This is a genomic window from Oceanicella actignis (assembly GCF_008124525.1).
Classification (GTDB): Bacteria; Pseudomonadota; Alphaproteobacteria; order Rhodobacterales; family Rhodobacteraceae; genus Oceanicella; species Oceanicella actignis.
Genome location: NZ_VNHJ01000009.1, coordinates 1 through 57,671 on the forward strand (window position 1 = coordinate 1; position 57,671 = coordinate 57,671).

Annotated in this window: 40 protein-coding genes, 2 pseudogenes and 1 other annotated feature (1 of these 43 running past the window's edge); of the genes and pseudogenes, 23 read left to right on the forward strand and 19 right to left on the reverse strand. The window is 72.3% G+C overall.

Annotated features, from left to right (window positions below):
* Positions 1-563: pseudogene (locus LY05_RS15195) on the reverse strand (transposase); the annotation flags it as partial.
* Positions 91-244: a sequence feature (AL1L pseudoknot), on the reverse strand. (Overlaps the previous pseudogene by 154 nt.)
* Positions 564-763: 200 nt before the next feature.
* Here LY05_RS15195 and LY05_RS12310 point away from each other — a divergent pair.
* The 6 genes from LY05_RS12310 (at position 764) to LY05_RS12335 (ending at position 7,680) form a co-directional block, all read left to right on the forward strand.
* Entirely contained in the window at positions 764-1,681 is a 918-nt protein-coding gene (locus tag LY05_RS12310; protein ID WP_249041948.1) for a LysR family transcriptional regulator, read from the forward strand.
* Positions 1,682-1,801: 120 nt separating this feature from the next.
* Complete coding sequence (locus LY05_RS12315) at positions 1,802-2,800, forward strand: tripartite tricarboxylate transporter substrate binding protein (protein WP_148923357.1); 999 nt, start codon at positions 1,802-1,804, stop codon at positions 2,798-2,800.
* Between the two features lie 56 nt (positions 2,801-2,856).
* Positions 2,857-3,432 carry a tripartite tricarboxylate transporter TctB family protein gene (locus LY05_RS12320; RefSeq protein ID WP_148923358.1) on the forward strand — a complete coding sequence of 192 codons (576 nt, stop codon included), beginning with the start codon at positions 2,857-2,859 and terminating at the stop codon, positions 3,430-3,432.
* Entirely contained in the window at positions 3,432-4,946 is a 1,515-nt protein-coding gene (locus tag LY05_RS12325; RefSeq protein WP_148923430.1) for a tripartite tricarboxylate transporter permease, read from the forward strand. The genes LY05_RS12320 and LY05_RS12325 overlap by 1 nt, the downstream gene beginning before the upstream one ends.
* On the forward strand, positions 4,943-5,794 hold the full coding sequence (locus tag LY05_RS12330; RefSeq protein WP_148923359.1) for a shikimate dehydrogenase family protein: 852 nt from the start codon (positions 4,943-4,945) through the stop codon (positions 5,792-5,794). Before LY05_RS12325 ends, LY05_RS12330 begins: the two co-directional genes overlap by 4 nt.
* On the forward strand, positions 5,791-7,680 hold the full coding sequence (locus LY05_RS12335; protein WP_072748057.1) for a bifunctional sugar phosphate isomerase/epimerase/4-hydroxyphenylpyruvate dioxygenase family protein: 1,890 nt from the start codon (positions 5,791-5,793) through the stop codon (positions 7,678-7,680). The genes LY05_RS12330 and LY05_RS12335 overlap by 4 nt, the downstream gene beginning before the upstream one ends.
* A 90-nt stretch (positions 7,681-7,770) precedes the next feature.
* Here LY05_RS12335 and LY05_RS12340 read toward each other — a convergent pair whose 3' ends face one another.
* The 7 genes from LY05_RS12340 to LY05_RS12370 form a co-directional block, all read right to left on the reverse strand.
* Positions 7,771-8,121, reverse strand: coding sequence for a RidA family protein (locus tag LY05_RS12340; protein ID WP_148923360.1), 351 nt, complete (start codon positions 8,119-8,121; stop codon positions 7,771-7,773).
* A gap of 14 nt (positions 8,122-8,135) precedes the next feature.
* A complete protein-coding gene (locus tag LY05_RS12345) occupies positions 8,136-9,236 on the reverse strand; it encodes an NAD(P)/FAD-dependent oxidoreductase (RefSeq protein WP_148923361.1) in 1,101 nt (366 codons plus the stop codon).
* Complete coding sequence (locus LY05_RS12350; RefSeq protein WP_148923362.1) at positions 9,233-10,258, reverse strand: histone deacetylase family protein; 1,026 nt, start codon at positions 10,256-10,258, stop codon at positions 9,233-9,235. Before LY05_RS12350 ends, LY05_RS12345 begins: the two co-directional genes overlap by 4 nt.
* 333 nt (positions 10,259-10,591) lie before the next feature.
* Positions 10,592-11,668, reverse strand: a complete 1,077-nt coding sequence (locus LY05_RS12355; protein WP_148923363.1) for an ABC transporter ATP-binding protein — start codon at positions 11,666-11,668, stop codon at positions 10,592-10,594.
* Between the two features lie 56 nt (positions 11,669-11,724).
* Positions 11,725-12,873, reverse strand: coding sequence for an extracellular solute-binding protein (locus LY05_RS12360; protein WP_249041946.1), 1,149 nt, complete (start codon positions 12,871-12,873; stop codon positions 11,725-11,727).
* Positions 12,874-12,913: 40 nt separating this feature from the next.
* Positions 12,914-13,699 carry an ABC transporter permease subunit gene (locus LY05_RS12365; RefSeq protein WP_072748079.1) on the reverse strand — a complete coding sequence of 262 codons (786 nt, stop codon included), beginning with the start codon at positions 13,697-13,699 and terminating at the stop codon, positions 12,914-12,916.
* Positions 13,699-14,565 carry an ABC transporter permease gene (locus tag LY05_RS12370; RefSeq protein ID WP_072748052.1) on the reverse strand — a complete coding sequence of 289 codons (867 nt, stop codon included), beginning with the start codon at positions 14,563-14,565 and terminating at the stop codon, positions 13,699-13,701. The genes LY05_RS12365 and LY05_RS12370 overlap by 1 nt, the downstream gene beginning before the upstream one ends.
* 94 nt (positions 14,566-14,659) lie before the next feature.
* On the opposite strand from LY05_RS12370, the gene LY05_RS12375 reads away from it, so the two are divergent.
* Positions 14,660-15,625, forward strand: coding sequence for a LysR family transcriptional regulator (locus tag LY05_RS12375; protein ID WP_148923364.1), 966 nt, complete (start codon positions 14,660-14,662; stop codon positions 15,623-15,625).
* 151 nt (positions 15,626-15,776) lie between these two features.
* Here the strand turns inward: LY05_RS12375 and LY05_RS12380 are convergent, their stop codons facing one another.
* The gene (locus LY05_RS12380) at positions 15,777-18,083 is read right to left on the reverse strand and encodes an adenosylcobalamin-dependent ribonucleoside-diphosphate reductase (RefSeq protein WP_148923365.1); all 2,307 of its coding nucleotides are present in this window, start codon (positions 18,081-18,083) and stop codon (positions 15,777-15,779) included.
* 133 nt (positions 18,084-18,216) lie between these two features.
* On the opposite strand from LY05_RS12380, the pseudogene LY05_RS12385 reads away from it, so the two are divergent.
* From LY05_RS12385 to LY05_RS12395, 3 genes and pseudogenes are all read left to right on the forward strand, one after another.
* Positions 18,217-18,823 (forward strand): annotated as a pseudogene (locus LY05_RS12385) (thymidine kinase).
* A gap of 220 nt (positions 18,824-19,043) precedes the next feature.
* On the forward strand, positions 19,044-19,514 hold the full coding sequence (gene greA, locus LY05_RS12390) for a transcription elongation factor GreA (protein ID WP_072748048.1): 471 nt from the start codon (positions 19,044-19,046) through the stop codon (positions 19,512-19,514).
* Between the two features lie 36 nt (positions 19,515-19,550).
* Positions 19,551-20,723, forward strand: coding sequence for a hypothetical protein (locus tag LY05_RS12395; RefSeq protein WP_148923366.1), 1,173 nt, complete (start codon positions 19,551-19,553; stop codon positions 20,721-20,723).
* A gap of 84 nt (positions 20,724-20,807) precedes the next feature.
* On the opposite strand, the gene LY05_RS12400 is transcribed toward LY05_RS12395, so the two are convergent.
* From LY05_RS12400 to carB, 3 genes are all read right to left on the reverse strand, one after another.
* Entirely contained in the window at positions 20,808-21,722 is a 915-nt protein-coding gene (locus tag LY05_RS12400; protein WP_148923367.1) for a hypothetical protein, read from the reverse strand.
* Positions 21,723-21,726: 4 nt separating this feature from the next.
* Positions 21,727-22,224, reverse strand: coding sequence for a DUF1489 family protein (locus LY05_RS12405; RefSeq protein WP_148923368.1), 498 nt, complete (start codon positions 22,222-22,224; stop codon positions 21,727-21,729).
* An 83-nt stretch (positions 22,225-22,307) separates the two neighbouring features.
* The gene (gene carB / locus LY05_RS12410; protein ID WP_148923369.1) at positions 22,308-25,568 is read right to left on the reverse strand and encodes a carbamoyl-phosphate synthase large subunit; all 3,261 of its coding nucleotides are present in this window, start codon (positions 25,566-25,568) and stop codon (positions 22,308-22,310) included.
* Positions 25,569-26,038: 470 nt separating this feature from the next.
* Here carB and LY05_RS12415 point away from each other — a divergent pair, with 470 nt between their 5' ends.
* Positions 26,039-27,784, forward strand: a complete 1,746-nt coding sequence (locus LY05_RS12415) for a monovalent cation:proton antiporter-2 (CPA2) family protein (RefSeq protein ID WP_170258998.1) — start codon at positions 26,039-26,041, stop codon at positions 27,782-27,784.
* A gap of 34 nt (positions 27,785-27,818) precedes the next feature.
* Here the strand turns inward: LY05_RS12415 and LY05_RS12420 are convergent, their stop codons facing one another.
* Positions 27,819-28,655, reverse strand: a complete 837-nt coding sequence (locus LY05_RS12420; protein ID WP_072748043.1) for a universal stress protein — start codon at positions 28,653-28,655, stop codon at positions 27,819-27,821.
* Between the two features lie 269 nt (positions 28,656-28,924).
* On the opposite strand from LY05_RS12420, the gene rpsD reads away from it, so the two are divergent.
* The 4 genes from rpsD (at position 28,925) to LY05_RS12440 (ending at position 45,219) form a co-directional block, all read left to right on the forward strand.
* Positions 28,925-29,545 (forward strand): 30S ribosomal protein S4, encoded by a 621-nt coding sequence (gene rpsD, locus LY05_RS12425; protein WP_072748042.1) that lies wholly within the window; start codon positions 28,925-28,927, stop codon positions 29,543-29,545.
* 282 nt (positions 29,546-29,827) lie between these two features.
* Positions 29,828-38,551 (forward strand): OmpA family protein, encoded by an 8,724-nt coding sequence (locus tag LY05_RS12430; RefSeq protein WP_148923371.1) that lies wholly within the window; start codon positions 29,828-29,830, stop codon positions 38,549-38,551.
* 1 nt (position 38,552) lies between these two features.
* Positions 38,553-41,882, forward strand: coding sequence for a hypothetical protein (locus LY05_RS12435; protein ID WP_148923372.1), 3,330 nt, complete (start codon positions 38,553-38,555; stop codon positions 41,880-41,882).
* Positions 41,883-41,892: 10 nt separating this feature from the next.
* The gene (locus LY05_RS12440) at positions 41,893-45,219 is read left to right on the forward strand and encodes a phospholipase D-like domain-containing protein (protein WP_148923373.1); all 3,327 of its coding nucleotides are present in this window, start codon (positions 41,893-41,895) and stop codon (positions 45,217-45,219) included.
* A gap of 40 nt (positions 45,220-45,259) precedes the next feature.
* On the opposite strand, the gene LY05_RS12445 is transcribed toward LY05_RS12440, so the two are convergent.
* Positions 45,260-46,156: a hypothetical protein gene (locus tag LY05_RS12445; protein ID WP_170258999.1), complete on the reverse strand. Its 897-nt coding sequence runs from the start codon at positions 46,154-46,156 to the stop codon at positions 45,260-45,262.
* Positions 46,157-46,378: 222 nt separating this feature from the next.
* Here LY05_RS12445 and LY05_RS12455 point away from each other — a divergent pair, with 222 nt between their 5' ends.
* Both LY05_RS12455 and LY05_RS12460 read left to right on the forward strand, forming a co-directional pair.
* A complete protein-coding gene (locus LY05_RS12455) occupies positions 46,379-47,980 on the forward strand; it encodes a bifunctional metallophosphatase/5'-nucleotidase (protein WP_148923376.1) in 1,602 nt (533 codons plus the stop codon).
* 7 nt (positions 47,981-47,987) lie between these two features.
* Positions 47,988-48,728 (forward strand): SOS response-associated peptidase, encoded by a 741-nt coding sequence (locus tag LY05_RS12460; protein ID WP_148923377.1) that lies wholly within the window; start codon positions 47,988-47,990, stop codon positions 48,726-48,728.
* Positions 48,729-49,143: 415 nt separating this feature from the next.
* Here the strand turns inward: LY05_RS12460 and moaE are convergent, their stop codons facing one another.
* From moaE to LY05_RS12480, 4 genes are read right to left on the reverse strand one after another with little or no spacing between them, the layout of a single operon-like run.
* The gene (gene moaE / locus LY05_RS12465; protein ID WP_083581502.1) at positions 49,144-49,635 is read right to left on the reverse strand and encodes a molybdopterin synthase catalytic subunit MoaE; all 492 of its coding nucleotides are present in this window, start codon (positions 49,633-49,635) and stop codon (positions 49,144-49,146) included.
* A gap of 2 nt (positions 49,636-49,637) precedes the next feature.
* Positions 49,638-49,883, reverse strand: coding sequence for a molybdopterin converting factor subunit 1 (moaD, locus tag LY05_RS12470; protein WP_072748036.1), 246 nt, complete (start codon positions 49,881-49,883; stop codon positions 49,638-49,640).
* The gene (pgsA, locus tag LY05_RS12475; RefSeq protein WP_342707612.1) at positions 49,880-50,632 is read right to left on the reverse strand and encodes a CDP-diacylglycerol--glycerol-3-phosphate 3-phosphatidyltransferase; all 753 of its coding nucleotides are present in this window, start codon (positions 50,630-50,632) and stop codon (positions 49,880-49,882) included. Before pgsA ends, moaD begins: the two co-directional genes overlap by 4 nt.
* A complete protein-coding gene (locus LY05_RS12480) occupies positions 50,629-51,216 on the reverse strand; it encodes a 2-hydroxychromene-2-carboxylate isomerase (protein ID WP_072748035.1) in 588 nt (195 codons plus the stop codon). The genes pgsA and LY05_RS12480 overlap by 4 nt, the downstream gene beginning before the upstream one ends.
* 151 nt (positions 51,217-51,367) lie before the next feature.
* On the opposite strand from LY05_RS12480, the gene LY05_RS12485 reads away from it, so the two are divergent.
* Positions 51,368-51,703 (forward strand): carboxymuconolactone decarboxylase family protein, encoded by a 336-nt coding sequence (locus tag LY05_RS12485; protein WP_148923378.1) that lies wholly within the window; start codon positions 51,368-51,370, stop codon positions 51,701-51,703.
* 113 nt (positions 51,704-51,816) lie between these two features.
* Positions 51,817-52,779 carry an alpha/beta fold hydrolase gene (locus LY05_RS12490; protein ID WP_148923379.1) on the forward strand — a complete coding sequence of 321 codons (963 nt, stop codon included), beginning with the start codon at positions 51,817-51,819 and terminating at the stop codon, positions 52,777-52,779.
* Positions 52,780-52,960: 181 nt separating this feature from the next.
* On the opposite strand, the gene LY05_RS12495 is transcribed toward LY05_RS12490, so the two are convergent.
* Positions 52,961-54,184, reverse strand: coding sequence for an argininosuccinate synthase (locus LY05_RS12495; protein WP_148923380.1), 1,224 nt, complete (start codon positions 54,182-54,184; stop codon positions 52,961-52,963).
* Positions 54,185-54,384: 200 nt separating this feature from the next.
* On the opposite strand from LY05_RS12495, the gene LY05_RS12500 reads away from it, so the two are divergent.
* The 4 genes from LY05_RS12500 to LY05_RS12515 form a co-directional block, all read left to right on the forward strand.
* Positions 54,385-54,930, forward strand: a complete 546-nt coding sequence (locus LY05_RS12500; protein ID WP_148923381.1) for an acyl-CoA thioesterase — start codon at positions 54,385-54,387, stop codon at positions 54,928-54,930.
* A 107-nt stretch (positions 54,931-55,037) separates the two neighbouring features.
* Positions 55,038-56,216: an acetyl-CoA C-acyltransferase family protein gene (locus tag LY05_RS12505; RefSeq protein WP_148923382.1), complete on the forward strand. Its 1,179-nt coding sequence runs from the start codon at positions 55,038-55,040 to the stop codon at positions 56,214-56,216.
* 100 nt (positions 56,217-56,316) lie between these two features.
* Complete coding sequence (gene msrA, locus LY05_RS12510) at positions 56,317-56,964, forward strand: peptide-methionine (S)-S-oxide reductase MsrA (protein ID WP_148923383.1); 648 nt, start codon at positions 56,317-56,319, stop codon at positions 56,962-56,964.
* A 66-nt stretch (positions 56,965-57,030) separates the two neighbouring features.
* Positions 57,031-57,671, forward strand: partial view of a 50S ribosomal protein L11 methyltransferase gene (locus LY05_RS12515; RefSeq protein WP_072748029.1) — the 5' portion only. It continues 229 nt past the right edge of the window; the window shows 641 of its 870 coding nt (coding positions 1-641); its start codon is at positions 57,031-57,033; its stop codon lies beyond the right edge, outside the window.

The window sequence follows — 57,671 nt, forward strand, 5'->3', positions numbered from 1 at the left end:
GATCTCGGGCCGCAGTTCTTCGTCCCGGCGGGCACGATCCGACCGCCTTGCCGGATCGGCCCGCTTCGCCAGATGATCGTAGTAGGTGGACGGGGCGATCGGCAGCATCGAGCCATGGTCCGCCACTGGTCCGAGGACCATGGCGGGGGCAGATCGGCTCGACCCCGTGTTCGCCTCGATGGTCGTCGATGAACCCGACCATCACTTCGACCGGCGGTCGAGCTCCGCCATCGCAAAATACGCGTTCGCCAGTGGGCTTGAACCACTGGCGCCTTCACTGGCTCACCCTTGCGCAGGATCTCGTTCGCCTGGCGCAGCTCGCGGTTCTCGCGTTCCAGCGCCTTCATGCGGTCGGCCATCTCGGTCGGGATGCCCGTGCGCGGACTGCTGTTGACCTCGGCCTTCTTGACCCAGTCGTTCAGCGTCTGCGGCGTGCAGCCGATCTTCGCCGCGATCGACATCACCGCCTGCCAGCGCGACGGATGTTGGGCCTCGGTGTCGAGAACGAGGCGAACGGCCCGCTCGCGCACCTCAGGGGAAAATCTGTTCGTCGTCTTGCTCATGATGCTCCATCCTGCTCAAGAGTTGGAGCCTCCGGCAAACCCGGCGCGGTTCAGAGCGACGGTCGGCGCCTTGTCTCGTCCCCAAGGGCGCGACGAGGCGCTTCGTTTGGCCGCCGGGACTCTTGTGCGGATGGGTATTAACGTCAGGCGCCTGTTTTTGCGCAAGCGTAACGTGAAGTTAAGGGGGGGGCATGCCTGAGATGACCTTGCGGCAGATCGAGGTGATCCGCGCCGTGATGATGACGGGCACGATCAGCGGCGCGGCGAAGATGCTCAACGTCTCGGCGCCGGGGATCAGTCGGCTTGTCAAGCACACCGAGGAATCCCTCGGCATTCGCCTGTTCGAACGCAAGGCCGGGCTGTTCACGCCCTCGGTCGAGGCGGGGCGCGTGTTCGATCAGCTGCGCGAGGTCTGCAAGGGCGTCGAGAACCTGCAGCTTGCCGTAAGCTCCCTGCAACGGGGCGAAGATGTTCGCCTTGCATTCGCGACGGCGCCCTCGATCGCCCAGTTCATCGCCGCGCGGGTGATGCGCCAGGTTCGCAGCCGCTATGACGATCTGTTCGTCGACATGAACGTGATCAAGATCGAAGAAACGGTGGACTATCTGTTGCTCGAGCGCGGCGAGTTCGTGATCATGAGTTCGGCCGTGGAGAACGCCGCAATCGAGAACGAGGAAATCGCTCAAGGCCGCCTCGTCGCCATCCTGCCGGAAGGGCACCGTCTTGCGCGCAAGGATGCCGTCTCGGCTGCGGATCTGGCGGCGGAGCCCCTGATCGGCGTCGATCCTTCCGATCCTTACGGGCGGATGCTGGCGCGGCCTTTCGAGGTCGCGGGGGTGAAGCCGCGCTACGCGATGCGCGGCCGTTTTGCGCAGACGCTGGTCAGCATGGTGCGCCACGGCCTGGGCGTGGCCGTCATCGACGAGTTTTCCGTGGCCGAGGTCTACATGCCGGGCCTCGAGCGCAGGCCGTTGGTCGAGGATGTTCAGGTCAGGAGCTTCGTGTCGCGAAAAAGGGGGCGAACGCTTTCGAGGTTCGCCGAGCACACCATCGCGCAGTTCCGGCGCGAGTTGGGCAAGGCGGTCGAGGACGGCCCATGGTATCGGTCGAAGAAATAACATCAGGTTATGATGAGAGACGAAAAAGAATTTTACGTTAAGCGCGGATTGGGCCCATAACGCTATGGCGGCTCGCCGGCTTCGGTCGGCGGCGAACCCGCGACAGCAGGGAGGAAAACCATGAAGCGGATGCTTGCAGGCGCGCTTGCGCTGGCGCTGACGGCCACGGCGGCCGTCGCCGAATACCCCGAGAAGGAAATCCAGGGCATCATCCAGTGGGGAGCCGGCGGCTCGACCGATACGGTGATGCGCTCGGTCACCCCGCACGCCGAGAAGGTTCTGGGCGGCGTCATCGTGTTGCAGAACATGACGGGGGCTGTGGGCGCGATCGCGCTCAATTATGTGGCCGGTCAACCCGCCGACGGCTACACGCTGCTGATGGGCGCCGAGAACCCGATGCTCTACAAGGTGATGGGGCTGGGCGACAAGGACTATGGCGAGTTCATTCCGATCTCGATCCTGGCGCGCGGGACTGCGGTTCTGGTCGCGCGACCGGACACGCCCTTCGACGACTACGCCGAGATGATCTCGTATGTGAAGGCGCATCCGGGCGAGGTGAAGTTCGGCTCGACCGGCCCGGGCGGCGTGCCTTCGGTGATCAACGCCATGATCGGCGCCGTCGAGGGCGAGCTCGAGGTCACGCGCGTTCCCTATGACGGCGACGGCCCGGCGCTGACCGCCCTTCAGGGCGGCGCCATCGACGTCATGCCGGCCGTTCTGGGCGCCGCGATCGAGCCGATCCGGGCGGGCAAGATGAAGGTGCTGGCGATCATGGACTCGCAGCCCAACGCCAAGCTGCCCGACGCGCCCTATGTCACGCAGTTCAACGCTGGCTATGAGACTTACCTTCCGTGGGGTCCATTCTTTGGCGTCTTCGTGCGCAAGGGCACGCCGGACGAGGCGGTGCGCAAGCTGACCGAAGCCTACGCCAAGGGCGCCCAGCATCCCGATTTCGTCAAGCTGATGAACGACCGCGGCTTCACGCTGATGGGCATTTCCGGCAAGGAGGCCGAGGATTTCCTCGCGAAGTGGCAGCAGGGCACGGCCTGGCTTCTGCATGACGCCGGTCTGACCAAGGCGTCGCCGGAAGAATTCGGCATCGCCCGTCCCGGCAACTGAGCGAACCGAGCGGGGCCGGCCCGAAACCGGCCCCGCGATGCTCCAGGGAGGACGATATGGAGCGCATCGATCCCGAACATCATGACGGAACGTCGGATGCCACGCCGGGGGGCGAGCCTGACCGGCGCCGACCCGGAGAGCTGGGCTTCGCGGCCTTCCTGCTTCTGACGAGCCTGTTCCTGCTGGTCAGCGCCTGGGGCATCGAGAACCCCTTCGGCCCGAACGGGCTGTCCTCGCCGCGCGCGCTGCCGGTGGCGACCACCGCGACGATGGCGGTCGCGGCGACGATCATCCTGGCGCGAACCGCGCGGCTGCCGCGCGATGCGAGCGAGACTTTCGCGCGCGACATCCTGCCCGCCCGCGCGCTGCTCTTCGTCGGCCTGCTGGCGGGATACGCCCTGCTTCTGAGGCCCGTGGGATTTCTGCCCACCTCCGCGATCTTTCTGGCCGTTGCGATCCGCTATCTCGAGCGCCGCAGCTGGGGATGGACGCTGGCCGTCTCTCTGGGCGCCCTGCTGGCGATCTGGCTTGTCTTCCGCATCGTCTTCACCGTGCTGATGCCCGCGGGCATCGTGCCCGAAGCTGAGATCATCCAGTTTTTCCGGGCGCTGGCGAAGGGGGCGGTCGGGTGATGGAGGCGCTGTCGGGTCTGATCGTCCTGTTCGCCCAGCCGCAGCTGTTGCTGCTGGTGGGGCTTGGCACCTTCGCCGGGATCTATATCGGCGCGATTCCCGGTCTTTCGGTCACCATGGCGGTGTCGATCCTGATTTCCTTCACCTTCTCGTGGGATGTCCTTCCGGCCATCGCGCTGATGATCGGGATCTACATGGGCGGGGTCTATGGCGGTTCGCGCACGGCGATCCTGCTGAACATTCCCGGCGCGCCCTCGGCCATCGCCACCGCGCTTGACGGCTACCCGATGGCCAAGCGCGGCGAGGCTGGAGTCGCCATCGGCGTGACCACCGTCATGAGCTTCATCGGCGGCTTCGTGGGCATCGCGGTGCTGGCGCTGGCCGCGCCCCTGGTCAGCGACTTCGCCCTCAGCTTCCAGCCGCGCGACTACATGCTGCTGGCCATCCTGGGCATCCTGCTGGTCGGCTCGCTCAGCCAGGGATCGCTGACCAAGGGCATCTTCGCCGGGGCGCTGGGAATCGCGATCGGATCGGTGGGGCGCGACCCGCTGACCTTCGCCGAGCGCTTCACCTTCGATTTCCAGATCCTCGAGGGCGGCATCTCGTTCATCGCGGTGATGATCGGCATGTTCGGCGTCTCCGAGGCGTTGATCCAGATGCATCATGTCGACAAGCGCGCGATGCGGCAGAAGATCGACCGCGTCGTTCCCTCGCTGGCCACGGTGCGCAAGCATCTGCCGCTCAGCCTGCAGACCTCGACCATCGGCGTGATCGTCGGGGCGTTGCCCGGAACCGGCGGGGACATCGCCGCGCTCATGGCCTACGACCACGCCAAGCGCGTGACCAGGAATCCCGAGCCCCCGTTCGGCGAGGGCGCGATGGAGGGACTGGTGGCCCCCGAGACCGCCAACAACGCCGCCGTGGGCGGGGCCTTCATCCCCATGATGACGCTGGGGATACCCGGCGATGCGGTGACGGCCATCATGATCGGCGCGCTCTTCATCCATGGGCTCAATCCCGGCCCGATGCTGATGATCGACAAGCCCGACATGTTTTGGTTCATCGTCGGTTGCCTCGTGGCGGCGAACGTCTTCATGCTGATCTTCGGGCTGACGGGCATCCGGCTTTTCGCCAGGATCGTCGAGATGCCGCGGGGCGTGCTGATCCCGCTCATCCTGCTTCTGTCGATCGTCGGCGCCTATGCGGTGAACAACTCGATCGCCGACGTCTACTGGATGCTGGGCTTCGGCGTGCTGGGCTACTTCATGCGCCACTATGGCTATCCGCTCGGGCCGGTGATCCTGGGAGTGATCCTGTCGCGGCTGCTCGACGACAACTGGCGCCGGGCGATCATCTCGGAACGCGGGGATCTTGGCCTGTTCTTCGCGGGGATCCTTTCCAGCCCGCTTTCGCTGGCGCTGTTCGCGTCGGTGATCCTGATCTTCGTCTCCCAGACCCCGCTCTGGACGCGGGCCAAGGCGCGCCTTTTCCCCAACGCACAGAGGAACCCATGAGCTGCGAACCCGACCTCAAGCTGGGTTTGATCGGCGACAACATCGCCCGGTCCCGCTCGCCGCTGCTGCATCGCCTGGCTGGAGAGCAACACGGCCTGCGCGTGCAATACGACCGCCTGATCCCCCGCGACCTTGGCGAGGACTTCGATGCCGTTTTCGCGCGGTGCGCGCGCGGGGGCTATCGCGGCGTCAACGTCACCTATCCCTACAAGGAACGGGCCGCGGCGAAGGTGATCGTCGAGGATCCGCTGGTCCGCGCCATCGGGGCGGTCAACACGGTGCTGTTCGAGCCCGACGGGCCGCGCGGATGCAACACCGACTACACGGGCTTCATCGCCGCCTATCGCGCGGCGCGCGGCGAGGCGTCGCCCGGCGTCTGCTGCCTGATCGGCGCCGGAGGCGTCGGCCGCGCCCTGGCGTTCGGCCTTGTCGCCCTGGGCGCCGACGAGATCCGCCTGGTCGACAGCCGCGCGGAAAAGGCCGAGGCGCTGGCGCGCGATCTGCGCGCCGTGTCGGCGGCCTCGAAGGTCGCGGTCTTCGCCGAGGCGGCGGACGCCGCCCGGGGCGCGAGCGGCATCCTGAACGGAACCCCCGTCGGGATGGTCGGCCATGACGGCACGCCCCTTGATGCGCAGGGCATGAGAGGCGCGGCCTGGGCTTTCGACGCTGTCTACACGCCGGTCGACACCCGCTTCCTGCGCGACGCGGATGCGCAGGGCCTCGAGACGATTTCGGGCTACGAGCTGTTCTTCTGGCAGGGCGTGCATGCCTGGGCGCATTTCGCAGGGCTGCCGCTGGACGAGGCCCGGCTTCGCGTCGCCTTGCTGGAACGCGGAGAGGCGGCATGAAGACCTCGATCGCGACGGTCTCGATCTCGGGCAGTCTGAGGGAAAAGCTTGCGGCCATCTCGAAGATCGGCTTCGACGGGATCGAGATCTTCGAGCAGGACTTCATAGCCGACGAAGGCAGCCCGCGCGAAATCGGCCGGATGATCCGCGACCACGGGCTGGAGATCACGCTGTTCCAGCCCTTTCGCGACTTCGAGGGGCTGACCGGCGAGGCGCGCAGACGCGCCTTCGACCGGGCAAGATGCAAGTTCGACACGATGGTCGAACTGGGCGCGGAGCTGCTTCTTGTCTGTTCCTCCGTTCATCCCGAGTCCCTGGGCGGGATCGACCGCGCGGCGCAGGACCTGGCCGAGCTGGGCGACATCGCCGCCGAACGGGGCCTGCGCGTCGGCTACGAGGCGCTGGCCTGGGGGCGGCATGTCAACGACCATCGCGACGCGTGGGAGATCGTGCGCCGGGCCGATCACCCCAATGTCGGGCTCATCCTCGACAGTTTCCACACGCTGGCCCGCAAGATCGACCCGAACACGATCCGCCGCATCCCCGGCGACAGGATCTTCTTCGTGCAGCTGGCCGATGCGCCGCAGATCGAGATGGACCTGCTCTACTGGTCGCGTCATTTCCGCTGCATGCCGGGCGAGGGAGATCTGCCCGTGCAGGCGTTCATGCAGGCGGTGGCGGCGACGGGCTATGACGGGCCGGTCAGCCTCGAGATCTTCAACGACCAGTTCCGCGGCGGCCGCCCGGAAGGGTTGGCGCGCGACGGCTATCGTTCCCTGGCGGCGCTGATGGACGACGTTCGCCGCGCCGAGCCGGACATTCGCATCAAGGTTCCCGACATGCCCGCGCGCGTCGCCGCGCAGGGCGTGGCCTTCATCGAGTTCGCAACCCGCGGCGAAGAGGCCGAGGCGCTGGCGAAGCTGCTGCATTGCATGGGGTTTCGTCACGTCGGCGACCATGTCTCGAAGCGTGTGGCGCTGTGGCGGCAGGGCGAAGCGCGGGTCGTGGTGAACGCCGAGACCGAGGGATTCGCCAATTCCGCCTATCTCGTGCACGGCACGACCGTTTGCGACGTCGGCCTGTCGGTCTCCAGCGCCGCCGACACCGTGGCGCGGGCGCTCGCGCTGGCCGCCGAACCCTTCGAGCAGCCGGTGGGGCCGGGCGAAATGAAGATCCCGGCCATTCGCAGCGTCGGCGGCAGCGTGATGCACTTCATCGACCAGGTCAGCGGCCTGTCCGACGTCTGGTCGGTCGAGTTCCGCGGCTCGGGCGAAGCGAAGCCGGGCGGCGCCGGCCTGACCCGGATCGACCACGTCGCCGAGACGATGAACTACGACGAGATGCTCAGCTGGTCGTTGTTCTACACCTCGATCTTCGACATGGAGCGCACGCCCATGGTCGACGTGGTCGATCCCGATGGCCTTGTGCGCAGTCAGGCGATCAAGTCGCGCGACGGTCGGACGCGCATCACCCTGAACGGCGCCGAGACGCACCGCACCCTGGCCGGCAGCTTCCTGGCCGAGAGCTTCGGCGGCGCGGTCCAGCATGTGGCCTTCGCCACGGACGACATCTTCGCCACCGCGCGCGCCATGGCCGATCTGGGCTTCGAGCCCTTGCCGATGACGGTGAACTACTATCACGACCTGCGCGCGCGCTTCGGGTTGGAGCCGTCGCGCGTGGAAGAGCTGATGGCCTTCAACATTCTTTACGATGAAGACGCCGACGGAGCCTTCTTCCAGTTCTACAGCCGGCCCTTCGCCGAGGGCCTGTTCTTCGAGGTCGTCCAGCGCGTCGGGGGCTATGACGGCTACGGCGCCGCGAACGCGCCCTTCCGCATCGCCGCGCAGAAAAGGCTGATGCGGCCGAAGGGCGTGCCGCGCAAATAGCGTCGCGCCATCGCTCGCCCGCGCCTTGGCCGCGCCGCAGCCCGCGCAGCGCGCGGCCGGGGCGGCGGGGCGGGCGAAGCGCCGGCGGGGTCAGCCGCGGGCGGCGACCAGGATGAATTCGACCCGATGCCCGGGCGTCGCAAGCTTCGCCTCGCCGCAGGCGCGCGCAGGCGCATGGCCGGCCGGCGTCCACGCGTCCCAGACGGCGTTCATTTGCGCGAAATCGGCCATGTCGGCCAGCCAGATGGTGCATTGCAGGATGCGCGTCTTGTCCGAGCCCGCCTCGGCCAGCAGCGCCTCGATCTTGCTCAGGCACTCCCTCGTCTGCTCGGCGACGTCGGCGCCGGGGCTGCCCACCTGGCCTGCAAGATGGATCGTGTCGCCATGGATGACGATCTGGCTCATGCGCGCGTCGGTGCGCATTCTGACGATGTCGGACATGGGTTCTCCTTCGGTCAGGGATGAAATCGCGCCGGCGACAGCGCCGCCGTCACGGCTGGCGGCAGGTCGGGCGCCGTCCCTGCGACAAGGCGCGCCGTCGCCGCGGCCAGGGCCGGGGCCGTCTGCACCCCGTAGCCGCCCTGTCCGGCCAGCCAGAAAAAGCCCTCGGCGCCGGGGTCGAAGCCGACGATCGGCGTGCGGTCGGGGGCGAAGGTGCGCAGCCCCGCCCAGGCGTGCTCGACGCGGGCGACGCGAATGGCGACCGCCTGCTCGAAGCGGTGAAGCCCCTCGGCAAGGGCCATGTCGTCGACGAAGGCGTCATGCGGGGCGACGGGGTCCTCGTCGGCGGGGCTGACCAGAAGCTTGCCGGCTTCGGGCTTGGCATACCAACGCTCGGTCGCCGACGCGAAAAGGGGCCAGGCGCGAATGTCGCGCCCCTCGGGCGCGGGCAGGATCGCGGCCGATCTGCGGAAGGGCTGGAGGGGCGCCGCGCCAAGCCCGGCCAGCGCGGCGATCTGGCCCGCCCATGCGCCCGCCGCGTTCACGACGACGGGGGCGGCGTGCGCGGCGCCGCCCGCCTCGACCCGCCACAGCCCGCCCCGGCGGCCAAGCGCCGTGACGGGGGCGCCGGTCTCGATCCGTCCGCCGCGCGCCTTAAGAAGCCTCAGATACCCGGTCAGCATCCGATCGACGTCGATGTCCTGCGCGTTGCGCTCGAGGACTGCGCCGCGCACCGCCTCGGGGCGCAGAATGGGCACAAGCTCCATCGCCTCGGCGGGCGTCAGCGTCTCGAGGCCCTCGGCGCCGTCGGCGTAGGCGGCCAGCGCGTCGAGCTCGTCCTCGGCCGCGACGATCATCTCGCCGCGCGGCGACAGAAGGCTGCGGTCCGAGACCCCCTCGGGCTCTTCGAGCGCCCTGGCCGAAGCGGCGTTCAGCGCGCGCAGCGTCTCGTTGCCGTAATTGCGGATGAAGATCGCGGCCGAGCGGCCGGTGGAATGATAGCCGGTCTGCCGCTCGGCCTCGAGGACCAGCACGGCGCAGTCGGCGGCCAGCAGGGCCGCCGCGCTGATCCCGGCGATGCCGCCGCCGATCACGATGACGTCGGGGCGGCTCACAGCGCGTCCCGCAGGCCGACGAGGACCCTGGTCAGGTTGATCCCGAGCGCGTCCGAAACATAGCCGCCTTCCTGCACCAGCGCCATCGGAAGCCCCGCGCCGGCCAGCGCGGCGCCGATCCGCGCGAAGCCGTCCTGCGTAACCGCGAAGCCCTGGAACGGATCGTCGATCGACGCGTCGAGGCCCAGCGCGACCACGAGCGCGTCGGCCCCGAAGCTGCGGATGCGCGTCAGGGCGATGTCGAGGGCGGCCAGGTGCTCGGCGTCGCCCGTTCCGCGAGGAAGCGGCAGGTTGAGGTTGCAGCCAAGCCCCGCGCCGGCGCCCCGCTCGTGCGCGTATCCCCAGAAGAAGGGATAGAAGCGCGCGGGATCGGCGTGAATCGACACGGTCAGCACGTCGGCGCGCTCGTAAAAGATGCCCTGCGTCCCGTTGCCGTGATGCACGTCGATGTCCAGAATGGCGGGCCGGAAGCCGGCCGCGCGCAGCCGCTCGGCGGCGATGGCCGCATTGTTCAGAAAGCAGAAGCCGCCGGCCAGATCCGCGAAGGCGTGATGGCCGGGCGGGCGCGAAAGGGCGTAGGCGGCGCGCTCGCCGCCGGCGATCAGATCGGCGGCCGCGATGGCGCCTTGCGCGGACCAGTAGGCGGCTTGCCACGTGCCTTCGGCGATCGGGCAGGCGGTGTCGGCCTGATGATAGCCCGCCTGTCCCACCGCCGATTTCGGATAGCCGTCTGCGCGGCTGGCCGGGTGAATGTTCGGGATGACCTCGGCGCCGGCGCCGGGGATGCGGCGCCAGCGAGCGTGGATGCTCTGCAGAAAGGTCAGATATTCGGCGCTGTGGACCGCGGCGATGGGGCCGATTCCGGCGTCGTCCGGGGCGCGGAAAACGCAGCCTGCGGCCTCGGCGCCCGCTTTGAGGATCTCGATCCGCCGGGGTTGCTCGGGGTTCGGCAAGAGCGCTCCGTTGGCCATGAAATGCTTGGGGTCGTGCAGCCATTGCCGGTCGTCGAAAAGGGCGATCATCGTCTCTCTCCCAGGATTGCGCGGCCAACCGCCCCGGAGCGGCCCCAGACGGGAAGCGCCCGCCGCGATCGCGGCGGCGCGCTCGGGGCGAGCATCGCGCGGGGCCGCTTGGGCGCCTTGGGCGCAAGATTGGAGCGGTGGCCGAAGGCGGTTCTCGCGCTCGGCCGGCGCGCCGCTTCCAGGGCATGGCCGCGGCGATGGCCGGCGTTGCGGATCATGGCGCCGGAAAGGCGATCCGGCCGTCGCCGCCCTTCGGCGTCCGGCATGTCGACGCGCCGCGCCGGGGCGAGGCAGGGGCGGCGCCCTTGTTCCTGGCGAAACAGGCCGCGCATCTCAGGTCCCCGGAAGGCCGGCGCAATCCTGCGGCCGGAAGGCGGCGACGACGCGCGCGCCCACGGCGAAGGGGCGCTCTTCGATGAGGTTGATCGCCTGGAACTGGCGCTCGCCGATCCGCACGAAATAGCGCACGGTCTGGCCCTGATAATCGACGGTCTCGACCACCGCCGGCGCCGTGATCCGCCCGTCGCAGGGCGCGCCTTCGGGCAGAAGCTGCAGCTTCTCGGCGCGCAGCACCAGCTTGGCCGGCCCTTCGCGCAGCTTGGGGGCCCGCGCCGCGGGGACGGCGATCGCGCCAAGGGCGGGGGCCTCGAGCGTCGCGCCCTCGGGGCCGCGCCGCGTGCACATGCACGGGACGATGTTCGACGCGCCCAGGAAATTGGCGACGAACTCGCTTGCCGGGGCGTTGTAGACCTGTTCGGGAGCGCCGACCTGCTCGACGCGGCCGGCGCTCATGACCACGATGCGGTCGGACATGGCCAGGGCCTCGGACTGGTCATGGGTGACGAAGACCGTGGTCACCCCGATCCGCTCCTGGATGCGCTTCAGCTCGACCCGCATGTCTTCGCGAAGATTGGCGTCCAGCGCCGAAAGCGGCTCGTCCAGAAGCAGCACGTCGGGTTCGATCACGATCGCCCTGGCCAGCGCCACGCGCTGCTGCTGGCCGCCCGAAAGCTCTCGCGGGCGGCGCGCGCCCAGATCGGGAAGCTGCACCAGCTCGAGCGCCGCCTGCACCCGCCTTGGAATGTCGGCCTTGGGCACGTCGCGGTACCTCAGCCCGAAGGCGACGTTCTCGGCCACGCTCTTGTGCGGGAAAAGCGCGTAGTTCTGGAACACCACGCCCAGATTGCGCTTGTGGATCGGGATGTCGTTGACCCGTCTGCCGCCGATCACGATGTCGCCCTCGGTCGGGTCGAGCAGCCCGGCGATCATGCGCAGCGTCGTGGTCTTGCCGCAGCCCGAGGGGCCGAGCAGCGTCACGAAGGCGCCGTCGGGAATGTCGAGCGTCGTCTTGTGAACGGCGGTGAAATCGCCGAAGCGCTTCACGATGTTCTTGAGCAGAACGGAACTCACGGGCCGGATCCTCGGTCAGATGGCGCCCCCTTCCGCAGGGGAAGGGGGCCGTGTCGTCAGTAGCCGCGCTGAACGCGGCCGAAGGTCTTGGACCAGGCCGCCTCGCGGCTGTTCCAGTAGGCGGGGTCGGCGAAGGTCAGCCCGGCAAGCGTGCCGCTGGGATCGAAGGCGGGCAGCGTCGGGATCTTGGGGCCAAGATCGACCTTGGTGGGATCGAGCGCGGGCGGGTAGTTCTGCGCCTCGGCCACGGCGATGGCGGTCTCGGGGGCGAGCATGAAGTTGAGCAGCTCCTCGCAGGCCTCCATGGGCGAGCCCTTGATGACGAACATGCATTCCTGCCAGCCGAAGCCGTTCGGCGGGTCGATGTATCCGATGTCGTGGCCCTGTTCCTGCAAGGCGTAGATGCGGCCGGACCAGCCCTCGGTGACGTGAACCTCGCCCTCGGCCAGAAGGCTCATCAGCTCGGCGCCGGAGTTCCAGTATTTGAGCGCAAGATCGCGATGGGCGCGCACCGCGTCCCAGGCCGCATCCTCGTCGACGATGCCGTTCGGGTCCTGGCCCGTCTGCAGCGCCGCATACCACATCCGGGTGCGCCAGTCGGCCCAGCCGCTGATCTTGCCCTTGTGCGCGGGGTCGATCAGCAGCTTCGCGCCCTTCACCTTCGCCTCGTCGTCCGAGATGTGCGCGCGGTTGTAGGCGATGCCGGTGGTTCCGTAGTCGTAGGGCACGCAGGACAGCGCGCCGCCGCTCACCTTGCGGAACACGTCGATCAGCTTGGGGATGACGTATTGCAGGTTGGGGATGTTCTTCTCGTTCAGCTCCGAGGTCAGACCCAGATTGTGATAGCGCGCGTAGTCGAACACGCCCGACAGATGGGCGATGTTGTATTCGCCCGGCTGGCTGGCCTTGACGCGGCTCAGATACTCGTCGCCGCCGCCGAAGGTTCCGTCCACGACCTTGATGCCGGTCGCCGCCTCGAACGGGTCGAAGGCGTGCTTGCGCAGCGCCTCGGAAACGACGCCGCCCCAGCCGTCGAAGCGGATGTGGGTCACCTCCTTGGCCAGCGCGCGATAGGGGGTGGCAAGCCCGCAGGCCGCGCCGGCGGCGCCCAGCAGCCCCAGAAAGCTGCGGCGGTCCAGATCGCCGTTCATGTAGCGTTCGCGCAGGCGCTCGCAGCGGGCGACGGCGTTCATCTTGCGTGTCATGGTCTTCTCCTTGTCGGTTCGGTCGTGTTGCGCCGGGCGTTCAGCCGCCGTCCTTCATCGCAAGCCTTCGCGCGATCGCGGCCCCGAGCAGCGGCAGGCCTACGGTCATGACGATCATCGCCGTCCCCAGCGCGTTGATCTCGGGGCTGATCGAATTGCGCAGCATCGCGAAGATCTGCGTGGGCACGGTCTCGACCCCGCCGGGCTTCCAGAACAGCGTGCCGGTGACGTCGTCGAAGCTGACGGTGAAGGCGAAAAGCCCGCCCGCCAGAACCGCCGGCCGCATCAGGGGCAGGGTGACCTGGAAGAATGCCTGCGCCGGCGAGGCGCCCAGGCTCATCGCTGCCTCTTCCACGTCGCGCCGGATCGAGACGAGCCTGGCCTGCACGACCAGCACCACGAAGGGCAGCGTGAAGATGACATGGCCGAGCAGAAGCAGCGCGAAGCTCTTGTGCAGCCCGAGAAAGTCCAGAAACAGAAGCAGCGCGACGGCCAGCACCACCTCGGGCACGAGGATCGGCGCGATCAGAAGGGTCGAGATCGCGTTCGCCCCGGGCACGCGGTAGCGCACCAGCGCCAGGGCCGCCAGCACGCCGAGCGTCGTCGAGATGAGCGCCGTCAGAAGGCCCAGCGCGACCGAGGTGCGAAAGGCGCGCAGGATCGCCTCGTTGCTCCACAGCTCGGCGAACCAGCGCAGGGAAAGCCCGGTCATGGGAAAGCTGCCGAACTGGCTGTCGTTGAAGCTCAGCAGCACGACCACGCCCACGGGCAGGAACATGAAGACGTAGACGGCGATCGCCCAGGCGCGGATCAGCTGCCAGCCCATCATCCAAGCCCCTTCATCAGCTGCGTCATGCCCAGATAGCGGTTGTAGATCGCGACCAGCGCTCCGAGGACGAGCAGAAGCATCAGGCTCAGCGCCGAGCCGAGCGGCCAGTTGAGCTGCGTGATGATCGCCTCGAAGACGAGATTGGCGAACATCGCATCCCGCGGCCCGCCCAGGATCAGCGGCGTGATGTAGGTCCCCGCGCCGAGGACGAAGCAAAGCAGCCCTCCCGCCGCGAGGCCGGGCAGGGACAGGGGCAGCGTGACCTCGAGAAAGCTTTGCCAGCGCGTCGCGCCAAGCGAGTTGGCGGCCGCTTCGACGTTGGCGTCGATGCCCTCGAGGCTGACGAAGACGTTGAGGATCATGAAGGGCAGCAGGTAGTGCGTCAGCCCGAGAATGACCGCCGCCTCGTTGTAGAGCATGTTGACGGGTTCGGAGACGACCCCCAGGGCCATGAGCGCCGCGTTCGCCGCGCCCGACGCGCCCAGGATGTTGATCCAGCTCATCGTCCGGATGATGTAGCTGATCCAGAAGGGCAGCATCAGCAGCAGCACCATCAGCAGCTTGTCCCCGCGCGAGCGCGCGATGAAATAGGCCGTCGGATAGCCCATCAGCGCGCAGACCGCGGTCGTGATCGCCGCGATGCGCAGCGTGCTCAGAAGAATGTCGCGATAGAACGGGTCGGTCAGCGCCTCGCGCCAGTTGTCGAGAAAGAAGCCGGGCTGGTCCGCGCCGGTCGCGGTTCTGAGCCAGAAGCTGTAGACCAGGATGAAGAGGAGCGGCACGAACAGCAGCAGCGTCACCGCGCTCAGCGCCGGGGCGAGCAGGATCCAGGGTTGGCGGGCTTCGCGGGCTTCGACGGACATTCCGTTTCCAGGCTGAACAATGTTGCGTCGAGGATGCAAAGCGGCCAGTCATGGATCAAATAGATAATGGGAATTTTCGGCATTGACGGAATCAATGGAACGCGGCCCGAGGATCGATCCCGAGCGCATCGCGCGCGAGCTTGACTGGAACCTCTTGCGCACCTTCGTCGTCCTGGCCGAAAGCCGCTCGATCACCGAGGCGGCGCGGCGGCTGCGGCGCAAGCAGCCCTCGGTGTCTTCGGCCCTCAAGCGGCTCGAGGAACGCATCGGGCGCAAGCTGCTGGAGCGCTCGCCGGGCCGCTACGAGCTGACCGATGCGGGGCGGCTGCTTTATCGCGAGGCGGTCGAGATCAACGGCTCGGTGCTGCGCCTTTCGACGCTGCTGCGCGAAATCAAGGACGAGGTTCAGGGGCATGTGCGCATCTGCGTCGCCAGCCATGTGGTCTGTCCGCTTTTCGACCGCGCCCTGGCCGATTTCCATGCCGCTCATCCCGCGGCCACGATCGAGATCGACGTCAAGCCAAGCGCCGAAGCCGTCGCCGAGCTGCGCGCCAAGCGGGCGTCCTTCGCCGTCTGCCTCGTCAAGGACCGCGATCCCAGGTTGGAATACCGGCGCCTGTATCGCGAGTTCTTCGGCCTTTATTGCGGCCCGCGGCACGAGCTTTTCGGGCGCAAGGGGCTGACGCTGGCCGATCTGGCGGGGCACGCCGCCGTCAGCTTCGAGACCGACCGGCTGCACGACGCCCTCGGCCCCGTGGCGCTGCTGCGGGCGCAGGCGGGGATGGGCGAAAGGATCGCGGGGCTCTCGAGCCATCTGGAGGAGGTGCGGCGCATGATCGTCGCGGGGCTCGGCATCGGTCCCCTGCCGGTCCATGTGGCCCGGCGCGACGTCGAGGACGGGCTGCTGTGGCAGACGCCGCCCTATTCGGGGCTGCCCGCGATCGACGTGCATGTGGTCTGGAACCCCCATGCCGCCAGGAACCGCGCCGAAGAGCGGCTCTTGCAGCTGCTGCTCGACATGGTGGCCGCGACCCCGCTCGAAGAGCGGACCTACGGCTGAAACCGGCGCCCCGCCCCGCCGCAGGAGCGGCGCGCGCCCGCCGCCGTCGCGTCTTCGGCGCCCATGTCCGCGCGGCCAGGGGCCAAGCGCGTGCGCGAAGGGGCGCCGTCGGGCTGGCGGGCGCCGGCGCGGCGCGCCGGCGCGGCCGCGTTCAGCCGCATTTCGAGTGGCCGCACTCCATGCAGGTCAGGCAGCCTTCCTGCATGCGCAGGGCGAACTGGCCGCAGCGGGGGCAGGCCGCGCCGCGGGCCGGTTCCTCGCCCACCGCGACGGCCTGCGCGCGCGGGTCGGACTTCAGGCCCTTGCCCTCGCCCTCGATGAAGCCGATCTCGATCATGTGGCGCTCGATCACGCCGCCGATGGCCGCCAGGATCGAGGGCACGTAGCGTCCGTTCATCCATGCCCCGCCGCGCGGGTCGAACACGGCCTTGAGCTCCTCGACCACGAAGGACACGTCGCCCCCGCGGCGGAACACCGCCGAGATCATGCGCGTCAGACCCACCGTCCAGGCGAAATGCTCCATGTTCTTCGAGTTGATGAACACCTCGAAGGGCCGCCGGCGGCCGCCGACGATCACGTCGTTGATGGTGATGTAGATCGCGTGCTCGGATTCGGGCCACTTGATCTTGTAGGTCTGGCCGGGCAGCGCCTCGGGGCGGTCGAGCGGCTCGGACAGGTAGACCACCTCGCCCGGATGGTCGGGCGCCGCGTCGGCGGGCAGGGCCTCGACCTCGCGCACCTCGGGGCGGGCGGCGGGCGCCTCGCTCTCGACCGACAGGACCGAGCCGGTGACCTCGTTCGGGCGGTAGGTGGTGCAGCCCTTGCAGCCGGTCTCGTAGGCCAGCAGATACACCTCCTTGAAGGCGTCGAAGCTGATGTCGGCCGGGCAGTTGATGGTCTTGGAGATCGAGCTGTCCACGTATTTCTGCGCCGCGGCCTGCATGCGCACATGCGCCGCGGGCTCGAGCGTCTGGGCGTCGACGAACCAGTCGGGGAAGGGGCGGTCGCCGAACTTCTCGCGCCACAGGCGGGCGGCATAGTCCTCGACCCGCTCTTCGGTGCGCGTGCCGTCCTTCTGCAGGACCTTGCGCTTGTAGGAATAGGCGAAGACGGGCTCGATGCCGGACGACACGTTGCCCGCGTAAAGGCTGATGGTGCCGGTCGGCGCGATCGAGGTCAGGTGCGAGTTGCGGATGCCGTGGCGGGCGATGGCCTCGCGCACGTCCTCGTCCAGGGTGCGCACATGCGCGCCGGCCAGATAGGCGTCGCGGTCGAAGAGCGGGAAGGGCCCCTTCTCCTTCGCCAGCTCGACCGAGGCCAGATAGGCCGCGCGCTCGACCGCCTTCATCCATTCCTCGGTGCGGGCGACGGCCTCGTCCGAGCCGTAGCGCAGCCCGCACATCAAGAGCGCGTCGGCAAGCCCCGTGACCCCCAGCCCGATGCGGCGCTTGGCCTGCGCCTCGGCCTTCTGCTGCGGCAGCGGAAAGCGCGAGGCGTCGACGACGTTGTCCATCATGCGCACGGCGGTGGCGACCAGCTCGTTCAGCTCGTCAAGGTCGATGCGCGCGTCGTCCTCGAAGGGATCGCGCACCAGCCGCGCCAGGTTGATCGAGCCCAGCAGGCACGCGCCATAGGGCGGCAGGGGCTGCTCGCCGCAGGGGTTGGTGGCGGCGATGGTCTCGCAGTAATGCAGATTGTTGAGCTTGTTGATGCGGTCGATGAAGATCACGCCCGGCTCGGCGTAGTCGTAGGTGGCGCGCATGATCTTGTCCCACAGATCGCGCGCGCGCACGGTGCGGAACACCTTGCCGCCGAAGACCAGGTCCCAGTCGGCGTCGGCCTTGACGGCCTCCATGAACGGATCGGTCGCCAGCACCGAGAGGTTGAAGTTGCGCAGCCGCGCCGGGTCGCGCTTGGCGGCGATGAAGTCCTCGACGTCGGGGTGGTCGCAGCGCATGGTCGCCATCATGGCGCCGCGGCGGCTGCCGGCGGACATGATGGTGCGGCACATGGCGTCCCACACATCCATGAAGCTGAGCGGCCCCGAGGCGTCGGCGCCCACCCCCTCGACCAGCGCGCCGCGCGGGCGGATGGTCGAGAAGTCGTAGCCGATGCCGCCGCCCTGCTGCATGGTCAGCGCGGCTTCCTTGAGCATCTCGAAGATGCCCTCCATGCTGTCGGGGATCGTGCCCATCACGAAGCAGTTGAACAGCGTCACCGCGCGCCCCGTGCCGGCCCCGGCCAGGATGCGCCCGGCGGGCAGGAAGCGGAAGCCGCGCAGCGCCGCCTCGAAGCGCGGCTCCCAGGCGTGGGGGTCGTTCTCTTCGGCGGCCAGGGCGCGGGCCACCCGGCGCCAGCTGTCTTCGACCGTCTGGTCCACGGGCGTGCCGTCGGGGCGCTTGAAGCGATACTTCATGTCCCAGATCTGCTCGGCGATGGGGGCGGCGAATGCGGTCATATCCGGTGCTTTCGGCTGGGTGATCCACAATATGTTGTGAACCGCATAACCTATCCCCACGCGCCGAGTCGGTCAATCCGAGTCGCGCCCGCCCGGGGCTTGCGCCGCGCCGCGCGGCGGTCGATAACGCGCCATGGCCAAGCTCTACTTCAACTACTCGACCAATGAACGCGGGCAAGTCGACGACGCTGCTGCAGGCGTCGCACAACTACCGCGAACGGGGCATGCGCACGCTGCTGCTGACCTCGGCCGCCGACGACCGCGCCGGGCCGGGCCGCATCGCCAGCCGCATCGGCATCCGCGAAGAGGCGCTGGTCTTCCGCCCCGGCGACGACCTGTTCGACCTGATCCGCCGGCAGGTCGAGGCCGCCCCGCTGGCCTGCGTTCTGGTGGACGAGGCCCAGTTCCTCGAGCCCGCCCAGGTCTGGCAGCTGGCCGAGGCGGCCGACGATCTGGACGTGCCGGTGATGTGCTACGGCCTGCGCGTGGATTTCCGCGGGCAGCTGTTCCCCGGCTCGGCGGCGCTGCTGGCGCTGGCGGATTCGCTGCGCGAGGTGCGCACCATCTGCCACTGCGGGCGCAAGGCGACCATGGTCGCGCGGGTCGACGCCGACGGGCGCGCGGTGCTGGACGGCGCTCAGGTCGAGATCGGCGGCAACGACCGCTACGTTTCCCTGTGCCGCCGCCACTGGCGCGAGGCGGTCGGCCGCCGCGCCCCCGCCCGCGGCGCCGAGGCCTGAGGGCGAGCGCCGGCGCCCGCTTTCGCCTTGCGGCGGCGCCGGCGGCGCTTGCAACCGGCGCGGCGGCTCCCTAATCTCTTGCGCGACGCTACGCAGCCGCGCCGTGAACCGCGCGGCTGCGTATCGTTTGCAAGCAGCGCGAAGCCCGCGACCCGGGCGCGCGCGATCGACGCGCAGGGCCGCCTCGCGCGGGGCGGTCCGCAGACAGGGAAGCGCAGGCATGCAGAAGATTCCGATGACGGCGAGGGGGTTCGCCGCGCTCGAGGCCGAGCTGAAGCAGCTCAAGGAAGTGGATCGCCAGAACGTCATCAAGGCGATCGCCGAGGCGCGCGAACATGGCGATCTGAGCGAGAACGCCGAGTATCACTCGGCGCGCGAGAAGCAGTCCTTCATCGAGGGCCGCATCAAGGAGCTTGAAAGCATCATCAGCCGGGCCGACGTGATCGACCCCTCGAAGCTGTCGGGGGCGATCAAGTTCGGCGCCACGGTGCGCCTTCTGGACGAGGACACCGAGGAAGAGCGCACCTACCAGATCGTGGGCGAGGTCGAGGCCGACATCTCGAAGGGCCTTCTGAACATCCAGTCGCCCCTTGCGCGCGCCCTCATCGGCAAGGAAGAGGGCGACTCGGTCGAGGTGATGACCCCCGGCGGCGGCAAGGCCTACGAGGTGCTCGAGGTCCGCTACGGCTGACCCTCGGCCCGCCCGCCCGCGCGACGCGAGGATGGCATGAGCGACAAACCCGATCCGGGCTCCGATCAGGGGCGCGCGGCGCCCGACGCCCAGCCTCCCGCGCCGGCGGCCGATCTTGCGCTGCCCGGCCGGGGCGCGCGGCTGCGCGCGGGCGCGCTCTGGGCCGTGGTCTGGACCCTTGTCGGCGGCGCGCTGGGGCAGGGCGCGGCCATGGCGCTCGAGCGGTCGGGGCTTGGGCCCATCGGCCCGGGGGGCGTCGCGGCGCTGGGCCTGGCGCTGACCGCGCCATGGGCGGTCATGCTGGCCGCGGCCGCCGTCATGGCCCGCATCGACGAGACCGCGCGCCGCGTCTCGGCGCTGCATCGCCAGCTCTCGCGCCTGCAGGCCGATCTGCCGCGCCGCGCCGCGCGCGCTTCCGAGGCCGACCCCGGCAAGGAGCTGGCCCGCGCCATGGCCGGCGCCGCGCGCGAGGCGCTGGACGCCGAGCGCGCCGCCATGGCCCGCGCCATCGCCGAGATCGGCGAGACCCAGCGCCGCCTCGACGCCGTGGCGCGCGCGCTTGGCGACGGCCGCGCCGCGGCGCCGGCGTCGTCCTCGGCCGGTCAGGCCGCCGCGCATGCTCAGGCCGCCGCGTCCGCCGAGCAGGCCGAGCGCCAGCCCAGCCCGGGCGCCGCGCGCGCCCCGGCGCCGACGGACGAGGCGCAGGCCGTTCTGCCGCTGGCCGACGAACGCGCCGCGCCCGGCTGGCCGACCATCGTCGCGGCGCTCGAGTTCCCGCGCGACGAGTCCGACGCCGCGGGCTTCGCCGCGCTCGAGGCCGCCGTGCGCGACCCGGTGCTGTCCGAGCTGCTTCAGGCCGCCGAAGACACGCTGACCCTGCTGGCCCAGCATGGCCTTTACGCCGAGGATCTGAGCGTGAACATCGCCCCGTTCGAGGACTGGGCCCGCTTCGCCGCCGGCGCGCGCGGCCCCGAGGTGGCGGCGGTCGGGGGCGTTCGGAACCCCGAGGCCGTCGAGGCGGTGCGGCGGCTCATTCGCTCGGACCCCATCTTCCGCGACACCGCCATGCACCTGATGCGCCGCTTCGATCGGGTGCTGCGCCGCGCGGTCGACGACCCCGAAGGGGCGGCGCATGCCTCGGCCCTGGCCGACACGCGCACCGGGCGCGCCTTCATGCTGGTGGCTCAGGCGATGGGCGTGTTCGACTGACCGCCCCGCGCCCGGGGCGCGCCCGCGGCGGGGCGGCCTCGCGCTCAGTCGGGCCGATCGAGCGCCCCGCGACGGGGCGCGCGCTCAGCCCTCGGGCCAGGCGCCGGGCGGACCCAGCGCGATGCGCGCCGCTCCGGCCGCTTGCGCCGCCTCGATCAGCGCCAGCGCCGCCTGCGCGGGCGCCGAGCCCAGATCCAGCGTCAGGATGCGCGCGCCCTTCGCGCTGCGCGGCCCGCCGACCCGGTGGATCACCCCCGCCAGTTCGGGCGCGGCGTCGCCCATGCGCGGGGCCATGTGCTCGAGCGCCCAGCGTCGCAGGGGGCGCCAGTCGAGCGCCCGCCCGCGCCAGGGCGTCAGCGACAGCGCGGCCCGCTGCCAGCGAAAGGGCCGCAGCTCGAGCGCCGCGCCGCCCGCAAGGCGCAGGGCGGCGGCGGGGCCTCCGGGCGGCGGCGGCGCGGGCAGGTCCTCGAGAACGGGCGCGGCGCCGGGCATGGCCCAGGCCAGATCGCGCCGCGCCGGCAGGCGCAGCCCTCCGCCCCGCGGCGGAAGGCGCGCGGCGTGGGTTCTCGCAGAATGGCGCGCCGCGTGGCTTCCCGCCGGCCGGCGTGCATCCTGTCCATCCGCCGACCGGCGCGCGCCGCCCCCGCCCGCCGGGGGGCTCCCATCCGTCGGGCGCCCGCTTCCGCCCCCCGCCCCGGGGCGCGCATCCTGGCCCCCTGCCGGGCGGCGCGGATCGTCGGCCCCTGCCGGGCGGCGCGGATCGTCTTTCGGGCGGCGCGGGTCGGCGCCTTGCGCGGGGCGGGGGGCGCCGCCCTCCTGCGGCGGCGGGCCTTGCGGCGCGCCACGGGCGGCGGACGGGTCGGGGGGCGCGTCGATCCAGGGCTCGGGCGTCACGTCTGCGCCGGCCTCGATCAGCGCGGCGATGCGCGCCAGAAGGGCGGCGACATGGTCGGCGCGCCAGCGGTGCAGATCCTCGATGGCGGCGGGGGGCAGGGGCATGGGCTCAGCGCACGCCAAGCGCGGCCAGCGCCTCGGCCAGGGCGGGCGGCAGGGCCGCGTCGCCCTCGGCGCCGGCGTCGAGATCGGGCGGGGCCTCGTCGGCGCGCAGGTAGCGCCAGCCCTGAAAGGCCCGCCGCGGCGCGGGCGCGGTGCGGATCAGCGCGGGATCGAGCACGATGGCGCAGCGCGGCGCGCCGTCCTCGCCCGTCGCGTCCTCCAGCGCCAGGATGCGCTGACGCGCCAGGATCGCGCCTTTCATCACCCAGTAGAGCGATCCGCCCGCCAGCAGCTCGTCGGCGCGGCGCGGGCGCATGCGCGTCAGGTGGCGCGGGCGCGGGTCCGCTCCGGCCGCGCGCGCCCGCTCGGCGCGCAGCGCCTGCCAGCGCTCCAGCTCTTCGGGGCGCTCGACGCCGACGCACAGCTTGACCAGGTGCAGGGTCGGGCCCTGCGGGGCGGGGTCCGGCGCCGGCGCCTGGTCGGGGGCTGGGTCATGGGCGGGCATGCGGTCCTCCTGCGCGTTGCGCGCCGTGATGGGCCGGGCCCCGGGCGCGCCGCCCGCTCCGGTCGAAGCGGGCGGCGGCCCCTTCAGAGCCCGACGGCGTAGCTTTGCAGCGGCGCCACGTCCAGCGGCCCTTCGCGGCGCGCGCGCAGCGCCCGCGCCGCGGCGCGGGCGCCGGCGGCGGTGGTGTAGTAGGGGATGCGCGAATACAGGGCCAGCGCGCGGATCTCGCGGCTGTCCTCGACGGCCTGGGCGCCCTCGGTGGTGTTGAACACCAGCGCGACCTGCCCGTCCTTCATCGCGTCCACGATGTTCGGGCGTCCCTCATACACCTTCTTGACCCTCTCGACCTTGACGCCGTTCTCGGCCAGATAGCGCGCGGTGCCGTCCGTGGCCAGGATGCCGAAGCCCAGCTCGGCCACGATGCGGGCCGCTTCGAGGATGGCGGGCTTGTCGGCGTCGCGCACCGAGATGAACACCTTGCCGCTTTCGGGCAGGGCGACGCCGGCGCCGATCTGGCTCTTGAGGAAGGCGCGCTCGAAGCTGCGGTCGATGCCCATCACCTCGCCGGTCGAGCGCATCTCGGGGCCAAGCAGCGTGTCCACGCCCGGGAAGCGCGCGAAAGGCAGCACCGCTTCCTTGACCGAGACGTGCCGGGTCTCGGGCGGGACCAGGCGGAACTCGGACAGCGCCTGCCCGGCCATGACCCGCGCCGCGATGGCGGCGATGGGCGAGCCCACCGCCTTGGCCACGAAGGGCACGGTGCGCGAGGCGCGGGGGTTGACCTCGAGCACGAAGATCTCGCCGTCCTTGATGGCGAACTGCACGTTCATCAGCCCGCGCACCTTCAGCGCCAGCGCCAGCGCGCGGGTCTGCTCCTTGATGCGCGCGACCAGCTCGGCCGGCAGCGAGTAGGGCGGCAGCGAGCAGGCCGAGTCGCCCGAATGCACGCCGGCCTCCTCGATATGCTCCATGACGCCGGCGACATGCACCTCGCGCCCGTCGCACAGCGCGTCCACGTCCACCTCGACCGCGCCCGACAGGTAGCTGTCGATCAGCACCGGGCTGTCGCCCGACACGACCACCGCCTCGCGGATGTAGCGGGCCAGCTGGGCCTCGTCGCGCACGATCTCCATCGCGCGCCCGCCCAGAACGTAAGAGGGGCGGATGACCACGGGAAAGCCGATCTCGGCGGCGATGCGGAAGGCCTGCTCTTCGGTCGCGGCGATGCCGTTGCGCGGCTGGCGCAGGTCGAGCCGCTCGAGCAGCTTCTGGAAGCGCTCGCGGTCCTCGGCCAGGTCGATGCTGTCGGGGCTGGTGCCCAGGATCGGAATGCCCGCCGCCTCGAGCGCCTTGGCCAGCTTGAGCGGCGTCTGCCCGCCGAACTGGACGATCACCCCGTGCAGCGTGCCGGCCTGGCGCTCGGCGTGCAGGATCTCGAGCACCGATTCCTCGGTCAGCGGCTCGAAATAGAGCCGGTCCGAGGTGTCGTAGTCGGTCGAGACCGTCTCGGGGTTGCAGTTGATCATGATGGTCTCGTAGCCCGCCTCGGTCAGCGCGTAGCAGGCGTGACAGCAGCAATAGTCGAACTCGATGCCCTGGCCGATGCGGTTCGGCCCGCCGCCCAGGATGACCACCTTCTTGCGGTCCGAGGGGCGCGCCTCGCATTCGGCCTCGCCCATCGCGTCGGCCTCGTAGGTCGAATACATGTAGGGCGTCTGGGCCTCGAACTCGGCCGCGCAGGTGTCGATGCGCTTGAAGACGGGCCGCAGGCCCAGCGCGTGGCGGATGCGGCGCACGGCGGCCTCGCTCAGCCCGGTCAGCTTGCCCAGCCGCGCGTCCGAAAAGCCCATCATCTTGAGCCGGCGCATGCCTTCGGCGTCTTCGGGCAGGCCGCGGGCGATCAGCTCGGCCTCGGCCTCGACGATCTCGCGGATGCGGGCCAGGAACCAGGGGTCGTAGGCGGTGGCGGCGCGGATCTCGTCGTCGCTCAGCCCCTCGCGCATGGCCTGGGCGACGGTGCGCAGCCGGTCGGGGGTCTGGCGCGACAGCGCGGCGACGACGGCGCGGCGACGGTCGTCCTCGCTGGCGGCGTCGCGCGCGCCGGGGATGTCGATCTCGTCGAAGCCGGTCAGGCCCGTCTCCATCGAGGCCAGCGCCTTCTGCACCGATTCGTGGAAGGTGCGGCCGATGGCCATGGCCTCGCCGACCGACTTCATGGCGGTGGTCAGCTCGGGCTTGGCGCCGGGGAACTTCTCGAAGGCGAAGCGCGGGATCTTGGTGACGACGTAGTCGATCGTCGGCTCGAAGCTGGCGGGCGTGACCTTGGTGATGTCGTTGTCCAGCTCGTCGAGCGTGTAGCCCACGGCCAGCTTGGCCGCGATCTTGGCGATGGGAAAGCCCGTGGCCTTGGACGCCAGCGCCGAAGAGCGCGACACGCGCGGGTTCATCTCGATCACCACCATGCGGCCGGTCTCGGGGTGCAGGGCGAACTGCACGTTCGAGCCGCCGGTCTCGACGCCGATCTCGCGCAGGACGGCGATCGAGGCGTTGCGCATGCGCTGGTATTCGCGGTCGGTCAGGGTCAGCGCCGGGGCGACGGTGATGCTGTCGCCGGTGTGCACGCCCATGGGGTCGATGTTCTCGATCGAGCAGACGATGATGCAGTTGTCCGCCTTGTCGCGGACCACCTCCATCTCGAACTCCTTCCAGCCCAGCAGGCTTTCGTCGATCAGGATCTGGCTGACCGGCGAGGCGTCCAGCCCCGCGCGGCAGATCGCCTCGTAATCCGCGCGGTTGTAGGCCACGCCGCCGCCCGTGCCGCCCAGGGTGAAGGCGGGGCGGATGATGGCGGGCAGGCCGACATGGTCGATGGCGGCCATGGCCTCTTCGATCGAGTTGGCGACGGTGGCCTTGGGGTTCTCGAGCCCGATGCGCTCCATCGCCTCGCGGAACAGCTTGCGGTCCTCGGCCATCTCGATGGCGGCCCGCTTGGCGCCGATCAGCTCGACGCCGAACCGGGCCAGCGTGCCGTCGTCGTCCAGCGCCAGCGCGGTGTTGAGCGCGGTCTGTCCGCCCATGGTCGGCAGCAGCGCGTCGGGGCGCTCCTTCTCGATGATTCGGGCGACGGCCTCGGGGGTGATCGGCTCGATGTAGGTGGCGTCGGCCAGCCCCGGATCGGTCATGATCGTCGCGGGGTTCGAGTTGACCAGGATGACGCGATAGCCCTCCTCGCGCAGCGCCTTGCACGCCTGGGCGCCGGAATAGTCGAACTCGCAGGCCTGTCCGATGACGATGGGCCCCGCGCCGATGATGAGGATCGAGGAGATGTCAGTCCGCTTCGGCATGGTCGCTCCGATGTGGTCCGCCTGCGGCTGGCGCGGCGGCGCGTGTCGCTAGGGCGATGAAGGCAAATTGCGAGGGTTATAGCCGCCGGGGCGCGCGACGCAACCTGCCGTGCGCGTCCGGGCGCGCGGCGGGGAGGGGGCGGGCGCGTGACGGGGGCGTGAAGGGGGCGCGCGCCGCCGAATTCGCCGTGCCGGGGCCGCCGCGATGGACCCGCCATGCGGCGGGGCGCCCAAGCCGATCGCTTCGCCTCGCGCCGTCGCCCGGACGGACCCGCCCCGCCGGGTTCGCCCCGCCCCGCCCTGCCCGGTCCGTCCGGGCGTTTCGACCACCCCGCGCCGCTTGCCCGGGCGCGCGGGGCCGGCCTTTGCGCGCGGCGCGCGAGAGGGGGTTTGCGTCCGCGCCCGCGGGCGGCGATGTTGGCCGCAACTTGCGCGAATCGGCGCGGCGCGAAGGCTGGAAGGGGGCGGCGATGGCGGCAGGCGGCTCGACGGGGTTTCTGGAAGAGGCGGCGGTATTCCTGGCGGCGGGCGTGGCCTTCGTGCCGATCTTTCGGCGGCTGGGGCTTGGATCGGCGCCGGGCTATCTGGCGGCGGGCATGGTGCTGGGGCCTTACGTCAGCGGCTTCGTGCCCGACGCCGAGATGGTGCTTGGCTTCGCCGAGTTCGGCGTCGTGCTGCTGCTGTTCGTCATCGGGCTCGAGCTGCGGCCCTCGCGACTTTGGCGCATGCGTTCCGAGATCTTCGGCCTGGGGTTGGCGCAGGTGGCGCTGACCGGCGCGCTCATCGCCGGCCTCCTGGCGGCGGCGGGCATGGGCGGGGCGGCGGCGACGGCGGCGGGGCTGGCGCTGGCCCTGTCCTCGACCGCCTTCGCGGTGCAGGTCCTGCGCGAGCGCGGCGACCTGTCGCGGCCCTATGGGCGGCGGGCCTTCGCCATCCTGCTGTTCCAGGACCTGGCCATCGTGCCCATCCTGGCGCTGGTGGCGTTTCTGGCGCCGGGCGCGGGCGGCGCGCCCAGCTGGCAGGGCGCGCTGATCGGGCTTGCGGCGCTGGGCGCGCTGACGCTGGCCGGGCTTTACCTGCTGCAGCCGCTCCTGACCTTCATCGCGCGCAGCCGCGCCGACGAGGTCTTCGGCGCCGCCGCGCTGCTGGTGGTCACGGCCTCGGCGCTGGCCATGCAGGCGGCGGGGCTGTCGATGGCGCTGGGCGCCTTCATCGCCGGCGTGCTGCTGGCCGAGACCGAATACCGCCACCAGCTGGAAAGCGACATCGAACCCTTCCGCGGCCTTTTGCTGGGCCTGTTCTTCATGGGCGTGGGCATGACGATCGACCTTGCCGCGGTGGCCGCCGCCTGGCCCGTCGCCGTCGGCGGGGCGGTCGGGCTGTTCGCGCTCAAGACGGCGTCGATCTACGGGCTGACGCGGCTGTTCGGCTCGTCGCACTTCGACGCCGCGCGCATCGGCGCGACGCTGGGGCAGGGGGGCGAGTTCGGCTTCGTGGTGTTCTCGACCGGCGCCGCCTCGGGACTGTTCGGCCCGTCCGAGGCGTCGATGCTGGCGGCGGCGGCGACGCTGTCCATGCCGCTCACGCCCGTGGCGGTCCGTCTGGCCGAGTTCGCCCGCCCCGCCGAGGACGAATCTCCCGACGGCATGGAAGAGCCCGGCGCCGCGCCGCGCGCGCGCGTCATCATCGCCGGCTTCGGGCGCGTGGGGCAGGTGGTGGCGCGCATCCTGCTGCTGCGCGGGCATGACGTGACGCTGATCGACAACTCGCCGCGGCGCATCCGCATGGCGGGCACGCTGGGCGACAAGGTCTATTACGGCGACGCCACGCGCATCGACGTGCTGCGCAGCGCCGGCGCCGAAGAGGCCTCGATCATCTTCCTGTGCATCGACGACCGCGACGGCGCGCGCCACGCGGTCGAGAAGATCAAGGAGCGCTTTCCCAACGCGGCGGTGCTGGCCGACACCTACGACCGCTTCTCCGAGATCGAGCTGCGCGAGGCCGGCGCCGACGAGGTGGTGCGCGAGACCTTCGAATCCGCCGTCGAGCTGGCCCGCCGCGGCCTGCGCCGCCTTGGCGACGGCGACGTGGTCGAAGAGGTGATCGAGGAATTCCGTCGCCGCGACGCAGAGCTGACGCGCCTGCAGATGGAATACGGCATCGAGGGCGGCCTGCAGAAGATGCGCGACCGCTACGCGGTGGACAAGCTGCCCTGAGCCCGGCCCCGGCCCCGGCCGCCGGGCGCCGCCGTCAGTGCGACAGCAGCACCGGCACGTTCGTCTCGCGCAGGATGGTGCGGGTCGTGCCGCCCATCAGCTCTTCGGCCAGGCGCGGGCGCTGGTAGGCGCCCATGACCAGCAGGTCGGCCTGCTTTTCGGCGCACATGTCGAGGATGGCGCCGGCCACGTCGCCGCCGTTGCGCGGCACGTTGCGCCAGTCGGTCATGATGCCGTGGCGGGCGAGATGGGCGACGATGTCCATGCCCTCGCGCCGCCTGGCCGCGCGGATCTTGCCGACGGTCAGGATCGTGACCACCGAGGCGCGTTCGAGCAGCGGCATCGCATCGGCCAGCGCGCGCGCGGCCGACTTGCCGCCGTCCCACGCCAGAACGGCGCGCTCGCCCACGCGCTCGGCGGCCGGCTCGCGCGGGACGACCAGAACGGGCCGCCCCGAATGCAGCGCCGCCGTGTCGGGGTGGGGGGTCAGATGGGCGATGTCGGGCTCGTCCTCATACTGGCCCATCACCAGGAGGTCGTGATAGCGCGCGGCCTCCATCAGCGTTTCGTCGGCGTCGCCGCCGAGATCGACGAAATGGACCTTGCCCGGCCGCGCGGCGTCCGCCTCGGCGGTGAGCTGGTCGAAGGCGGCGCGAATCTCGGCGCGGCGGGCGGCCTCGTTCTCCTGCATCGTGCGCAGGAGCTCGGGCGTCACCCAGGGGCCCAGCGCCGTGGCGATGCGGCTGGGGCCGTAGCACAGGATGCCGGTCAGATGCGCGTCGTTGCGTTCGGCCATGTTCAGCGCGACGCGCAGCGCCGAGCGCGCCGAGGGCGCGCCGTTGAACGAGACGAGGATGTTCTTGATGCTCATGTCGCCGCTTCCTTCGCATGACGTTCCGCGCGCCGAGGATGAGGCCGCCGCGCCGCGCGCGCCTTGACATATGTCAGCCCCGCGCGGCGATGGGTTGACGGCGGCCCGTTGACTCGGGCGCTGGGGCGATTATAAGCCGCCCATCCCGGCTGCGGTTGCGCAGGCGGGCTCGATCGGCGTTCGCGGCTTTCGCAAGAAAGGCCCTGTCGCCCTTCCGCCGGGAGGGGAGAGGAGAGCGCCCGCATTTTGAAGGACGAAGGAGAAGGCAAGTGACCAAGCGCACTTCCGCCAAATACAAGATCGACCGCCGCATGGGCGAGAACATCTGGGGCCGTCCCAAGTCCCCGGTGAACCGCCGCGAATACGGCCCCGGCCAGCACGGCCAGCGCCGCAAGGGCAAGATGAGCGACTTCGGCACGCAGCTGCGCGCCAAGCAGAAGCTCAAGGGCTATTACGGCGACCTGACCGAGAAGCAGTTCCGCCGCATCTACGCCGAGGCCGAGCGTCGCCGCGGCGACACGGGCGAGAACCTGATCGGCCTGCTCGAGCGCCGTCTCGACGCCGTGGTCTACCGCGCCAAGTTCGTGCCCACGGTCTTCGCCGCGCGCCAGTTCGTCAACCATGGCCACGTCAAGGTCAACGGCAAGCGCGTGAACATCCCCTCCTATCGCGTCAAGGAAGGCGACGTGATCGAGGTGCGCGAGAAGTCCAAGCAGATGGCGCTGGTGCTCGAGGCCGTGCAGTCGGCCGAGCGCGACGTGCCCGAGTATCTCGAGGTCGATCACTCGAAGCTGACCTGCACCTTCCTGCGCACGCCCTCGCTCAGCGACGTGCCCTACCCGGTGCAGATGGAGCCGAACCTGGTCGTCGAGTTCTACGCGCAGAACTGAGCGCGCGCGGCGCAGGCCGCAGCAGCGCAGATCGTCGCAACGATGGGACGGGCCGCGGAATTTCCGCGGCCCGTCTTCGTTCGCGCAGTCGGCAGGCGGCGGCCTGGCGGCGCCTCGGCGGCCGGTGCGCGGGGCGTGCGCACGATGAACCTGCGCGGAACGCGGGGTTGCCAAATATTCATTTATCGAATCGGGCGTTTTGCGGCACTATTTTTGAAATGATGTTATGCATCCCGATTTCAATTCAGGGTCTGTTCAGATCCAATTTCTGGAGTTGTTGTCATGCCTGCTGTGGCCGGCGCGCCTTTGGCGTCGCTTTTCGATGCGATCGACCGTCTGAACCAGACCCTGCCCGGCGACGTTTCGCGATTTGTCGAGCGCCTTGCCGCCACGGATCTGCAAAGCCGCGTCAGCGACGGCGCGATCATCCATACCGGGCGCATCCAGGCGCTTGACGCCGCCGCCGGACGCGACGTCGAATCCTTCGACCTGTCCTTCGGCACGCTCAAGATTCCCCTCGTCACCGCGGGCCTTCCCTTCCGCCTGGCCTTCCGCCGCGCCGCCGTCGCCGGCAGCCTCGAGCCCGGCGCCGCCTCTTGGCAGTTCGACCTGCTCATGGACTCGTTCGAACTGACGCTGAACGGGCTGGTGGCGGCCGATTTCGTCGCCGCCAGCGGAACGACTCCGCGCCACCTGGCCCCGCGCCCGGGCCGCCCGCCCGCCGCCATCGTCGGCGCCGCCGCGCTGCGCTTCGAGCGAAGCGCGGCGAGCCAGCCGGTGGTGGTGCGCCTGATGGACCCGGCGGGCGGCGATCCGTTCGCGCCCGACGCGCCGTCGGGCTTCGTCGCCTCGGTCGCCATGTCGCCGCCTCATGCGCTGGTCGGCTCGTCGCAATTCGGGTTCAGCCTGCGCAACGCGCTGTTCGATTTCTCGCGCACCCATTCGCCCGCCTTCGTGATCGAGCGCGGGCAGTCGGCCGACTGGGTGGGCTTCGCGATCGAAGAGGCGGCGATCTACTGTCCCCGGAACGCGGTCGGCAAGGGGGGCTTCTCGCTGTCGGCGCGCGATCTTCTGATCGGCGATCCGGCCGGGCTTCAGGCCGAGATCGAGGTGCAGTTCGGCGCCTCGCCGCTCAACCCGGCGACGTTCGTCTTCGAGCAGGACGGCGCCGACGTGACCTCGGGCTTCGATTTCGACCGCGGAACCTTGCAGATAAGCGCCGCGGCGGGCGAGGCGGTCGATCTGACCGCGCGCCTGACCGTTCCCGCGCCGCCCGCGGGAAGCGACGTTTCCGATTACGACGCCGAGTTCCAGTTCCCGGGCGCCGCGCCGCAGTCGGGCGACTCGGCTTCGGGGCTTGTGCGCCATGGCGACGTGCTGCGCATCACGCCCATCGAGGTGCTGGGAACCGGCGCCGGGGCGCGGCGCCTGCGCAAACCGGCCTTCGCCGTGCGCATCGTCGCCAGCGGAACCGCGCCCAAGGTGGCCGCCCGGCTGGGCGCGGCGCGGCTCGAGAACGTGGTCGAGCTGAGCGGCTCGGTCGAAGGCGCGGCCGCGGCGACCCTTGCGGCCGAGGCCGACCCGCCCGATCCCGCCGCGCGCTTCGAATGGAGCTGCCCCACCCTCGGCGTCAGCCGCGTCGGCGCCGAGCTGCCGCTGACCTTCGCGCCCGACGCGCGGGGCGTGCACCTGCTGACGGTGCGCCAGCTGGACGCGCAGAGCGGGCCGAGCCGCGTTCGCCTGCACCTGCGCGACCCGGGCGAGGGCGCGACGCTGATCGGCTGCGCGGCGGGCGTGTTCGACGCCGCCGCGCCCGCCGCGCCCACGCCCCCGGACCGCGTGCGGGCGGTCTATGACCTCGAGACCTTCCACGCCCACGGACGGCTCGAGGGCGCGGACGCCTCGGCGACCATCGTCGGCGCCAGGGTGGACGTGCCCGCCGGCGCGCTGGCCCTGGTGGAGCTGAACGAGGGCGGCGCCGCGCCCGTCGAGCGCGAGGATCGCCACATCCAGATCCTGTTCGCGTTCGACTCGGACGATCTGGCGGGCTGGGGCGATGCGCATGCGCCGATCGGGAATGCCGGCTCGGATCAGCACGAGGCGCTGCTCGAGTGGGCGGCGAATTATTCGGGCGACGTGACCTTCGTGGTCATCGGGCGCTGCGACGACGTGGGTTCGGACGCCTACAACGTCGGTCTGGGCCAAAGGCGGGCCGAGAAGGCGGCAAGCCTGCTGCGCACGCCGACCGCGGGCCGCGCGGCGGTTTCGGCGCCGGTTCTGGTCTTGCAGGAGCAGGACCTTTCGGCGCTGCCCGCGGACGCCAGGGCGCTGATCGAGCCGGACGCGGCCGAACGCTCGGGCCGGCTCGTCATGGATCCGGCGATCGTGGACCGCTCGACCTGGCCCCGGAACCCCGACGGCACGGGCGTGCGAGCGAACCCGCCCGACGTCTCGCGCGAGAATGTCCGCAAGCAATACCGGCGGGCCGACATCATCGCCGTGGGCGGCGTCGCGGCTTCCGCCGCGCGGGCCAGGGCCGACGCCGGCGCGGCGCCGACGCAGCGGCTGATCCTGGTTCCGGCCGCCGACCGCACCCCCGCCCCGGCCGACAACGACGCCGCGCGCGCCGATTGCCGCGTCATGCTCAAGCTGGGCTGGGACAGGGCGCGGTTCTCGGGGTGGAAGGATCTGGTCCCCAACCTGGCCGAGTTCGAATACGCCTGGACCCCCGCCCCCGACGACGGCGTCAGCGTCACGGCCGAGGTGCTGACCGTGTTCGGCAAATGGGTCCATGACGAGCTGACCGGCTTCACCGAGTTCCTGATCGGCCTTGGCTCCGAGGGCGACTCCGAGGGGATCGTGGATGTCGAGCAGCCCAACCTCGTGGCCGCGCTGACCTTCGGTCCGATGCTGGCCTCGGGGGTGGATTTCTCGGAGCATGCCGTGGAATCGGGCGTGCGGCTGGCCGCCCTGGCCGGGCTAGCCGCCTTTGCCGGGGCCGATTTCGGCGGCGGCGGGCCGCTGATCGGGGCCGGCTCGCGCACCGCCTTCACCAGGCTGACGGCCAAGGCGCGCACGCGCACCATCGCCGACCCGCTGCGCTCCTACACCGTTCAGCTGCTGGTCGATTACGCGAACACGGTGCATGTGAACGCCGGCGCGCTGGGGCTGCGGACCGACCCCGCGCAGCCGATGAAGATCCGCTATTCGGATGTCGGCGTCGAGTTCGACAACACCGACCCCGACGCGCCGCTGATCGAGAAGATCGGCCTTGCGCAAAGCTCGAAGTCCATGTCGATCGAGGATTCGGGACTGTGGCGCATCGACGGCCCGCTGGGCCGCCTGCTGCGCGTGACCGAGTTCAAGATGGGCACGGGCTCGCTGTGGTTCGAGCCGACGCTGGCCGTGGCCATCGACGTCGGCGTGGTCGAGATCTCCGAGGCCGCCTTCCGCGTCACCTTCCGCACCGACGATGCGGGCCGGCTTTCCGGCGCGCCCGAGTTCAGCCTGCGCGGGTTGACGGCCCGCGCCGACATTCCCGGCGCGCTCAAGGGCGAGGGGCGCATCCGCATCGAGGAGGGCGGGCTGCTGCGCGCCGGCGTCGATGCGACGCTGATCCCGATCCAGACCCGCGCCAGCGTGGCGCTGGCGGCGGGCGTGCCCGACGACCCGCCCGATTTCGCGCCCTCGCTGTTTCTGAGCCTCTACGGCAAGGTCCAGTTCCCCGGCGGCATTCCGCTGGGTCCGCTGCCCCTGGCCATTCACGGCTTCGTCGGACAGACCGTCGTGAACGGCGCGCGCGCGACGGATGCGGTCGAGGACGTGGTCGCGCGCGAGCTGGGCTGGTGGCGCAAGGCGCCCGAGCGCAAATACGCGCCGGCCAAGGGCGCCCATGCGCTGGGCCTTGGCGCGGTGGTGGGCACGCTGCCCGACGCCTCGTTCTCGTTCGCGGCGACGGGCATGGTGGTGGTGGCCTTCCCGGACGTCGAGGTGATCTTCGGCGTCGAGGTCTCGATCCTGTCGCTGCCCGACACCACCGCCAGGGAGAAGAAGGAGGGCGACTCGGCCGCCATCGCCGGGCTGGTCGTGGTGAACGAGCAGGCGGCGACGGTCGCCGTCTCGGCCGCGTGGTCGATCGACAAGCTGCTCGAGCTGAAGGTCCCCTTCGCCGCCCATTTCCCGCATGACGGCAAGGGCTATGTGCGCATCGGCTCGGATGGCGGCCCCGGCCGCGCGGGCGAGCCGGTCACCATCACCTTCCTGCCCGACATCCTGAACGTGAAGGTCTGGGCCTTCCTGATGATCGAGGGCGGCGGCCTGCCGGCTTTCGGCCCGAACCGGGACTGGAACTTCGACGGCTTTTCCATCGGCTTCGGCGCCGGCGCGACGCTCGAGTGGAAGGCGGGCAAGTTCGGGCTGTCGGTGTCCGGCGCGATTTATGTCGGGATGGGAACGGACCCGCTGTTCATCAAGGGCGGCATGTATCTGCGCGGCACGCTGGATCTGGTGGTGGTGTCGGCCACGGTCGATGCGGCGGCGGTGGTCAGCTATCTGGACCCGCCCGACTCCGGCGCCGTCGCCGCCATCGAGGAGGCGCGCTTCTGCGCCTCGGTCGATTTGTTCTTCTTCACCGTCGAGGGCTGCGTGACGCTCAGCTTCGGCGCAAGCCCCCCGATCGCCGCGCCCGCGCCGCCGCCGCCGATCGCCTCGGTCAGCCTGACCGACCGCCTCAACCGCGTCGCCGGCGAGGCGACCGAGGGCGCGCCCGAGGGGCGGCCGATCTACGATTTCGTCGAGATCGACGGCGTCATGCGCAACCAGGGCGCCGAGCCCGCGCGCAACAACACCGTCTGGCCCGACACCGTGCCGGTGATCAACTTCCGCCATTTCATCGCCGACGCCATGCCCTCGGGCGGGCAGTTCGACCCCGGCGCCCAGCCGGCGGGCGAGCCCTGGTTCGGCTCGAACCGCCTGCGCTACGCCTACCGGCTGACGGGCCTGCGCCTGGTGCGCGACGCGGACGGAACCCCGGTGGCCGATCCCTCGGGCGCGCCGCTTCTGTCGGCCTGGACCCACACCCCCGCGCGGCCGGCGGACGACGCCTCGGCGCAGGCGCCCTCGGGGGCCGAGGCGACGCATCTGCAGCTGCTCAACCGCGAGCCCTGGGCCTGGGCGCAATCCACCGCCCAGGGGGGCGCTGGCCAGCCGGGCGACCCGGCCGGGGTCGTCGAGCGCGTGTGCGAGCGCATTCCCGCCCCGCGCCCGGCTTGCCTGCGCGGCGCCGATGCGCGCATCCTCGGCCCGACGGCGGCGCGTCTGCGCCGCGCCGCGCCGGCGCCCGGCCCCTATCCGAGCGGCTTTCAGGGCGTGGCGCGCGCCTATCTGCCCCTTGGCTCCGACGAGGCGACGGGCGCCGATCTGGCGGCGCTGGTCAACGCCACCGGCGCGGTGCTGCAAGAGGGCGCCATGCGCGCCGCCCCCGCGGCGGTTCTGGCCGACGGCCCCGCCGACCGGGCCTACCGCCTGCCGCGCGCGATGCGCGTGGGCGAAGGCGGCCCGACCGCCACCGCGCTGCCCTGGCGCATCGAGCTGGACCGCGCGGTGCGCGACGGCGCGCTGACGCTGCTGGTGTGCGAGGATGCGCCCCGCCCCGAGGGCGGCGACGAGGACGCCGCCTGCTACCGCTTCGAGGACCTGACCCCGGGCGCCCAGGCCGAACGGTTCGACCTGCCGCCCTTCGTCATCAGCGCCCTTCAGCGCGCGAACGTGGCGCGGCGCAACCTGCTGCGCGCGAGAGACCGCATCGACCTGAGCAACGTCGCCGATCCGCGCCCGGGCGCCGACGGCGGCGCCGAGGTCGAGGTGAGCGACCCCGGCGCGGTCATCGCCTTCAAGCGCCCGTGCCGCGATCTGGAGCTGCTGTGGTTCAAGCCCTCGGACGGGCGCGTGATCCTGCGCGCAAGCCATGCCGACGGCTCGGTCGAGGAGCGCGTCTTCGACACGCCCAGCGCGCGCCCCGCCATGGCGCGGCTGACCTCGCAAGGCGGGATCGTCGCGGTCGAGATGCTCACCGACGGCGTCAAGGCCTTCCAGCTGCTGCGCGTGTGCTGCCGCGCGCCGGTCGCCCCCGCGCCCGAGACCGGGCGCGCCTGCGTCGATTTCGCCGCCCTGCGCCATGATGAGGTCGCGCGCGCGAAATTCACCCATGACGGCGTGCGTTTCGAGGCCCTGAACCCGCGCGAGCGTTTCGCGCTGAGCGACCGGGTGGATGCGCGCGGCGCGCCCGCCCGCCGTGGCGTCGACGGCGCGGCCGAGCTGATGCTGCCGCCCGGCGGCGTCCGCGTGACCCTGCCGCGCGGATGCGGCGCGGTCGAGCTGTCGGTGATGCTGGGCGCCGCCGCCGTCAAGGCCACGGGCTTCGACGCGGGCGGGGATCCGGTGGCGCAGGCGTTGTCGCCCGAAGGGCAGGATGTCGAGCACGTCCTGACCCTCTCGGGACGGGCGCCCATCGTCTCGGTCGTCATCGAGGGCGGCTCGGGCGAGGCGTTCCTGTTCCGCCTGTGCTGTCTTGCGGGCGGGGCCGAGGCGTCGCCGGTCTGCGTCGATCTGGACGACCTGCCGCGCGAGCTGGACGGCGCGCCGGAAATCGCGCGCGAGGGGCTGCGCATCCGCCCGCTGGCGCGCGGCCACGGGCTGAAGCTGACCGACATGGCCGAGCGCCCCGCGCGGCAAGGCGAGCCGCCGCGCCCCGGCCGCGACGGCCGCGCCGAGCTGCTGATCCCCGATCCGGGGCTGGAGCTGACCCTGGCCGAGGGCTGCGCGGATCTCGAGCTGACGGTGCTGCTCATGGGCGCGCCGGTCAAGGCGATCGGCTTCGACGCCGCCGGCGCCCGCGCGGCGCAGGCCGTGGCCGAGGGCGCCGGGCGCGTTCATGTCCTGCGTCTGAGCGCGGGCGCGCCCATCAAGCGCGTGGCGCTGGCCGGCGGCGCGAACGAGGCGGCGCTGTTGCGCGTGTGCTGCCGCGCGGGGCCCATCGCGCCGCCGATGAACCGCTGCGTGACGCTGGGCAAGCTGAAGCTGCCCGAGCCGGCGGCCGAGGCCGTCTTCGAGGGCCTGACTCTGCGCGACCCCGACGGACGGGCGACGCTGCGCAGCGCCCTGGCGCGCGGCGCGCGGGCGGGCGGGCTCGGCTTCGGGGCCAGGGGGCTCGAGATCGCGCTTGGCCGCGCCGCCTCGCTGGCGCGTCTGCGGCTGCGGGTGCGCCCTGGAGCGGCCTACCGCATCGACGCCTTCGACTCCGAGGGGCGGCGCGTGGCGGGCGAGGGCGGGCGCGCCGCCGGCCCGGATCTGCGCGCGACCCTGCGCGGCGAGCGCATCGCGCGCCTGCTGGTGCGGGTCAAGGGCGCGGCGGCGCTGGTCGAGATCTGCCTGCGCGAAACCGGGCCCGCCGGCGCGGCGCCCGAACCGGCCGCCGACGCCGGCGCCGGGCCGCTCATGCCCGAGGTGCTCGGCCGTGCGCCGGACGGCGCCGAGGGCGCATGGGCCGCGCAGCTCGTGTCCTCGCACCGGCGCCCGGACGGCGGCGCGTGCTATGTGGTGCGCTACCGCATGCCCGACGCGCCCGAAGCCGTGACGCAGATCCGCGTGAAGGCGCGCAAGGCCGGGCAGGACATCGCCTTCGTCGGCCTGTGCGCCGTGGACGACCGCGCCGCGCGGTGGCGGGCGGCCGATCAGGACACGCGCGACGAGGTCGCCGACCAGATCGAAAGCGCCGACCCGATCGGCGCCGGCCGTCCGGTGATCCTCGACCCCGACACGGTCTATCGGATCGAGGCGGACTGGGAATACCAGGCCTGGCTGAGCGAGGACGAGGACGTCCAGCCCCCCGCCGCGCCGACCGGCGCCTGGACGCCCGGCGGCACGCAAAGCTTCCGCTTCCGCACCGCCGCCGAACCCGCCGCCCTGCCTGCCCGCCAGGACGGCCCCAACGAGCACATCTTCGACCCGCGCGACATCGACCGCATGTTGACGGCCAGCGCGCCGCAGACCGGCGACATCGCGCATTTCACGCGCGATCCGGTGGTCTTCCACTTCGCGCATGATCACGTCGCCGACCTTCTGGCGCGCTACGGCCGCGAGCTGCGCATCGAGCTGCGCCGCACCGATCCTCCGCCGCGGCCGGGCGGTTCGCTGTCCGGCGCCGCCGCCCAGGCGCTGGCGGGCGCGGTGCGTCGGGCGGGCGCGCCGCTCGAGCTGCTCACCCCCGCCGAGCGCGCCGTCGTCGAGGCCGCCCGCGCCGCGCCCTGCCTGACCAACCGCCGCCCGGCAGGGGGCGTGTCGCTGGCGGGGACCTATCCGCTCGAGCCCGACGTCTTCCACGACGCCGAGCTGTGGGCCGCGCGCATCGCCGATCCGGCCGATCGCGCGCTGGTGACGGCGGCGAATTTCCGCACCTCGCGCTACGCCGATCCGGCGCAGATGATCGCGGCGCTGGGCTGCGCGACCGACGGCTCGGTCGCCCCGGTCCCGGCCGAGGAGCTGATCCTCGAGGACGGCGCCAGCCCGCCCCCCGCGGCGGCCGAGGCCCCCTCGGACCGGCTGTTCGATCAGGCCATGGCCGGGATGGGCCTGGGCGAGCTGGGCCTGCCGCGCGGGCGCGCGCGCCTGTTCCAGATCTGGAGCGTGGAGGGCGGCGCCCCGCGCACCGTCGCCTTCCTGGTCGATGCGCTCGAGCCGCTCAACCGCAAGGCGCATGTCCTGGCGGGCGACGAGGTGGCCCTGGTCGACCGCTGCCGGCTCACGGGCGGGCGCCATGGCGGCGTCGCGCTGATCGTGGCGCGCATCAACCGCAACGCCACGCGCGCGCTGCTGCTGCCCGAGGCGCCGATCCCGCCCGAGGCGGACCCGGCGGGCTTCGGCCTGTTCTTCGAGACCAGCGACGGCGCGCTGACGGGGCGGCGGCAGATGCGCGCGCGCCCGCTGACCTTCGATCTGGAGGGCTTCTGACATGGCCACGCTTGCCAATCCCGGCCTTCTGCACCTTCAGGCCCTTTTCATCGACGGCACGGAAAGCCACCCGCAAAAGGGCGTTCACCTGCGCGTCGCCCATCACCCGGTCATGGGGCTGCCGCGCGCGCCCTTCGTGCTCGAACGCGCCGATCTGAGCGACGAGGCCCTGGGCCGCCTGCCCGTGCGCAAGGACGTCCAGTGGCGCGACAAGAACGGCGCGCGGCTGGAGCCGATCTTCTCGATCAGCCAGGGCGACGAGGCCACGGCCTTCCTGCCCGCCGGGTCGGGCGCCGGGGTGCTGTGGGCCGAGGTCATCGCCGATCCGGCGGCCGCGCCCCAGCCCGAGCTGTCGGTCGTTCCGCATGCGCCGGGCGGGTTCCTCGATCGTCTGCCCGGCCGGTTCCGCGATTCCTTCGAGCGCCTGCCGGAGATCGTCCCGCCGACGCCGCACCTGGCCGATGGGCCGCGCGCCTCGGGCATGCAGGTCGAGGCCTTCATGCGCTCGGCCGCGGGGGGCGAGGTTTCGGTGGGGGTGCGCAAGGCGCCGCCCTTCGCCTTCGCGGCGCCGGGGCTGACGCGGCTGGTCGTGCGCGGCGCCGGCTCGGTGGTGGGCGTGCGCCTGATCGAGGCGGACAAGACGCCGCAGCTCGCCTGGCAGGTGATCGACGTGCTCAACCTGCCCCATGCGGGCGGAAGGCGCTATCCGGCCCTGTCGGGCTGGGAGCGGCTTTGCGCCGAGCGTGTGCGCGCGCAGGCGCCCCGGCGCCGCCCGATGCACGATCTTTCGGCCGCGACGCCGCGCTTCTCGGCGCCGCCCCATGATCCGGGGGCCGAGCGCGACCGGGTCGCCACCCTGTTCGAGGCGGTCGAAGAGCCGCTCGACGCGCTCATCGACGGGCCGACGCCCCAGCACCTGCTCGTGCTGCGGCAGACGCTGACCAACGCCGACGGCTCTGGCGGCGTGGCGGGCGGCGCGGCCGAGGCCAGCGTCTTCGCCCTGGGGCTTGCCCTGCAGGCGCAGGTCGATCCGGGGCTGGCCAGCTGGATGGGCATGATGACGCTGGACGCGGTCGAGACGGACCTTCAGCCGCGGCTGAGCCTGTATCGCCTGACGGGGTTCTTCGCCGATCCGCCCGCCGACGCGCTGGCGCGCGCCGGGGCCGCGGCGGCGCTTCTGATCGCGGCCGCGCGCCGCGCGCCGGGGCTGCGCGCGCATGACGATCTGATGGGCGCGTTCTCGGCGCTGGCCGAACCCTGGCTGGCCGCGCGCGGCGTTGCGCTCGGCGCCGCGCCCGAGGCGTTCCGCGGCTTTGCGCTGGGCGCGCTGGCGGCGGCCGACCGCGCCGCGCCGCCGGCGCCGCTGGCCCCGCCGCGCCTTGCCCCGCCGCGCCATGTCGCCTGGCGGGCCGACTCGCCCGAGGATCCGCGGCGCGTGATCGAGATGGGCGTGAGCGGCGCGCCCCCCGCCGGCGCGCTGGCGGCGATGCTGCGCCAGCCGCCCGGCTCGGGCGGATGGGCGCCGCTCAACCCGGCGCAGGACGTCGGCGCCGGCGCCTGGCGCAGCCTGATCGTTCCCGCCCCGCCGGGCGAGGATCCGTCCTTCCCGGCGCCCGAGGGCGCGACGGGGCAGGCGCTGATCTCTTGCGCCAGCGCCGGGCCCGAACGCTTCGCCTTTCACGCCGCCGCCATGGACCGCTTCGGGCGCTGGTCGGATTTCGCGGCGGTCGTCGGCGAGGCCGGCCCGCGGCCCTTGCCGCCGCGGCCCGTCCTGATGGGCGCCTACGCGCCGCCCGACGTCGCAACGGGCGCGCGCGCGGGCCGCGTCAGCGCCACGGTCCCGCTGCCCGACGCCGCAGCGCTGGCGCCGGGCGCCTTTCCCCTGTCCCATCTGCGGCTGACGGCCGAGGTGGACGGCGCGCCCTTCGGACCCGTGCGCACGGCCCCCGTCTCGGACGCGGTCGAGACCCATCCCAACGCCGCGATCGCCGGTCTGAGCGTGCCCCCGGGGCAGGAGCAGCCCGGCCTGCGCTTCGCCTTCGACGGCCCCGTCATTCCCGCGGGGCGCGCGCGCAGCCTGACCCTGACCGCCGTCTGGGTCGATGCGGCGGGGCGCGTCTCGGCGCCGTCCGAGCCGGTGCGGCTGCGCATGGCCGACCCCTACCCGCCGCCGCAGATCGCCATCGCCGACGTGCTGGACTATGCCGCGCGGCCCGACGCGACCGGCGCCGCCTGGGTCGAGCGCGACATTGCCGGCGATCCGGCGCATCGCTACGTCGTGCTCTATGCGGACGAGAACCGCCTGCGCGACCATCTGCGCCGCTCGTCCGCGCCCGAGGACGCGGCGCTGCTGGCGTCGCTCGAGGCCGAGCCGGACCCGGCGGCGCGCGCCACGCTGCTGCGCGCGGCGCAGGCGCGCTTTCCGGGCGATCTGTTCGAGCGCCTGAAGGACGTGGTCGAGACCGAGCCCCGCCTGCGCTTTCGCCACGCCCTGCCGGGCAGCCTGCGCGTGCTGTCGGCCTACAGGATCGCGGCGGAATCGGCGCTGAACGCGGCCGGACCGGACCCGAGCGCCCTCGACACCGTGTTCTACGCCGTGCCCAACGCCGAGCCGCCCGCGCGCCCGAGCGTGCGCGTGCGCATGGTCCCGCCCGCGCCGGGCGAGCCCGATCTGGTCGTCGAGGCGACGGTCACGCTGCGCGCGGCCGTCACGCCGGGGGCGCGGGCGCGCATCCGGCGCACGCGCTCGGGCGTGGTCGATCCGCTGCGCAACCCGATCGTCGGGACGGCCGAGATGGGGCCGGTCGATCCGGTCACGGGCCTGCAGACGGCGACGTTTCGCGACGTGGGGGCGGCGCTGGCGGCGCCCGCCGCGCGGCTGGCGGCCTTCGTCGAATACGCCTGGATCGCCGAGGTCCAGGGCGCGCCCGAGCCGGGCTCGGCCATGTCGGCCTCGGGGCCGGTTCCGGGGCTGTGGAGCGAACCCAGCGCGCCGGCCGTGCTGACCACGATTCCCGACGCGCCGCCGCCGGCGCCGGCGCTGGTGGCGGCCTCTGGCGCGCCGGCGGCTGGCGGCGTGCGCGATCTGCGGCTCGATTTCGTCAGCGCGCAGGATCTGACGCCGGGCGCGCCGGGCCCCTGGCGCATCCGCATCGAGCGCGCCTTGCCCGATCAGGGGCTGACGCTGCTGAGCGAGGACCCCGCCGTCGGCGGGCGCGAATTCTCGGTCGTCGCCGCCCCGGGCGAGGTCACGCCCGGCGGCGCGCGCTATCGCGTGCGGCTGATCGACCCGGTCGGGCGCGAAAGCCCGGCGGTCGAGCACATCGTTTGAGGAGGCGCACATGCCCACGCTCTCGCCCGCTCCGTCCTCGCTTGGCGTGTTCTCGCCGGCGCTGGGCCCGTGGTTCCAACGCTCGGCGTCGGATGACGCGGATCTGTCGGCGCTGCCCGCGCCGGGGCGCGACCTGTCGGCGGCGCGCGACCTGCCCGCCGGCGCGATCTGGAACGCGCCGGCGGCGGGGCTCCTGTCGTTCCACGTGGTCGCCCAGCCGCGCCAGGCGGCGCTTGCCGGCCTGCGCGCCGCCGAGGGCGGGCCCGCCTTCGCGACCGGCGCGCTGGTGCTGCTCTTTCGCCTGCTGCCGCAGGTCGCCGAGCGGCTGGGCGCGCTCAGCCAGGCGGCGCCGCGGCCCGACTCGCCCGCGGCGGCGACGGGAAACCAGCGCACGCGGCCCGTCATCGCCGCGCTCGCGCTCGAGCTGCCGGCCGACATGGCGCGCCTGCCGGCGCTGCGTCAGCTTCTGCCCGACAACGGCGCGGCCGACCTCAAGGCCGTCGTCGACGGGCTGAGCGACGACGACGCCAGGGCGGCCTGGCTGGGCCTGCGGTCGTCGGGCGGCGCGTTGTCGGACGCCGAGCGGCCCGCCACGATCCTGCGCCGCCCCGAGAAGGACGAGCGCCGCCTCCTCGAGAACGCCGGCGCCGCCGTGGCGGGCGCGAAGCTGTGGGCCTTCACCCGCGGGGGGCGCGCCTTCGATCCGGGCGCGGTCGCGGCGATCTGGGCGTGGCTGGCCGGCGTGGCCTGGGACAATCTGTGGGCCGCCTCGGACGTTGCGCGCGAACGCACCGCCGCGACCGCCGATGCGCGCACGGCGCTGCTGGTCAACGCGCATCAGGGCCCGCTCGAGCCGCATCTGAAGGCGCGTCTGAGCCTGTCGGGGCTGACGGCGGTCGATGGCTCGGACGTGCTGTTCGGCGTCGGCGCGGGCGCGGCGGTGCGGCTCTCGGCGGCGGCGTCCGCCGATCTGGACGAGGCGCCCATTCCCCTTGTCGCGCCGTTGCCCGCCGGCCCCTACGCCGCGCCCGACGCCGCGGCCCCCTTCGCCGGATGGTCGGCGCCCGGCGCGCTGAGCCGCGATTTCCTGCGCGTGGCGGCGATGGATGTCGAGCGCCACCTGACCGGCCTTGGCCGCGAGGCGGGATCGCCCCAGGCCGACCCGCGCCTGCGCGTCGGCGCGGCGCGCAACACGGCCGATCCGCTGTTCCTGCCCTCGGCCGACGCGCTGGCGGCCGAGGTCATGGCCCGCTTCGCCGCGCCCGGCGCGCAGGTCGATTTCATGGCGCCCGAGCTTGACCGCGACTACGGCCCGCAAACGCCCGCGCCGCTGGCGGCGGTCGATCCCTTCGCCGCCGCTCATGACGATCCGGTCGCGACGGTGCACGCGATCAAGGGCTCGGGCCGCCAGTCGGGCGCGACCGCCGAGGGGCAGAGCGTGGCGCTGCGCTTCGCCGGATCGGTCCCGCCGGGGGCGTGGCTGCGCGCCTGGCCCCATGGCCGCGACGCGCAGACGGGGCGGCGCTGGCGCATGACGGGCGGCGCCGCCCTGGCCGACGCGGACGGCAATGCGCTGCTCGTCCTGCCGCTGCCCGATGGCGAGGCGGGCGCAGGCGCCGCGCCCGTCGCCTTCAGCTACGATCTGATGATCGTCGCCGCCCAGGGCGCGCGCCTTTTCGCCGACCGCCGCGCCGAGCGTCCGCCCGTCGCCGCGGGCGCGCCCGCGAACGTCGCCAGCCTTGGCGCCGCGGCCCTGTTCTGCCCCGAGACCGCGCGCGCCCCCTCGCCCGGCGCGGCCGAGATCGCGCCCGGCCACACCCTGATCGCCGTGAACGGCGCGCTCGAGGACGGCGACTTCTCGGCCGTGGACATGACCAGCCTGCGCCCCGAGGATCTGAGCGCCAGCCTGCCCAACCGGGCCGATGCGGACGACCGCCTCATCACCCGCGCGCCGGCCTTCGTTCAGACGCCGCCGGGCGACCTGCCCGGCGAACGCAGCCCCGGCGGGCCCGAGCGCGTGCATGACGGCGACTTTCACGCTCCCGCCCGCGGGCAGGAGCTGTTCGACTTCGCCGCCTTCGACCGCGCCGGCGGGCGCGGCGTGATCGGCGCGGCGGCCGGGCGGCGCCTGTGGCACGAGGCGCCGCCCGCCGCGCTGGGTCATCCGGGCGTCAACGCCGCGCCCGAGATCCATGCCGAGGGGCTGGCCCTGGCCGGTCCGGCGGCGGACATCCTGCGCCTGTTGATGCGCGAGCGCCGCCCCGCCGACATTTCCGAGTTCGTCTCGCAGATGGGCCTTCCCTTCACGCCGGCCCCTGCGCCGACCGATCCGGGACCGTGGACCGCGGTGCTCGAGACGGCGGCCAGGGGCACGCATGGCGGGCAGCTGTTCTCGCTGATCCCCGAGACGTTCGCGCCGGGCGCGGTCTGGTCGCAGATCAAGTCGCAGATCGACGCGGCGCTGGCGACGCTGCCCGGCGGGCTGAGCGTGGATGGCATCGTGGACGGAGCCGCCTTCGACGACGACACCGCCGCCGCCGCCTTCGACCGCGTCCTGCACAAGCGGCGCAACGGCGCGCAGGGCTTCGCGCGCGCCGCCATTGCCGCCATCGCGCGGGCCGAGGATCTGGTCTGGCTCCAGACCCCCGCGCTCGACGCCGAGCGCTGGGCCGCGCCGGCGGGCGACCCCTTGGGCGACGTCGCCTTGCTCGAGGCCCTCAAGACGCGCCTTCAGGAGAACCCGGCGCTCAATGCGGTGCTGGTGCTGCCTGCGCGCCATCTGCCCGATCGCAACGCGCGCCTTGAAGAGGTGCGCAAGGCCGCCGTCCAGGCCGCGCTGCACGAGCTGGCCGCCGTCGCCGAGGCGCGCGTGGCCTGGGTCTCGCCGCCGGGCGGCCCCGGCCGGCCGTTTCACAGCGCCGCGACGACCCTGATCGTGGACGACGCGGTCATGTTCTCGGGCGCGGCGCATGCCTGGCGGCGCGGGCTGGTGTTCGACTCGGCCCTCACGGGGGCGGTGTTCGACCAGAACCTGGACTTCGGCCGCCCCAGGGCCGTGATCGCGGCGCGACGGCAGCTTGCCTCGGCCATGCTGGGCATCGCGCCCGATCTGACGCCGCTGACGGGGGCCGGGCTGGTCGCGGCGCTCAAGGCGCAGGCGCGCGGGGGCGGCTTCGGGCGCGCCGACACGCTGGCCTACGCGCCCGGGCCCGACGCGACGCCCGCGCCCGATCGCGAGATCTGGAACCCCGCGCCATCGGCCGCGCAGGCCTGGACGGCGGCCTTGGCGGCGCTGACGGGCGATCTGCGCGATGCGTTCGAGAACGGCGTGCGCTGAGGCGCGCCGGCCGGCGCCTTTCGGGCGCGTCGGGCGCCGGTCAGCGCGCGGGGCGCGCGCGCCGCATGCCCCACAGCGCCGCCAGCGCCGCGGCCAGCAACGCGGCGGGCGCGGGCAGGGGCGCCGGCAGCGGCGCGGGATCGCGCCCGATGACGATGGGCGGGATCGGCTCCTGCGGCTCGACCGTTTCGCCGAGCGGCGATTCGGGCGTGTTTCCGCCGCCCGAGCTTCCGCCGCCCCCGCCGCCGCCCGAAGCGACCACGATCGCCCCGGGCGGGCCGTCGATCCAGCCCGCCGCCGCCCAGCCCGGACCCGCCAGCCAGCCGCCGGGGGCGGGGCGCGCGAAGGCGATCAGAACCTCCCAGCTTCCGCAGGCGGGGCGCAGGCCCAGGCTGGCGGGAAGGGGCTCTGCGGCGGGCTGCAGGGGCAGGTCGCGCCAGGCGCCGGCGTCATGCGCGGCCAGGCGCGGCGCGGGCGCCTCGGCGCGCGTCAGCTCGGGATCTTCGGGCGCAAGAGCGAAGAACAGCCCATCGCCCGCGCGCCAGGCCTGGTCGGTGCGCTCGGGCGCGCGGGCGGCGCAAAGGCGCGAAAGGGCCAGATAGCCCAGCGCCGGAGACTCGGGCGCCAGGCGGCGCGACATCTCTTGCGCCGAGCGGGGCGTCCACTCGGTCCAGGGCAGGGCGTGGCGGACGCGCTGCGCGATCCATGCGTCGGTCCAGCGTTCCTCGACCCGGGATTCGATCCAGGGGTCGATCCGGGGGTCGATCCAGGGGTCAATCCGGGGGCCGATCCAGGGCGCGGACCAGGGGCCGATCCAGGGCGCGGCGTGCGGCGCGCCCCACGCCGCCGCTTCGGCGGTGAGGACGGCGGCGCGGCCCGCGGTCGAGGCCACAAGCGCAAGCGCGACGGCGATCGCGCCGAAGCTGATGCGGAACATGGCGCAGCTCCGTAAAGGATTTTCGGAAATTCCGGTCGATGAGAACATAAGGAAAACTAACCCGACTCGGCGCCGGCCGCGCACAGAAGGCAGGGTTAACGGCGGCGGATTCAGCGTTAACCGCGCCCCCGCGCCCGCGCCCCGGGGCGACGCCGCGTCGCCGCTTGCTTTCGGCGCGGCGCGCGTTCACCATTCGCCCGGACCCGAAACCAGGAGACGCTCATGCGCCGCCATCTCGCCCTTGCCGCCGCCGCCGCGCTGACGGCCGCCGCGCCCGCCCAGGCCGATTTCGAGCTGGGAATCATCCACATCAACGACCTGCACAGCCGCATGGAGCCGATCAGCAAGTATGACGGCCCCTGCAAGGCCGAGGACGACGCCGCGGGCAAATGCTTCGGCGGCATCGCCCGCGTCGCGGCCAAGATCGCCGAGCTGCGCGCCCGCCACGCCGCCGAGGGCCGCCCCGCGCTGGTTCTGGACGCGGGCGACCAGTTCCAGGGCTCGCTTTTCTACACCACCTACAAGGGCGCCGCGGCGGCCGAGTTCATGAACCTGATCGGCTTCGACGCCATGGCCGTCGGCAATCACGAGTTCGACGACGGCCCCGAGGGGCTGGCGGGCTTTCTCGACAAGGTCAGCTTCCCGGTCATCTCGGGCAATCTGGACGTGAGCGCGAACAACCGCCTGGCCGGGCGCGTGGCGCCCTACGTCATCCTCGACGCCGGCGGGCGCAAGGTGGGCGTGGTCTCGGCGCTGGCGACCGACACGGCCGAGACCTCGTCGCCCGGGCCGACCGTCAAGTTCGCCGACGAGGCCGAAAGCCTGCGCGCCGCCGTCGCCGAGCTGGAGGGGCAGGGCGTCAACGTCATCATCGCGCTGACCCATGTGGGCCTGCCCGCCGACATCCGGCTGGCGCAAGGCGTGCCCGGCATCGACGCGGTGGTGGGCGGGCACTCGCACACCTGGCTGTCGGCCTCGGACCGCAAGGCGGCGGGGCCCTATCCGGTCTGGGTCAGCGGCCCGGGCGACGCGCTGGTTCCCGTGGTGCAGGCCTACGCCTATTCGAAATTCGTCGGCGACCTGACGCTGCGCTTCGACGACGAGGGCGCGCTGCTCGACGCCTGGGGCGACACCGTGCTGCTCGACGCCTCGGTGACGCCCGACGCCGCCGTCGCCGCCCGCGTCAAGGAGCTGGCCGGCCCCATCGAAGAGGTCAAGCGCAAGGTGGTTTCCGAGGCCGCCGCGCCGATCGACGGCAGCCGCGAAAGCTGCCGCTCGGGCGAGTGCGAGATGGGCAACCTCGTCGCCGACGCCATGCTCGAGCGCACCCGCGGCCAGGGCGTGACCATCGCCATCCAGAACGGCGGCGGGCTGCGCGCCTCGATCGACCAGGGCGAGATCACCATGGGCGAGGTGCTGACCGTGCTGCCCTTCCAGAACACGCTGGCCACCTTCCGCCTGAAGGGCGCCGACGTGATCGCCGCGCTCGAGAACGGCGTCAGCCAGGTCGAGGAGCTGGCCGGCCGCTTCCCGCAGGTGGCGGGGCTGCGCTTCGTCTGGTCGCCCGACAAGCCCGCCGGCAGCCGCATCGAAGAGGTGCTGGTGCGCAAGGGCGATGGCTGGGCGCCCATCGACCCCGAGGCCGAATACATGGTCGTGTCCAACAACTACATGCGCGCCGGCGGCGACGGCTACAAGGTGTTCGCCGAAAAGGCCATGGACGCATACGACTACGGCCCCGGGCTCGAGGTGGCGGTGGCCGACTATCTGGCCGCCCGCGCGCCCTACAAGCCCTATCTCGACGGACGCATCTCGCGCCGCTGAGCGGGAGATGTGCGGCCGCTTCGCCCTGGCCGCCGCGGCCGAGGAGGTGGACCGGGTCTTTTCCTGCACGCCGCGGGACCCGGCCCCGCCGCCGCCGCGCTGGAACATCGCGCCGACCCAGCGGATCGACGCGGTCCTGATCGGCGCCGGGGCGGGGCGGCTGCGGCGGGGGCTGCGCTGGGGCTTCGTCCCGCGTTGGAGCCGCGCGCCGGACGAGGGGCCGCTCATCATCAACGCGCGCGCCGAAACGCTGGCGCAAAAGCCCGCCTTCCGCGAGGCCTGTCGCAAGCGCCGCTGCCTGATCCCGGCGACGGGGTTCTACGAGTGGCGGCGCGAGGGGCGCCGCCGTCAGCCCTTCTACATCTCGCCGGCGCGGGGCGGGCTCATGGCCATGGCCGGCGTGTGGGAGGAATGGTCGGGCCCCGATGGGCGGCGGATCGCCTCATGCGCCATCGTGACCGTGGCCGCGGGGCCGCAGCTGCGCCCGATCCATGACCGCGAGCCGCTCGTCATCGCGCCCGAGGCTTGGGGCAAATGGCTGGGCGAAGAGGGGCCGGGCGCCGCGCTGCTCATGCATCCGGCGCCCGAGGGCTTCTTCGCGCTGCGCAAGGTGTCGCCCCGCGTCAACCGCGCGACCGAAGACGGCCCCGAGCTGATCGAGCCATGGTCCGAAGAGGGCGAGGCGGCCGAGGGCTCTTCCGAGGGGGCCGAAGGCCCGGACGCCGGCCCGCAGCCCGGCCGCGCCTGATCGGCCGGCGGCCTGCGAGGCGGCCCCGGCCGGTGGGCGGCGGAGGGGCGGATGGCCCCGCTCGCGCGGCGCGCCGACCCGTCGCCGGCGCCGCCATGACCTGGCGCGGGCCCTTCGCCTGGCAAGCGGGATGGGGCCGCGCCGCCTCGCTCGACCTGCCCGGGGGGCCAGCGGCGCCCGGAGCGGCGGCGCAGACGTCAGGGCGCCGCGTGCGGATTTGTCCGGGATGCGGCGGGGCCCGGCCCAGGGCGCCGCACGGCGGCGTTCGTTCGGGCGGTCCGGCGCGGGCGCCGGCCGTTGGCCGGGCGCGCCGTCGCGAACGCCGCAGGGCGAGGCCGGCGAAGGCCGGGCGGTCGACACTGGCGGGGATGGCAAGGGCACGAGGCGCTTGCCGCCCCGATCGCCGCGGCGGCGCTCAGCGTTCCCAGCGGGCGGCGGCGTGCTCGTCGCTTTCGCGCGCATCGACCCAGCGCGCGCCGTCGGGGGTTTCTTCCTTCTTCCAGAAGGGGGCGCGGGTCTTGAGGTAGTCCATCAGGAACTCCGCCGCCTCGAAGGCCGCGCCGCGATGGGCCGAGGCCGCCGCCGCCAGCACGATGCGGTCGGCCGGGGCCAGCCGCCCCACCCGATGCACGATGCGCACGCCCAGCAGCGGCCAGCGCCGCGCGGCCTCGCGCGCGATGGCCTCAAGCGACTTTTCGGTCATGCCCGGATAGTGTTCGAGCGTCATGGCCATGACCGGCGCGCCCTCGGCCGCCTTGGTCACGTCGCGCACCAGCCCCACGAAGCACGCCACCGCGCCCACATCCGCGCGCCCGCGCGTCAGCGCGTCGATCTCGGCCGAGACGTCGAAATCCGCCTCCTGCACCGAGATCAGGATGGGGATCTGCGCGGGCTCGGGCGCGCTCATGCTCAGCCCCCGGTGACGGGCGGAAAGAAGGCGACCTCGCGCGCGCCCTTCAGCGGGGCGTCGAAGCCGGCGGCCTCCTGATCCACGGCCACGCGCAGCGCCGAGACGTCGGCGAAGGCGGCGGCATGGGCGGGGCTGCGCGCGCGCAGCGCCTCGACCAGCGCCGAGACGTCGGGCGCCTCGGCCTCGACGTCCTCTTCGGCAAGGCCGATGCGCTCGCGCAGCCAGGCGAAATAGAGAACCTTCATCCTCGTCCCTCCCGCGCGCGGATGAAGGCCACGCCGCGCGCCATGTAGTCCCAGCCCGAAATCAGCGTCATGCCCGCAGCCACCCACAGCAGCGCATAGCCCGCCGCCCAGCCCGCGGGCGCCAGCGCGTGCCAGAAGCGCAGCCCGACCGTGTCCTGCGCCGCGCCGGTCAGGATGGCGCCGGCGGTCTGGGGCGGCAGCTCGCGCATGAGGCCGGCCAGGGTCTCGTCGGCCCAGCCGGCCAGAAACAGCGTGCCGATGGCGAACATCTGCGCCGTGGTCTTCCACTTGGCCAGGCGCGTGACGGGCAGCTTGAACTCGTTGCCGAGGAATTCGCGCAGGCCCGAGACGGCCACCTCGCGCAGAAGGATCAGCGAGACCGGCGCCAGCATGGCCCAGTGCAGCCCCGCCACCGCCATCAGCACCGCCAGCGCGATGATGACCATGGCCTTGTCCGCGATCGGGTCCAGCATCTTGCCCAGCGCCGTGACCTGGTTCCAGCGCCGCGCCAGCCAGCCGTCCATGAAGTCGGTCGCCGAGGCGGACATGAACAGCGCGAAGGCGACCAGATCCGCGATCGGCCGCTCCAGCAGCGCGAAGACCAGCGCGACCATCGGCGCGGCGGCGACGCGGCTGAAGGTCAGAATGTTCGGGACGGTCCAGATCATCGCGTTGCCAGGCGTCAGGTTCCGGGGCGTGCGCAGATGACCCGATCCGGGCGTCGAGGGCAAGGGGCGCCCGCCGCTCACGCCAGGGCCTCCTCGACGAAATCCATGCGGTCCTGCCCGAAGAACATGCGCTCGCCCACGAAGAAGGTCGGCGCGCCGAACACGCCGCGCGCCACGGCCGATTCGGTCTCGGCGCGCAGGCGCTGCTTGGCGGCGGGGTCTTCGGACATGGCGCGCAGCTCGTCGGCGCCGAAGCCCGCCGGGGCCAGCGCGGCGGCGGCCTGGTCCGGGTCGGCCATGTTCAGCCCGTCGCGCCACATGCCGGCGAAGCAGGCCTCGCACCAGGCGCGCAGGCGCGGCTCGTCATCGGCCAGGGCCGCGGCGCCGCGCATGAGCGCCATGGTGTTGACGGGGAAATGCGGATTGACCCGGAAGGGCGTGCCGTGCCGCGCGGCCCACATGGCCAGATCCTGCATCATCCAGCGCCCCTTGGCCGGGATCATCGCCGGGCTGGCGTTGCCGGTCGCCTTGAACACCGCGCCCAGCAGAATGGGGCGAAGGCGCGCGCGGGCGCCGGTCCGCCGTTCGAGCGCGGGCAGGCGCGCCCATGCCAGATAGCTGGCCGGGCTGCCGAAATCGAACAGGAACTCGAACGTCTTGGTCATGGCCCTTCCTTGCTTGCCCCCGCCGGCACATCAAGCGCCATCGGCGGCGCGGCGTCAATGCGCGGCGGCGCGTCGCGCCCTTGACGTGGGTCAATGCGCGCGCGCGGCAAGGGGCGATAGCTGCGCGAAGCCATACCAAGGAGGCGCTGACATGAACTGGAGCGAGTTTCTCAAGGACACCACGCGCGAGGTCGCCGCGTTCAACAAGACCCAGCCCGACGTCGCCGCCGGCTTTCAGGCGCTGGCGCGCGCGGCGACGGCGAACGGCGCGCTCGACCCCAAGACCAAGGAGCTGATCGCCCTTGCGATCGGCGTGGCGGCGCGTTGCGACGCGTGCATCGGCTATCATGTCAAGGCCTGCATCCGGCACGGCGCCACCCGCGAAGAGGTGGCCGAGACCATCGGCATGTGCGTCTACATGGGCGGAGGGCCCTCGCTGATGTATGGGGCCAAGGCCCTGGCCGCGTTCGACGAGCTCTCGGGCTGAGGCCGGCTTCCCGCCAGCCCGCCGCCCGCCCCAGCCGGAACGCGCGCCGTTGACGGGCGGCGCGCGGGCGTCGATGATGATTGACGCACGGGAATGCATGGCCGAGGGACGGGGTGACGCTGCTGGCCTTCATCGCCGCCGCGTTGATCGGGGCGGGCGCCGTGATGGCCGCGGGGGGCGCGGCCTACACGGCGCGGCTGTCGCGCGCCATCGCCGCCGCGCATCCGCCTTGCGGGCGGTGGCGCGAGGTGCGCGGCGGGCGGATCCATTTCATCGAGCGCGGGCGCCCGGACGGCCCCGCGCTCGTGCTCATCCATGGGCTGGGCGGCAATCTGCACAATTTCAACCGCATGATCCCGCTGCTCGAGCGCGATTTCCGCGTCATCGCGCTGGACCGGCCGGGCAGCGGCTGGTCCGAGCGGCGCTCGGACCGGCTGGCGGCGCTGCCCGAGCAGGCGCGCATGATCGCCGAGTTCCTGCGGGCCGAGGGCGTCGCGCGCCCGGTGCTGGTCGGTCACTCGCTGGGCGGGGCGGTGGCGCTGGCGCTGGCGCTGGAGCATCCCGAGCAGGTCGGCGCCCTGGCGCTGCTGGCGCCGTTGACGCATCCGATCCGGCGGCCGCCGGCGGCTTTCCGCGTTCTTGCGTGCGGGCGGCCGTGGGCGCGGCGCGCGGCGGCGCGGCTGTTCGCGCCGCCGATCGGCGAAGCCGTCCTGCCGGGCATGTTGCGCGCCGTCTTCGCGCCCGAGCCGGTTCCCCCCGAATTCGAAACCGAAGGCGCCGTTCGCCTGGCGCTGCGCCCCGCGGCCGCCGCGGCGGCGGCGGCCGATCTGGTGCATGTCGTCGATGTGGCGGCGCTGGCCCCGCGCTATGGCGCGCTGAGGGCGCCCGGCGGCGTTCTGTTCGGAGGCGGTGACACGCTGCTTGACCCGCAGGCGCAGGGCGAGGCGCTGGCGCGCGCCGCGCCCGGGATTCATTGCCGCGTGCTGTTCGGGCGCGGACACATGCTTCCCTGGACCTGCCCCGAAGCCTGCGCCGCGCTGGCCGCCGAGGCGGCGGCGATGGCGCGCATGGCCTGACCGCGGCGCCGCCGCCCGGCCCGCCGGCGTCGGGCGGCTCGCGCCGGGCCGCCGCGGGCGCCCGGCGAAAGTTCCGCCGGACGAGTCGGGGCGCGCAGGGCGCCCGGTCCTGCGGCCGCGCCAAGGGCGCGCCGCCCGTGCGCCGCCCGTTCGGCGTGCGTCCGCCCCCGTCCGGCGCGCGTCAGCGCGCGCGGCGGTCGCGCATGGCCAGCAGCTTGAGCCGCAGCGCGTTGATCTTGATGAAGCCCGCCGCGTCCTTCTGATCGTAGGCGCCGGCGTCGTCCTCGAAGGTGACGTGCTGCTCGGAGTAGAGCGACAGCGGCGAGCTGCGCCCGACCACGTTCGCCGAGCCCTTGTAGAGCTTGACGCGCACGGTTCCGGTCACGTGCTCCTGGCTCTTGTCGATGGCGGCCTGAAGCATCTCGCGCTCGGGGCTGAACCAGTAGCCGTTGTAGATCAGCTCGGCGTAGCGGGGCATGAGCTCGTCCTTCAGATGGGCCGCGCCGCGGTCGAGCGTGATCTGCTCGATGCCGCGATGGGCGGCCAGAAGGATCGTGCCGCCGGGCGTCTCGTAGATGCCGCGCGACTTCATGCCCACATAGCGGCCCTCGACCAGGTCGAGCCGGCCGACCCCATGCTTGCCGCCGTATTCGTTGAGCGCGGTCAGCAGCTCGGCCGGGCTCATGCGGCGGCCGTTGATCCCCACCGCGTCGCCGCGCTCGAACTCGATCTCGACGTATTCGGGCGCGTCGGGCGCGTCCTCGGGGTTGACGGTGCGCTGATAGACGTAGTCGGGCGCCTCCTGCGCGGGGTCCTCGAGCACCTTGCCCTCGGACGAGGTGTGCAGCAGGTTCGCGTCCACCGAGAAGGGCGCCTCGCCGCGCTTGTCCTTGGGAACGGGCACCTGGTGCGCCTCGGCCCATTCGATGAGCTTGGTGCGCGAGGTCAGATCCCACTCGCGCCACGGGGCGATGACCTTGATGTCGGGGTTGAGCGCGTAGGCCGACAGCTCGAAGCGCACCTGGTCGTTGCCCTTGCCGGTGGCGCCGTGGGCGATGGCGTCGGCGCCGGTCTCTTCGGCGATCTCGACCAGGCGCTTGGCGATCAGCGGGCGGGCGATCGAGGTGCCCAGCAGGTAAAGCCCCTCGTAGACCGCGTTGGCGCGGAACATCGGGAACACGAAGTCGCGCACGAATTCCTCGCGCAGGTCTTCGATGAAGATGTTCTCGGGGCGGATGCCCAGCATCTCGGCCTTCTTGCGCGCGGGCTCCAGCTCTTCGCCCTGGCCCAGATCGGCGGTGAAGGTGACGACCTCGCAGCCGTAGGCCTCCTGCAGCCATTTGAGGATGATCGAGGTGTCCAGCCCGCCCGAGTAGGCGAGGACGACTTTCTTGGGCTTGCTCATGGGGCGATCCTGCCGTGGTTTCCAATCGAGTGCGCGCCGTCGCGCTTAGCGCGGGCGGGGGCGCTTGGCAAGCGTCGCGCCGGGCGGGCCGACGTTGCGGAACGCGCTTTCGCCGCGCTTGCGCCCCCGGCCCCGCCCGCTCTAGAACCGAAGGCGGCCCGCGCCCGCGCGGGTCGGTCACGGTCGGCACGGAGCCTGCGATGTATCCCTTTTTCCGAGTGTTCATGGCCGTCGCGCGCGCCCGCCGGCAGGGGCCGCTGCGCCCGGGGCAGGTGCATTCGGTGCGCACGCGCTGCTGGCCGTGGGACATCGACCCCTTCATGGAGCTGAACAACGGCCGCAGCCTGACGCTGATGGACATCGGGCGCATCTCGATGTTCGCGCGCCTGGGCCTGCGCCGGCTGCTTGCCGAGCGCGGGCTGCGGCTGACCATGGCGGGCGCGCGCGTGCAGTATCGCGCGCGCGTGCTGCCCTTCGCGCCGATCGAGATCCGCAGCCGCGTGCTGGGTCTGGACGCGCGCTTCATCCTGGTCGAACATCTGACGCTGACGCGCGGCCGCCCGGCGCATCACGCGCTTTACCGCGTCGCCGTGGTGGGGCCGCAGGGGCTGGTCCCCGCGCCCGCCGCGCTGGCCGACCACTCCGACGAGGCCTGGCGCGCGCCCGCGCCCGACTGGGCGGTGGGCTGGTCCGCGGCCGAGAACGCCATTCCCTGGCCGCCCGAGCTGGCGGACAGGACCGACTGAGGCGCCCGCCCGGCGCGGCCGCGGCCGCGACGGGGCGCCCGCTCCGGCCCGCCGCGGGGCCGCGCCGGAGGCGAAGACGAAGGCCCCGCGATTTGGAAGGAGATCCCATGCCTCGGGACATCGTGATTCTGGACGGCGTGCGCACCGCCATCGGCACGTTCGGCGGCGCGCTTGCCGGAACGCCCCCGACCGTCACCGCCGCCCATGTGGCGCGCGCCGCCATCGAGCGCGCGGGCGTCGAGCCCGCCCGCATCGGTCATGTGGTCTACGGCCACGTCATCAACACCGAGCCGCGCGACATGTATCTGTCGCGCGTCGCCGCGGTCGAGGCGGGCGTGCCCGTCGAGACGCCGGCGATGAACGTCAACCGCCTGTGCGGCTCGGGCGCGCAGGCCATCGTCTCGGTCGTGCAGAGCCTGATGCTGGGCGACGCCGAGTTCGGCCTGGCCGGCGGCGCCGAGGCCATGAGCCGCGGCCCGCATGTGCTTCAGCAGGCCCGCATGGGCCAGAAGATGGGCGACGTGCGCGCGCTGGACATGATGATCGGCGCCCTGCACGACCCCTTCGGCCACGGCCACATGGGCGTGACGGCCGAGAACGTCGCCGCCGAGCACCAGATCACGCGCGAAGAGCAGGACGCCTTCGCGCTCGAGAGCCAGAACCGCGCCCGCCGCGCGATCGAGGAGGGGCGCTTCAAGTCCCAGATCGTCCCCATCGAGGTCACGGCCGGCCGCTCGAGCGTGGTCTTCGACACCGACGAGCACCCGCGCGCGACGACCCTCGAGGCGCTGGCCGGCCTGCCGCCGGTCTTCCGCAAGGACGGGTCGGTGACGGCGGGCAACGCCTCGGGCATCAACGACGGCGCCGCGGCGGTGGTGCTGGCCGACGCCGAGGCCGCCGACAAGGCCGGGCTCAAGCCCAGGGCGCGCATCCTCGGCTACGCCCATGCCGGGGTGCGCCCCGAGGTGATGGGCATCGGCCCGGTTCCGGCGGTGCGCGCGCTGCTCGAGCGCACGGGGCTGAGCGCCGATCAGTTCGACGTCATCGAGTCGAACGAGGCCTTCGCCGCCCAGGCCTGCGCCGTGAACAAGGAGCTGGGCCTCGACCCGGCGAAGGTGAACCCGAATGGCGGCGCCATCGCGCTGGGCCATCCGGTGGGGGCCACGGGCTGCATCGTCACCGTCAAGTGCCTGTATGAGCTCGAGCGCATCGGCGGCCGCTATGGTCTGGTGACCATGTGCATCGGCGGCGGCCAGGGCATCGCGCTGGCCATCGAGAGGCTCTGAGCGCCCCGACGCCGGGCGCCGGCGCCGCCCCCCCGCGCGGGGGCGGCGTTGCCCGCCGGCGGCGGCGCGCTAGGTTCCGTGCGTGAAGGAGGACCTCGCCATGATCTTCAGCCGCGCCAAGACCCAGATGCCCGACCCCGACAAGGCGCTTGCGGGCCGCCCCGATCCCATCCCCACCGCCGAGCGGCACTTCGTCAACGGCCGCCCCCTCAAGGGTCCGTGGCCCGAGGGCATGCGCGAGGCGCTGTTCGGCATGGGCTGCTTCTGGGGCGTCGAGCGCCTGTTCTGGCAGCTGCCGGGCGTGTGGGTCACCGCCGCGGGCTATGCCGGGGGCTACACGCCCAACCCCACCTATGAAGAGGTGTGCACCGGCCGCACCGGCCACAACGAGGTGGTGCGCGTGATCTACGATCCCGAGGCGCTGCCCTACGAGGCCCTGCTGCGCGCCTTCTGGGAGAACCACGACCCCACCCAGGGCATGCGCCAGGGCAACGACGTGGGCACGCAGTATCGCTCGGGCATCTACTGGACCGACGAGGCCCAGCGCGCCGCCGCCGAAGCCTCGCGCGAGGAATACGGCCGGCGCCTGCGCGCGGCGGGCTACGGCCCCATCACCACCGAGATCCTTCCCGCGCCCGAATTCTACTACGCCGAGGACTACCACCAGCAGTATCTGGCGCGCAATCCGGGGGGCTATTGCGGGCTGGCGGGGACGGGGGTCAGCTGCCCGGTCGGGCTGGGGGTCTGAGCCGCCCCGCTTGACCTTGCGCGCGCGCGCGCCTATCGCCCTTCGCGAACGGATGCGGAGGGCGAGATGACCACCTGGACGGCGCTGACCACCATCAAGGGCGAGGGGCCCGCCTATGCGCTGGGCGAGCGCATCGAGGAACTGCCCGTCGCGCCGACCGCGCTGGCGGTGCTCGAGGTCGAGGACGGCTCGGGCATGTGGGAGGTCGGCGCCTACTACACCGAAAAGCCAGACCCCGTCGCGCTCGACCTGCTGGCCGCCGCGGCCGGGGCGGCGCCCTTCGCCGTGACGCGGCTCGAGGATCGCGACTGGGTCGAGCAGGTCCGACGCGAGCTGACCCCCGTCGAGGCGGGGCGTTTCGTGGTCCATGGCGCGCATGACGCCCACCGCGCCCCGCGCAACCGCATCGCCCTTCAGATCGAGGCGGCCATGGCCTTCGGCACCGGCCATCACGGCACGACGCGCGGCTGCCTGCTGGCGCTGGACGGGCTGGCGGACCGGGGCTTTCGCGCCGCGCGCACGGCGGATATCGGCTGCGGAACGGGCGTGCTGGGCATGGCGGCGGCGGCGCTGTGGCGCGGCTGCGTGGTGGCCACCGACATCGACCCCGTCGCCGTCGAGACCGCCCGCGCCAACGCCCGCGTCAACGGGCTGGCGCCGTGGATGCGCATCGGCCGCGCCAACGGGCTGCGCGCGGATCTGGTGCG

Bases quoted from the DNA above. Each gene is read 5' to 3' on its own strand.
- LY05_RS12310 (WP_249041948.1), top strand. From the start codon at position 764: ATGACCTTGCGGCAGATCGAGGTGATCCGCGCCGTGATGATGACGGGC.
- LY05_RS12315 (WP_148923357.1), top strand. From the start codon at position 1,802: ATGAAGCGGATGCTTGCAGGCGCGCTTGCGCTGGCGCTGACGGCCACG.
- LY05_RS12320 (WP_148923358.1), top strand. From the start codon at position 2,857: ATGGAGCGCATCGATCCCGAACATCATGACGGAACGTCGGATGCCACG.
- LY05_RS12325 (WP_148923430.1), top strand. From the start codon at position 3,432: ATGGAGGCGCTGTCGGGTCTGATCGTCCTGTTCGCCCAGCCGCAGCTG.
- LY05_RS12330 (WP_148923359.1), top strand. From the start codon at position 4,943: ATGAGCTGCGAACCCGACCTCAAGCTGGGTTTGATCGGCGACAACATC.
- LY05_RS12335 (WP_072748057.1), top strand. From the start codon at position 5,791: ATGAAGACCTCGATCGCGACGGTCTCGATCTCGGGCAGTCTGAGGGAA.
- LY05_RS12340 (WP_148923360.1), bottom strand. From the start codon at position 8,121: ATGTCCGACATCGTCAGAATGCGCACCGACGCGCGCATGAGCCAGATC.
- LY05_RS12350 (WP_148923362.1), bottom strand. From the start codon at position 10,258: ATGATCGCCCTTTTCGACGACCGGCAATGGCTGCACGACCCCAAGCAT.
- LY05_RS12360 (WP_249041946.1), bottom strand. From the start codon at position 12,873: ATGACACGCAAGATGAACGCCGTCGCCCGCTGCGAGCGCCTGCGCGAA.
- LY05_RS12365 (WP_072748079.1), bottom strand. From the start codon at position 13,699: ATGGGCTGGCAGCTGATCCGCGCCTGGGCGATCGCCGTCTACGTCTTC.
- LY05_RS12370 (WP_072748052.1), bottom strand. From the start codon at position 14,565: ATGTCCGTCGAAGCCCGCGAAGCCCGCCAACCCTGGATCCTGCTCGCC.
- LY05_RS12375 (WP_148923364.1), top strand. From the start codon at position 14,660: ATGGAACGCGGCCCGAGGATCGATCCCGAGCGCATCGCGCGCGAGCTT.
- LY05_RS12380 (WP_148923365.1), bottom strand. From the start codon at position 18,083: ATGACCGCATTCGCCGCCCCCATCGCCGAGCAGATCTGGGACATGAAG.
- greA (WP_072748048.1), top strand. From the start codon at position 19,044: ATGCAGAAGATTCCGATGACGGCGAGGGGGTTCGCCGCGCTCGAGGCC.
- LY05_RS12395 (WP_148923366.1), top strand. From the start codon at position 19,551: ATGAGCGACAAACCCGATCCGGGCTCCGATCAGGGGCGCGCGGCGCCC.
- LY05_RS12400 (WP_148923367.1), bottom strand. From the start codon at position 21,722: ATGCCCCTGCCCCCCGCCGCCATCGAGGATCTGCACCGCTGGCGCGCC.
- LY05_RS12405 (WP_148923368.1), bottom strand. From the start codon at position 22,224: ATGCCCGCCCATGACCCAGCCCCCGACCAGGCGCCGGCGCCGGACCCC.
- carB (WP_148923369.1), bottom strand. From the start codon at position 25,568: ATGCCGAAGCGGACTGACATCTCCTCGATCCTCATCATCGGCGCGGGG.
- LY05_RS12415 (WP_170258998.1), top strand. From the start codon at position 26,039: ATGGCGGCAGGCGGCTCGACGGGGTTTCTGGAAGAGGCGGCGGTATTC.
- LY05_RS12420 (WP_072748043.1), bottom strand. From the start codon at position 28,655: ATGAGCATCAAGAACATCCTCGTCTCGTTCAACGGCGCGCCCTCGGCG.
- LY05_RS12430 (WP_148923371.1), top strand. From the start codon at position 29,828: ATGCCTGCTGTGGCCGGCGCGCCTTTGGCGTCGCTTTTCGATGCGATC.
- LY05_RS12435 (WP_148923372.1), top strand. From the start codon at position 38,553: ATGGCCACGCTTGCCAATCCCGGCCTTCTGCACCTTCAGGCCCTTTTC.
- LY05_RS12440 (WP_148923373.1), top strand. From the start codon at position 41,893: ATGCCCACGCTCTCGCCCGCTCCGTCCTCGCTTGGCGTGTTCTCGCCG.
- LY05_RS12445 (WP_170258999.1), bottom strand. From the start codon at position 46,156: ATGTTCCGCATCAGCTTCGGCGCGATCGCCGTCGCGCTTGCGCTTGTG.
- LY05_RS12455 (WP_148923376.1), top strand. From the start codon at position 46,379: ATGCGCCGCCATCTCGCCCTTGCCGCCGCCGCCGCGCTGACGGCCGCC.
- LY05_RS12460 (WP_148923377.1), top strand. From the start codon at position 47,988: ATGTGCGGCCGCTTCGCCCTGGCCGCCGCGGCCGAGGAGGTGGACCGG.
- moaE (WP_083581502.1), bottom strand. From the start codon at position 49,635: ATGAGCGCGCCCGAGCCCGCGCAGATCCCCATCCTGATCTCGGTGCAG.
- moaD (WP_072748036.1), bottom strand. From the start codon at position 49,883: ATGAAGGTTCTCTATTTCGCCTGGCTGCGCGAGCGCATCGGCCTTGCC.
- LY05_RS12480 (WP_072748035.1), bottom strand. From the start codon at position 51,216: ATGACCAAGACGTTCGAGTTCCTGTTCGATTTCGGCAGCCCGGCCAGC.
- LY05_RS12485 (WP_148923378.1), top strand. From the start codon at position 51,368: ATGAACTGGAGCGAGTTTCTCAAGGACACCACGCGCGAGGTCGCCGCG.
- LY05_RS12495 (WP_148923380.1), bottom strand. From the start codon at position 54,184: ATGAGCAAGCCCAAGAAAGTCGTCCTCGCCTACTCGGGCGGGCTGGAC.
- LY05_RS12500 (WP_148923381.1), top strand. From the start codon at position 54,385: ATGTATCCCTTTTTCCGAGTGTTCATGGCCGTCGCGCGCGCCCGCCGG.
- LY05_RS12505 (WP_148923382.1), top strand. From the start codon at position 55,038: ATGCCTCGGGACATCGTGATTCTGGACGGCGTGCGCACCGCCATCGGC.
- msrA (WP_148923383.1), top strand. From the start codon at position 56,317: ATGATCTTCAGCCGCGCCAAGACCCAGATGCCCGACCCCGACAAGGCG.